The 57,316-nt window shown below is 45.8% G+C and carries 66 protein-coding genes, 1 tRNA gene, 2 rRNA genes, 1 pseudogene and 1 other annotated feature; all 70 genes and pseudogenes read left to right on the forward strand.

Annotated elements, in window-relative coordinates; genetic code table 11:
- The first annotated feature begins 54 nt into the window (after positions 1-54).
- The 70 genes and pseudogenes from BN1546_RS14305 (at position 55) to rpsI (ending at position 57,275) form a co-directional block, all read left to right on the forward strand.
- Positions 55-130 (forward strand) — tRNA-Ala (locus BN1546_RS14305).
- Between the two features lie 186 nt (positions 131-316).
- Positions 317-3,241: ribosomal RNA gene (locus BN1546_RS14310) — 23S ribosomal RNA — on the forward strand.
- A gap of 145 nt (positions 3,242-3,386) precedes the next feature.
- Positions 3,387-3,503 (forward strand): 5S ribosomal RNA (gene rrf, locus BN1546_RS14315).
- Between the two features lie 162 nt (positions 3,504-3,665).
- Entirely contained in the window at positions 3,666-4,853 is a 1,188-nt protein-coding gene (gene eis, locus BN1546_RS14320; protein ID WP_090738072.1) for a GNAT family N-acetyltransferase, read from the forward strand.
- 538 nt (positions 4,854-5,391) lie between these two features.
- Complete coding sequence (locus tag BN1546_RS14325) at positions 5,392-5,856, forward strand: CtsR family transcriptional regulator (protein WP_013373295.1); 465 nt, start codon at positions 5,392-5,394, stop codon at positions 5,854-5,856.
- Positions 5,857-5,940: 84 nt separating this feature from the next.
- Positions 5,941-6,465, forward strand: coding sequence for a UvrB/UvrC motif-containing protein (locus tag BN1546_RS14330; protein ID WP_013373294.1), 525 nt, complete (start codon positions 5,941-5,943; stop codon positions 6,463-6,465).
- 29 nt (positions 6,466-6,494) lie between these two features.
- Entirely contained in the window at positions 6,495-7,559 is a 1,065-nt protein-coding gene (locus BN1546_RS14335; protein ID WP_090738074.1) for a protein arginine kinase, read from the forward strand.
- Between the two features lie 44 nt (positions 7,560-7,603).
- The gene (gene clpC, locus BN1546_RS14340) at positions 7,604-10,048 is read left to right on the forward strand and encodes an ATP-dependent protease ATP-binding subunit ClpC (RefSeq protein ID WP_016818634.1); all 2,445 of its coding nucleotides are present in this window, start codon (positions 7,604-7,606) and stop codon (positions 10,046-10,048) included.
- Positions 10,049-10,291: 243 nt separating this feature from the next.
- Positions 10,292-11,665 (forward strand): DNA repair protein RadA, encoded by a 1,374-nt coding sequence (gene radA, locus BN1546_RS14345; RefSeq protein ID WP_013373291.1) that lies wholly within the window; start codon positions 10,292-10,294, stop codon positions 11,663-11,665.
- Between the two features lie 12 nt (positions 11,666-11,677).
- Positions 11,678-12,754, forward strand: coding sequence for a DNA integrity scanning diadenylate cyclase DisA (disA, locus tag BN1546_RS14350; RefSeq protein ID WP_013373290.1), 1,077 nt, complete (start codon positions 11,678-11,680; stop codon positions 12,752-12,754).
- Positions 12,755-12,808: 54 nt separating this feature from the next.
- Positions 12,809-13,555: pseudogene (gene pssA, locus BN1546_RS14355) on the forward strand (CDP-diacylglycerol--serine O-phosphatidyltransferase); the annotation flags it as partial.
- A 190-nt stretch (positions 13,556-13,745) separates the two neighbouring features.
- The gene (locus tag BN1546_RS14360) at positions 13,746-14,831 is read left to right on the forward strand and encodes a PIN/TRAM domain-containing protein (RefSeq protein ID WP_058712142.1); all 1,086 of its coding nucleotides are present in this window, start codon (positions 13,746-13,748) and stop codon (positions 14,829-14,831) included.
- Positions 14,832-14,901: 70 nt separating this feature from the next.
- On the forward strand, positions 14,902-15,600 hold the full coding sequence (gene ispD / locus BN1546_RS14365; protein WP_090738076.1) for a 2-C-methyl-D-erythritol 4-phosphate cytidylyltransferase: 699 nt from the start codon (positions 14,902-14,904) through the stop codon (positions 15,598-15,600).
- Positions 15,597-16,073, forward strand: coding sequence for a 2-C-methyl-D-erythritol 2,4-cyclodiphosphate synthase (gene ispF / locus BN1546_RS14370; RefSeq protein ID WP_013373286.1), 477 nt, complete (start codon positions 15,597-15,599; stop codon positions 16,071-16,073). Before ispD ends, ispF begins: the two co-directional genes overlap by 4 nt.
- Before the next feature lie 39 nt (positions 16,074-16,112).
- On the forward strand, positions 16,113-17,573 hold the full coding sequence (gene gltX / locus BN1546_RS14375) for a glutamate--tRNA ligase (RefSeq protein WP_013373285.1): 1,461 nt from the start codon (positions 16,113-16,115) through the stop codon (positions 17,571-17,573).
- A gap of 481 nt (positions 17,574-18,054) precedes the next feature.
- On the forward strand, positions 18,055-18,735 hold the full coding sequence (gene cysE, locus BN1546_RS14380) for a serine O-acetyltransferase (protein WP_013373284.1): 681 nt from the start codon (positions 18,055-18,057) through the stop codon (positions 18,733-18,735).
- Positions 18,736-18,759: 24 nt separating this feature from the next.
- Positions 18,760-20,163: a cysteine--tRNA ligase gene (gene cysS / locus BN1546_RS14385; RefSeq protein WP_040102787.1), complete on the forward strand. Its 1,404-nt coding sequence runs from the start codon at positions 18,760-18,762 to the stop codon at positions 20,161-20,163.
- Complete coding sequence (locus tag BN1546_RS14390) at positions 20,160-20,618, forward strand: Mini-ribonuclease 3 (protein ID WP_058712138.1); 459 nt, start codon at positions 20,160-20,162, stop codon at positions 20,616-20,618. The genes cysS and BN1546_RS14390 overlap by 4 nt, the downstream gene beginning before the upstream one ends.
- A 56-nt stretch (positions 20,619-20,674) precedes the next feature.
- On the forward strand, positions 20,675-21,421 hold the full coding sequence (rlmB, locus tag BN1546_RS14395; RefSeq protein WP_013373281.1) for a 23S rRNA (guanosine(2251)-2'-O)-methyltransferase RlmB: 747 nt from the start codon (positions 20,675-20,677) through the stop codon (positions 21,419-21,421).
- Between the two features lie 4 nt (positions 21,422-21,425).
- Positions 21,426-21,947 (forward strand): NYN domain-containing protein, encoded by a 522-nt coding sequence (locus BN1546_RS14400; RefSeq protein WP_090738078.1) that lies wholly within the window; start codon positions 21,426-21,428, stop codon positions 21,945-21,947.
- Between the two features lie 162 nt (positions 21,948-22,109).
- Positions 22,110-22,754, forward strand: coding sequence for an RNA polymerase sporulation sigma factor SigH (gene sigH / locus BN1546_RS14405; protein WP_016324748.1), 645 nt, complete (start codon positions 22,110-22,112; stop codon positions 22,752-22,754).
- A 333-nt stretch (positions 22,755-23,087) separates the two neighbouring features.
- On the forward strand, positions 23,088-23,237 hold the full coding sequence (rpmG, locus tag BN1546_RS14410) for a 50S ribosomal protein L33 (RefSeq protein WP_013373278.1): 150 nt from the start codon (positions 23,088-23,090) through the stop codon (positions 23,235-23,237).
- Between the two features lie 20 nt (positions 23,238-23,257).
- Complete coding sequence (gene secE, locus BN1546_RS14415) at positions 23,258-23,449, forward strand: preprotein translocase subunit SecE (protein ID WP_013312170.1); 192 nt, start codon at positions 23,258-23,260, stop codon at positions 23,447-23,449.
- Positions 23,450-23,471: 22 nt separating this feature from the next.
- The gene (gene nusG, locus BN1546_RS14420) at positions 23,472-24,005 is read left to right on the forward strand and encodes a transcription termination/antitermination protein NusG (RefSeq protein WP_007432596.1); all 534 of its coding nucleotides are present in this window, start codon (positions 23,472-23,474) and stop codon (positions 24,003-24,005) included.
- A gap of 73 nt (positions 24,006-24,078) precedes the next feature.
- A complete protein-coding gene (gene rplK / locus BN1546_RS14425; protein WP_007432595.1) occupies positions 24,079-24,504 on the forward strand; it encodes a 50S ribosomal protein L11 in 426 nt (141 codons plus the stop codon).
- Between the two features lie 87 nt (positions 24,505-24,591).
- Entirely contained in the window at positions 24,592-25,284 is a 693-nt protein-coding gene (gene rplA, locus BN1546_RS14430; RefSeq protein WP_007432594.1) for a 50S ribosomal protein L1, read from the forward strand.
- 68 nt (positions 25,285-25,352) lie between these two features.
- Positions 25,353-25,504 (forward strand) — a sequence feature (ribosomal protein L10 leader region).
- Positions 25,505-25,577: 73 nt separating this feature from the next.
- Complete coding sequence (gene rplJ, locus BN1546_RS14435) at positions 25,578-26,081, forward strand: 50S ribosomal protein L10 (protein WP_090738080.1); 504 nt, start codon at positions 25,578-25,580, stop codon at positions 26,079-26,081.
- Between the two features lie 67 nt (positions 26,082-26,148).
- Positions 26,149-26,514, forward strand: coding sequence for a 50S ribosomal protein L7/L12 (gene rplL, locus BN1546_RS14440; RefSeq protein ID WP_013373275.1), 366 nt, complete (start codon positions 26,149-26,151; stop codon positions 26,512-26,514).
- Between the two features lie 156 nt (positions 26,515-26,670).
- Positions 26,671-27,285 carry a class I SAM-dependent methyltransferase gene (locus tag BN1546_RS14445; RefSeq protein WP_040102791.1) on the forward strand — a complete coding sequence of 205 codons (615 nt, stop codon included), beginning with the start codon at positions 26,671-26,673 and terminating at the stop codon, positions 27,283-27,285.
- A gap of 343 nt (positions 27,286-27,628) precedes the next feature.
- Positions 27,629-31,174: a DNA-directed RNA polymerase subunit beta gene (rpoB, locus tag BN1546_RS14450; protein ID WP_013373273.1), complete on the forward strand. Its 3,546-nt coding sequence runs from the start codon at positions 27,629-27,631 to the stop codon at positions 31,172-31,174.
- A 140-nt stretch (positions 31,175-31,314) separates the two neighbouring features.
- Positions 31,315-34,929: a DNA-directed RNA polymerase subunit beta' gene (rpoC, locus tag BN1546_RS14455; protein ID WP_013373272.1), complete on the forward strand. Its 3,615-nt coding sequence runs from the start codon at positions 31,315-31,317 to the stop codon at positions 34,927-34,929.
- A 222-nt stretch (positions 34,930-35,151) separates the two neighbouring features.
- A complete protein-coding gene (locus BN1546_RS14460) occupies positions 35,152-35,403 on the forward strand; it encodes a ribosomal L7Ae/L30e/S12e/Gadd45 family protein (RefSeq protein ID WP_013373271.1) in 252 nt (83 codons plus the stop codon).
- Positions 35,404-35,547: 144 nt separating this feature from the next.
- Positions 35,548-35,970, forward strand: a complete 423-nt coding sequence (gene rpsL, locus BN1546_RS14465) for a 30S ribosomal protein S12 (RefSeq protein ID WP_007432587.1) — start codon at positions 35,548-35,550, stop codon at positions 35,968-35,970.
- Positions 35,971-36,020: 50 nt separating this feature from the next.
- The gene (gene rpsG, locus BN1546_RS14470) at positions 36,021-36,491 is read left to right on the forward strand and encodes a 30S ribosomal protein S7 (protein WP_007432586.1); all 471 of its coding nucleotides are present in this window, start codon (positions 36,021-36,023) and stop codon (positions 36,489-36,491) included.
- A 47-nt stretch (positions 36,492-36,538) separates the two neighbouring features.
- Positions 36,539-38,617 (forward strand): elongation factor G, encoded by a 2,079-nt coding sequence (fusA, locus tag BN1546_RS14475; RefSeq protein ID WP_016324746.1) that lies wholly within the window; start codon positions 36,539-36,541, stop codon positions 38,615-38,617.
- Positions 38,618-38,710: 93 nt separating this feature from the next.
- Positions 38,711-39,901 carry an elongation factor Tu gene (tuf, locus tag BN1546_RS14480; protein WP_013373267.1) on the forward strand — a complete coding sequence of 397 codons (1,191 nt, stop codon included), beginning with the start codon at positions 38,711-38,713 and terminating at the stop codon, positions 39,899-39,901.
- A 341-nt stretch (positions 39,902-40,242) separates the two neighbouring features.
- Positions 40,243-40,551: a 30S ribosomal protein S10 gene (rpsJ, locus tag BN1546_RS14485; protein ID WP_005544556.1), complete on the forward strand. Its 309-nt coding sequence runs from the start codon at positions 40,243-40,245 to the stop codon at positions 40,549-40,551.
- 32 nt (positions 40,552-40,583) lie between these two features.
- On the forward strand, positions 40,584-41,207 hold the full coding sequence (gene rplC, locus BN1546_RS14490) for a 50S ribosomal protein L3 (protein WP_013312161.1): 624 nt from the start codon (positions 40,584-40,586) through the stop codon (positions 41,205-41,207).
- 26 nt (positions 41,208-41,233) lie between these two features.
- On the forward strand, positions 41,234-41,857 hold the full coding sequence (rplD, locus tag BN1546_RS14495) for a 50S ribosomal protein L4 (RefSeq protein ID WP_013312160.1): 624 nt from the start codon (positions 41,234-41,236) through the stop codon (positions 41,855-41,857).
- Entirely contained in the window at positions 41,857-42,147 is a 291-nt protein-coding gene (gene rplW / locus BN1546_RS14500; RefSeq protein WP_013373266.1) for a 50S ribosomal protein L23, read from the forward strand. The genes rplD and rplW overlap by 1 nt, the downstream gene beginning before the upstream one ends.
- A 30-nt stretch (positions 42,148-42,177) precedes the next feature.
- Positions 42,178-43,008, forward strand: coding sequence for a 50S ribosomal protein L2 (rplB, locus tag BN1546_RS14505; RefSeq protein ID WP_016818651.1), 831 nt, complete (start codon positions 42,178-42,180; stop codon positions 43,006-43,008).
- A 72-nt stretch (positions 43,009-43,080) separates the two neighbouring features.
- The gene (rpsS, locus tag BN1546_RS14510; protein WP_007432579.1) at positions 43,081-43,359 is read left to right on the forward strand and encodes a 30S ribosomal protein S19; all 279 of its coding nucleotides are present in this window, start codon (positions 43,081-43,083) and stop codon (positions 43,357-43,359) included.
- 35 nt (positions 43,360-43,394) lie between these two features.
- Entirely contained in the window at positions 43,395-43,727 is a 333-nt protein-coding gene (gene rplV / locus BN1546_RS14515) for a 50S ribosomal protein L22 (protein WP_007432578.1), read from the forward strand.
- A 13-nt stretch (positions 43,728-43,740) separates the two neighbouring features.
- Positions 43,741-44,406 carry a 30S ribosomal protein S3 gene (gene rpsC / locus BN1546_RS14520; RefSeq protein ID WP_007432577.1) on the forward strand — a complete coding sequence of 222 codons (666 nt, stop codon included), beginning with the start codon at positions 43,741-43,743 and terminating at the stop codon, positions 44,404-44,406.
- Between the two features lie 2 nt (positions 44,407-44,408).
- A complete protein-coding gene (gene rplP / locus BN1546_RS14525; RefSeq protein ID WP_007432576.1) occupies positions 44,409-44,843 on the forward strand; it encodes a 50S ribosomal protein L16 in 435 nt (144 codons plus the stop codon).
- Positions 44,833-45,030, forward strand: coding sequence for a 50S ribosomal protein L29 (rpmC, locus tag BN1546_RS14530; RefSeq protein WP_007432575.1), 198 nt, complete (start codon positions 44,833-44,835; stop codon positions 45,028-45,030). The genes rplP and rpmC overlap by 11 nt, the downstream gene beginning before the upstream one ends.
- Positions 45,031-45,080: 50 nt before the next feature.
- Positions 45,081-45,344, forward strand: coding sequence for a 30S ribosomal protein S17 (gene rpsQ / locus BN1546_RS14535; RefSeq protein ID WP_007432574.1), 264 nt, complete (start codon positions 45,081-45,083; stop codon positions 45,342-45,344).
- Positions 45,345-45,378: 34 nt separating this feature from the next.
- On the forward strand, positions 45,379-45,747 hold the full coding sequence (rplN, locus tag BN1546_RS14540) for a 50S ribosomal protein L14 (protein WP_007432573.1): 369 nt from the start codon (positions 45,379-45,381) through the stop codon (positions 45,745-45,747).
- Positions 45,748-45,783: 36 nt separating this feature from the next.
- Complete coding sequence (rplX, locus tag BN1546_RS14545; protein WP_013312155.1) at positions 45,784-46,137, forward strand: 50S ribosomal protein L24; 354 nt, start codon at positions 45,784-45,786, stop codon at positions 46,135-46,137.
- 31 nt (positions 46,138-46,168) lie between these two features.
- Entirely contained in the window at positions 46,169-46,714 is a 546-nt protein-coding gene (rplE, locus tag BN1546_RS14550; RefSeq protein WP_007432571.1) for a 50S ribosomal protein L5, read from the forward strand.
- A gap of 75 nt (positions 46,715-46,789) precedes the next feature.
- Positions 46,790-46,975, forward strand: coding sequence for a type Z 30S ribosomal protein S14 (locus BN1546_RS14555; RefSeq protein WP_010348808.1), 186 nt, complete (start codon positions 46,790-46,792; stop codon positions 46,973-46,975).
- 32 nt (positions 46,976-47,007) lie between these two features.
- The gene (gene rpsH, locus BN1546_RS14560) at positions 47,008-47,406 is read left to right on the forward strand and encodes a 30S ribosomal protein S8 (protein WP_007432570.1); all 399 of its coding nucleotides are present in this window, start codon (positions 47,008-47,010) and stop codon (positions 47,404-47,406) included.
- A gap of 33 nt (positions 47,407-47,439) precedes the next feature.
- Positions 47,440-47,982: a 50S ribosomal protein L6 gene (rplF, locus tag BN1546_RS14565; RefSeq protein ID WP_013373263.1), complete on the forward strand. Its 543-nt coding sequence runs from the start codon at positions 47,440-47,442 to the stop codon at positions 47,980-47,982.
- Between the two features lie 115 nt (positions 47,983-48,097).
- A complete protein-coding gene (gene rplR / locus BN1546_RS14570; protein WP_007432568.1) occupies positions 48,098-48,466 on the forward strand; it encodes a 50S ribosomal protein L18 in 369 nt (122 codons plus the stop codon).
- 27 nt (positions 48,467-48,493) lie between these two features.
- Positions 48,494-48,991, forward strand: coding sequence for a 30S ribosomal protein S5 (rpsE, locus tag BN1546_RS14575; RefSeq protein WP_013373261.1), 498 nt, complete (start codon positions 48,494-48,496; stop codon positions 48,989-48,991).
- Between the two features lie 12 nt (positions 48,992-49,003).
- Entirely contained in the window at positions 49,004-49,189 is a 186-nt protein-coding gene (rpmD, locus tag BN1546_RS14580; RefSeq protein ID WP_013373260.1) for a 50S ribosomal protein L30, read from the forward strand.
- 43 nt (positions 49,190-49,232) lie between these two features.
- Positions 49,233-49,673 (forward strand): 50S ribosomal protein L15, encoded by a 441-nt coding sequence (rplO, locus tag BN1546_RS14585; protein ID WP_013312149.1) that lies wholly within the window; start codon positions 49,233-49,235, stop codon positions 49,671-49,673.
- Positions 49,673-50,971, forward strand: a complete 1,299-nt coding sequence (secY, locus tag BN1546_RS14590; protein ID WP_013373259.1) for a preprotein translocase subunit SecY — start codon at positions 49,673-49,675, stop codon at positions 50,969-50,971. The genes rplO and secY overlap by 1 nt, the downstream gene beginning before the upstream one ends.
- Before the next feature lie 90 nt (positions 50,972-51,061).
- The gene (locus tag BN1546_RS14595; RefSeq protein ID WP_013373258.1) at positions 51,062-51,706 is read left to right on the forward strand and encodes an adenylate kinase; all 645 of its coding nucleotides are present in this window, start codon (positions 51,062-51,064) and stop codon (positions 51,704-51,706) included.
- Positions 51,707-51,711: 5 nt separating this feature from the next.
- Positions 51,712-52,251, forward strand: a complete 540-nt coding sequence (locus BN1546_RS14600; RefSeq protein WP_090738082.1) for a M24 family metallopeptidase — start codon at positions 51,712-51,714, stop codon at positions 52,249-52,251.
- A 9-nt stretch (positions 52,252-52,260) separates the two neighbouring features.
- Positions 52,261-52,569 (forward strand): KOW domain-containing RNA-binding protein, encoded by a 309-nt coding sequence (locus BN1546_RS14605; RefSeq protein WP_013373256.1) that lies wholly within the window; start codon positions 52,261-52,263, stop codon positions 52,567-52,569.
- A gap of 2 nt (positions 52,570-52,571) precedes the next feature.
- Positions 52,572-52,787, forward strand: coding sequence for a translation initiation factor IF-1 (gene infA, locus BN1546_RS14610; RefSeq protein WP_006212898.1), 216 nt, complete (start codon positions 52,572-52,574; stop codon positions 52,785-52,787).
- A gap of 118 nt (positions 52,788-52,905) precedes the next feature.
- The gene (rpmJ, locus tag BN1546_RS14615; RefSeq protein ID WP_003333770.1) at positions 52,906-53,019 is read left to right on the forward strand and encodes a 50S ribosomal protein L36; all 114 of its coding nucleotides are present in this window, start codon (positions 52,906-52,908) and stop codon (positions 53,017-53,019) included.
- A gap of 21 nt (positions 53,020-53,040) precedes the next feature.
- A complete protein-coding gene (gene rpsM / locus BN1546_RS14620) occupies positions 53,041-53,409 on the forward strand; it encodes a 30S ribosomal protein S13 (protein ID WP_007432560.1) in 369 nt (122 codons plus the stop codon).
- A 19-nt stretch (positions 53,410-53,428) separates the two neighbouring features.
- Positions 53,429-53,824, forward strand: a complete 396-nt coding sequence (rpsK, locus tag BN1546_RS14625; RefSeq protein WP_007432559.1) for a 30S ribosomal protein S11 — start codon at positions 53,429-53,431, stop codon at positions 53,822-53,824.
- Positions 53,825-53,959: 135 nt separating this feature from the next.
- Positions 53,960-54,904, forward strand: coding sequence for a DNA-directed RNA polymerase subunit alpha (locus BN1546_RS14630; protein WP_013373254.1), 945 nt, complete (start codon positions 53,960-53,962; stop codon positions 54,902-54,904).
- Between the two features lie 34 nt (positions 54,905-54,938).
- Positions 54,939-55,304, forward strand: a complete 366-nt coding sequence (gene rplQ / locus BN1546_RS14635; protein WP_013373253.1) for a 50S ribosomal protein L17 — start codon at positions 54,939-54,941, stop codon at positions 55,302-55,304.
- 151 nt (positions 55,305-55,455) lie between these two features.
- Entirely contained in the window at positions 55,456-56,241 is a 786-nt protein-coding gene (truA, locus tag BN1546_RS14640; protein WP_025365929.1) for a tRNA pseudouridine(38-40) synthase TruA, read from the forward strand.
- A gap of 183 nt (positions 56,242-56,424) precedes the next feature.
- Entirely contained in the window at positions 56,425-56,862 is a 438-nt protein-coding gene (rplM, locus tag BN1546_RS14645; protein ID WP_013373251.1) for a 50S ribosomal protein L13, read from the forward strand.
- A 20-nt stretch (positions 56,863-56,882) separates the two neighbouring features.
- On the forward strand, positions 56,883-57,275 hold the full coding sequence (gene rpsI / locus BN1546_RS14650) for a 30S ribosomal protein S9 (RefSeq protein ID WP_013373250.1): 393 nt from the start codon (positions 56,883-56,885) through the stop codon (positions 57,273-57,275).
- Positions 57,276-57,316: the final 41 nt, after the last annotated feature.

The following is a 57,316-nucleotide window of genomic DNA, read 5'->3' on the forward strand; positions in this document are numbered from 1 at the left end:
CGTAAGCTTCAACAGTTCATCATTCCATTTGTTCAGTTTTGATGGAACTTGTGAGGGGCCATAGCTCAGCTGGGAGAGCGCCTGCCTTGCACGCAGGAGGTCAGCGGTTCGATCCCGCTTGGCTCCACCAATTACAATTTCATCTATAATTGTTTGAAGATCATTAACTCTTCAGGAGTTAATTGATAATCACACAGCTTTGCACCTTGAAAACTGGATACCGAAACGAAATTGCGTTTTAGAATATTCCTTTAAGCTGATCTTGTGTAAACAAGTGAAATAAAGGTAGCATATCGTATTTACATTGTAGATACTAGGTTAAGCTACAAAGAGCACACGGAGGATGCCTAGGCGCCAGGAGCCGACGAAGGACGTGGCGAACAACGATAAAGCCTCGGGGAGCTGTAAGCAAGCTTTGATCCGGGGATGTCCGAATGGGGAAACCCGGCTGTCTTCATCGACAGTCACTACTCACTGAATTCATAGGTGAGTGAGAGGCAGACCAGGGGAACTGAAACATCTAAGTACCCTGAGGAAGAGAAAACAATAGTGATTCCGTCAGTAGCGGCGAGCGAACGCGGATTAGCCCAAACCAAGGAGCTTGCTCCTTGGGGTTGTGGGACGTCTCACATGGAGTTACAAAGGAACCGGTTAGATGAAGAGGTCTGGAAAGGCCCGCCAGAGAAGGTAAAAGCCCTGTAGTTCAAAACTTGTTCCCTCCGAGACGGATCCCGAGTAGTGCGGGGCACGTGAAACCCCGTATGAATCCGGCAGGACCATCTGCCAAGGCTAAATACTCCCTGGCGACCGATAGTGAAGCAGTACCGTGAGGGAAAGGTGAAAAGCACCCCGGAAGGGGAGTGAAATAGATCCTGAAACCGTGTGCTTACAAGAAGTCAGAGCCTGATCGATGGGTGATGGCGTGCCTTTTGTAGAATGAACCGGCGAGTTACGTTCCCGTGCAAGGTTAAGGTGAAGAGCTGAAGCCGCAGCGAAAGCGAGTCTGAATAGGGCGAATGAGTACGTGGACGTAGACCCGAAACCGGGTGATCTACCCCTGTCCAGGGTGAAGGTGCGGTAACACGCACTGGAGGCCCGAACCCACGCATGTTGAAAAATGCGGGGATGAGGTGGGGGTAGCGGAGAAATTCCAATCGAACCCGGAGATAGCTGGTTCTCCCCGAAATAGCTTTAGGGCTAGCCTCGGAAAGAAGAATCATGGAGGTAGAGCACTGATTGGGTGCGGGGCCCGCAAGGGTTACCAAGCTCAGTCAAACTCCGAATGCCATAGATTTAGTTCCGGGAGTCAGACAGTGAGTGCTAAGATCCATTGTCGAAAGGGAAACAGCCCAGACCATCAGCTAAGGTCCCCAAGTGTGTGTTAAGTGGGAAAGGATGTGGAGTTGCACAGACAACCAGGATGTTGGCTTAGAAGCAGCCACCATTGAAAGAGTGCGTAATAGCTCACTGGTCGAGTGACTCTGCGCCGAAAATGTAACGGGGCTAAACACACCACCGAAGCTATGGCTTGATGCTTGCATCAGGGGTAGGGGAGCGTTGAATGCGGGTTGAAGGTGTACCGGAAGGAGCGCTGGACTGCATTCAAGTGAGAATGCCGGTATGAGTAACGAAAAGATCTGTGAGAATCAGATCCGCCGAAAGCCTAAGGGTTCCTGAGGAAGGTTCGTCCACTCAGGGTAAGTCGGGACCTAAGGCGAGGCCGATAGGCGTAGTCGAAGGACAACAGGTAGAAATTCCTGTACCACCGTAATCCGCTATGAGCGATGGGGTGACGCAGTAGGGTAGTGACGCGGACTGATGGATGTCCGTCTAAGCAGTGAGGCTGATGTGTAGGAAAATCCGCACATCGTAAGGCTGGGCTGTGATGGGGAGCGAAAATTGTAGTAGCGAAGGTCATGATCTCAGACTGCCAAGAAAAGCCTCTAGCCAGGAGAAGGTGCCCGTACCGCAAACCGACACAGGTAGGCGAGAAGAGAATTCTAAGGCGCGCGGAAGAACTCTCGTTAAGGAACTCGGCAAAATGACCCCGTAACTTCGGGAGAAGGGGTGCCTCGGTAGGGTGAATAGCCCGAGGGGGCCGCAGTGAAAAGGCCCAAGCGACTGTTTAGCAAAAACACAGGTCTGTGCGAAGCCGCAAGGCGAAGTATACGGGCTGACGCCTGCCCGGTGCTGGAAGGTTAAGGGGAGTGGTAAGCCTTCGGGCGAAGCTATGAACCGAAGCCCCAGTAAACGGCGGCCGTAACTATAACGGTCCTAAGGTAGCGAAATTCCTTGTCAGGTAAATTCTGACCCGCACGAATGGCGTAACGACTTGGGCGCTGTCTCAACGAGAGATCCGGTGAAATTTTAATACCTGTGAAGATGCAGGTTACCCGCGACAAGACGGAAAGACCCCATGGAGCTTTACTGCAGCTTGATATTGAATTTGGGTACGATCTGTACAGGATAGGTGGGAGCCGTAGAACTTTGAGCGCCAGCTTGAAGGGAGGCATCCTTGGGATACCACCCTGATCGTATCTAGGTTCTAACTTGGTACCGTGATCCGGTACGAGGACAGTGTCAGGTGGGCAGTTTGACTGGGGCGGTCGCCTCCTAAAGAGTAACGGAGGCGCCCCAAGGTTCCCTCAGAATGGTTGGAAATCATTCGAAGAGTGCAAAGGCAGAAGGGAGCTTGACTGCGAGACCTACAAGTCGAGCAGGGACGAAAGTCGGGCTTAGTGATCCGGTGGTACCGCATGGAAGGGCCATCGCTCAACGGATAAAAGCTACCCTGGGGATAACAGGCTTATCTCCCCCAAGAGTCCACATCGACGGGGAGGTTTGGCACCTCGATGTCGGCTCATCGCATCCTGGGGCTGAAGTAGGTCCCAAGGGTTGGGCTGTTCGCCCATTAAAGCGGTACGCGAGCTGGGTTCAGAACGTCGTGAGACAGTTCGGTCCCTATCTGTCGTGGGCGTAGGAAATTTGAGAGGAGCTGTCCTTAGTACGAGAGGACCGGGATGGACGTACCGCTGGTGTACCAGTTGTTCCGCCAGGAGCACCGCTGGGTAGCTATGTACGGAAGGGATAAGCGCTGAAAGCATCTAAGCGTGAAGCCCCCCTCAAGATGAGATTTCCCAGTAAGTAAGACCCCTTGAAGACGACGAGGTAGATAGGTTGGGGGTGGAAGTGCAGTAATGCATGGAGCTGACCAATACTAATCGGTCGAGGGCTTATCCTAAGATAAGACGCAAGGAAGTTTCGGATCCAGTTTTCAGGGTGTAAGTTCAGTATATCATCAGCTCAAGTAGCTGAAGTTACACGAACAAACACACAGCATTTGGCGATGCTGATTCCTGAAAAAGAATTTACGGTGTAAATTCATGTTTGGTGGCGATAGCGGAGGGGTTCCACACGTACCCATCCCGAACACGACCGTTAAGCCCTCCAGCGCCGATGGTACTTGGACCGCAGGGTCCTGGGAGAGTAGGACGTTGCCAAGCAAAAGTGAAAAAGGATGATAACCTTAGCAGGTTATCATCCTTTTTTTATGTATTTTGTGGATGGACACCTGCTTCTAAGGTTGACAGAGAGAAGATGCTTTGCGACACTCTAAGTGCGTATTTTTTTAAAAGGTCCAAGTATACGAGCGAGGTGACGAAGTTATGAAGATCAGGCAATTACAACGTGAGGAATTTGAAGCAGCTATTGAATTATCCCAGTATGCTTTTCAGTTTACAATGCCCCCGGAGGATCTGGAGAAAGCTAAGAAGAAATTCAAACCAGAACAAACATGGGGAATCTTCGACGGGCACGAATTGAATGCTAAACTGACCTTGCTGCCGCTACAAGTATACATACATGGTCAGGTTTTTGATATGGGGGGCATTGCTGGTGTGGCAACGTGGCCGGAAAAGCGTCGCGGGGGTATGGTTTCACGTTTGTTGACGCATGCGCTTGAAGAGATGAAGACTGCAGGACAAAGCCTTTCTTTTCTGCATCCATTCTCATTTGCCTTTTATCGTAAATTTGGATGGGAAACATATACGGAGTACAAAAAGTACGTCATTCCAATTGATAAATTCCCTGCTAAACTTAAAACAGAAGGTATAGTCAAACGGGATATCAAAAATATTTCAGAATTGGACCAAGTGTATCAATCGTATGCTCCACGTTACAATGGTACGCTGGTACGAGATAAGGAATGGTGGCAGGAACGGATTTTAAATGAAAATTATCGAACTGTAGTATATTACACGGATGCAGGCAATCCTCAGGGATATGCACTATACAAAATAGAAGATAAACAGTTAAATTGTGATGAGTTGGTATATGAAAATGAGACGGCACGTCGGGCTTTGTGGACTTATTTTGCAAATCATGACTCAATGATAACCCAAGGTAAATTTATTTACGTTCCAGCAGATGACAACCTGCCCTTTTTACTCGATGATCCGCGAATTCAACAGGAAACGGTGCCTTATTTTATGGGGCGTATTGTGGATGCAGTTGCTTTTGTAGAGAGATACCCTTTTGAGCAGATTGGAGAAGAAACAAGTTTGACCTTACATCTGACAGATCGGTATGCCCCTTGGAATGAAGGAGTATGGAGATTAACAATTACTACGGAGGGGCAAGGACATCTGGCAAGAGTGGATACAAGCAATTTATCTGACAACGCCTTAGCAGCTGACTTGAAACTGGGGATTCAGTCATTAACAAGTTTAATGCTCGGCTACCAGCAAGCTGATAACCTGTCTAATTGGGGGCGTATTGAAGGAAGCAGTAAGTCTGTGGCTGCACTTAAACGTGTAATACCAATAAAACAAACGTTCTTATTGGATTTTTTCTGATAAAGGTCCAATTGGTTCTTCTTAATGTCCAACTTTTTTAACCAAATAGGATGTGGTTTATCATAATTACTCAAAGCTCTTTCCATAATGGGAAGAGTTTTTTGTAATATGGTATAAAACATAATTAGATTGCGAAAAATGGTATTGACCCCTTGGCAAAAATGAAATTTGTGCTATAATACGAATATAGTCAAAGAAAGTCAAAGTCAATTGGAATCAGTGTGATTCCACAGAAGTATTATGTTGTTGGATTGGCCATATATATCAATTTGACAGCAAAAAAGTAAAAAATAACGACATGATTTGCGTATAGTTAGGAGCTGCTTCTTATGTACAGAAGTGAAGTGTATGATTTATCGCAAATAAAGGTCACACTAGAAACGAAACGGTACAATTCCAATGGATGTACAACAGGCAATAGCCTGAATGCAGCTTAGATTCGTGACTATATCGTTTGGTTAAGTTCAATATACGGCGGACTCTGTGGAGCGTGAAATGTACTTGAATACTTGCGTTTCCGTTAGTGGAGGATGATGAAATGCGCAATGTTTCCGACATTATTGAACAATATTTGAAGAGCATGCTGCTGGAAAGTCCCCAAGGCTTAGTGGAGATTCAGCGCAATGATCTGGCTGACCGCTTTTCCTGCGTACCGTCGCAAATTAATTATGTAATTAGTACCCGGTTTACGCTGGAAAAAGGTTATGTGGTGGAAAGTAAACGCGGTGGTGGAGGCTACATTCGAATTCAGCGAATTCAATTACCTGCACAACATGCGATCCATACACACCTTCATCAGAGCATCGGGGAGGAAATTAGCCAATCGGCAGCAGAAGGATTGATTTATCAGTTAGAGGAAGCTCATTTTTTAAGCAAAAGGGAAGCTGGTCTAATGAAGGCTGCTTTATCAAGAGATACATTATTGCTAAAGCTTCCCTATCGTGACCAACTGCGAGCAAGATTGCTTAAGGCTATGCTGATCTCGTTGCTGGCGGCCAAATAGCTAGTATCCATTAACCAGTGAATAGAGATTTGCAATTCAGATGTAGGGATTTGTAAAAATCCTGACGTTGAAGGAGGTGCTTTTATGCTGTGCCAAGAATGTAATATGCGGCCGGCAACTTTGCATTTCACCAAAATTGTGAATGGCGAAAAGACAGAATTTCATATTTGTGAGACATGTGCGAAGGAAAAAGGGGAGATGATCCCTGGAACACCTAATGGCTTTTCGATTCATAGCTTGTTGTCGGGGATGTTGGATTTTGACTCCAGCACAAAGAGCCAGTCTTCAGGTCACACTGTTCCCCAAAATCTGCAATGCAAGGATTGCGGTATGACTTATACACAGTTTAGTAAGCTAGGACGTTTTGGATGTCCATCATGCTATCAATATTTTGATAGTCGTCTGGACCCTCTGTTCAAGCGTGTGCATGGTAGTACGAGTCATGTTGGGAAAGTTCCGGTCCGTACTGGAGGCCGATTAAAGGTTAAACGGCAAATTGATGATTTGAAAAAAGAGATGCAACAACACATTGTACAGGAAGAATTCGAATCAGCTGCTGAGCTTAGGGATCAAATCAGAAAGCTTGAAAAAGAAATGACTGAAGAGTAAAGTTTGTGAAGAGTAGGAGGGAATGCGTGATGCCCAATATCCGATTTACGGAAAAGCCGCTAAGTGATTGGATGCGTGGTGATGCTGCGGATTCGGAGATTGTCATTAGCAGCCGGGTAAGAATTGCGCGTAACTTGCAGCATCTGCCTTTTCCCATGCTTGCTACCAATCAGCAGTCGGAAGAAGTGCTTCAACGCTTAACGGATATCCTTCAGTATGATGATTTGCGTCGTTTTGGTACTTTTCATACCTTGAAAATATCCGAGTTGGATGAGATCGACAAGCAGGTACTGGTTGAGAAGCACTTAATTAGTCCTAATTTGGCGAACGAATCTCGCAACGGTGCTGTGTTGATTAGTGATGATGAATCAGTTAGTGTTATGATAAATGAAGAGGATCATCTGCGTATTCAGTGCTTATATCCGGGATGTCAGGTGAGAGAAGCCTGGGAACGTGCTATGGTCATTGATGATGCATTTGAAGCGCATGTTGATTATGCATTTGATGATCAGAGGGGGTTTCTGACCAGTTGTCCGACGAATGTCGGCACAGGTATGAGAGCTTCGGTGATGATGCATTTACCTGCATTGGTCATGACTCACCAAATCAATCGTATATTGTCCGCTGTTTCACAGGTCGGTCTTACAGTTCGCGGCATTTATGGTGAAGGCAGCGAAGCAGTTGGAAATTTGTTTCAGGTATCTAATCAGATTACCCTGGGACAAACCGAAGCGGAAATTATCGAGAATCTGCATGGCGTGGTGCTGCAAATTATAGAGCACGAACGTTCTGCCAGAGAACGATTGATGAATGAATCCATGCTGCGGATTACAGATCGGGTGATGCGTTCATTCGGTATTTTGTCATATGCAGCAGTTTTGGATTCCAAGGAGGCTGCACAGCGGCTGTCCGATGTACGTCTCGGTGTAGATTTAGGGATTTTGGAGCGTCCTTCCATTGCAGCGATGAATGAGCTTAATGTGATGACGCAACCTGGCTTTCTGCAAAAAAGCTTTGGGGATAAAATGAATACCGGTGAGCGCGATATGTACCGGGCGAAGCTGATCCGGCAAAAATTAGGCACAACCCTTTAATATATAGAATGATCTGAAATACACATTGTGGAGGTGCAGGATATATGATGTTTGGAAGATTTACGGAACGTGCACAGAAAGTGCTTGCCTTGGCCCAGGAAGAAGCTGTTCGATTGGGACACAACAACATTGGCACAGAGCACATTTTGCTAGGACTCATTCGTGAAGGCGAAGGAATAGCAGCGAAAGCCTTAATCGGTTTAGGGCTGGGACTGGAAAAAATCCAGGATGAAGTGGAAACACTGATTGGACGCGGTCAAGAGCAACCGACGAACATTGCCTATACTCCACGTGCCAAAAAAGTCATTGAGCTGTCTATGGATGAAGCACGTAAATTGGGTCATACCTATGTAGGTACCGAGCATATTTTGCTAGGTCTTATTCGTGAAGGTGAAGGCGTGGCAGCACGTGTTCTGAACAACCTGGGTATCAGTTTGAACAAAGCGCGTCAGCAAGTGCTTCAATTGCTCGGCAGCAGCGAGGCAGTTTCCAGCCATCACGGTGCTCCAGCTAATGTCAGCACGCCAACCCTGGATAGTCTGGCACGCGATCTGACGGCTTCTGCGAAGGAAAACAACTTGGACCCCGTTATTGGACGCAGCAAGGAAATTGAGCGTGTTATTCAAGTGCTCAGCCGCCGTACAAAGAACAATCCTGTTTTGATTGGTGAACCTGGGGTAGGTAAAACAGCGATTGCCGAAGGATTGGCACAAAAAATCATAGCGAATGAGATTCCTGAAACCTTGCGCGACAAACGCGTAATGACACTCGATATGGGCTCTGTAGTAGCAGGTACTAAGTATCGTGGTGAATTTGAGGATCGCTTGAAGAAGATTATGGACGAGATTCGTCAAGCCGGAAATATCGTACTGTTCATTGATGAGCTGCATACGCTGATTGGTGCTGGTGGAGCGGAAGGCGCAATTGATGCGTCCAACATCCTGAAACCTGCTCTGGCACGTGGCGAGCTGCAATGTATCGGTGCTACTACGCTGGATGAATATCGCAAATATATTGAGAAAGATGCTGCTTTGGAGCGTCGTTTCCAACCTATTACAGTGGATCAACCTTCTCCAGAAGAAGCAATCCAAATCTTGTATGGTCTGCGCGACCGTTACGAAGCGCATCACCGTGTAAAAATCACGGATGAGGCTATTGAAGCTGCAGTAAGATTGTCAGATCGTTATATTACTGATCGCTTCCTACCGGATAAGGCTATTGACCTTATTGATGAAGCAGGTTCCAAGGTAAGGCTGAATTCCTATACAGTACCGCCAAACCTGAAACAGCTGGAAAACCGTCTGGAAGATATCCGCAAGGAAAAAGATTCAGCGGTACAAAGTCAGGAGTTTGAAAAGGCAGCTGCGCTACGCGATACAGAGCAAAAGATTCGTGAAGAGCTGGATGTCACTAAAAACCAATGGAAAGAACAACAGGGGCGTACAGATTCCGAAGTTACACCAGAGGATATCGCTCAGGTTGTTGCCATCTGGACTGGTGTCCCAGTCAGCAAGCTAAAAGAAGAAGAAACACATCGTTTGCTGAATATGGAGCAACTGTTGCATGAACGGGTGATTGGGCAGGACGAAGCTGTTAAGGCAGTAAGCCGGGCGATTCGCCGGGCACGCGCCGGTCTGAAAGATCCGAAGCGTCCAATTGGCTCCTTTATTTTCCTCGGTCCAACTGGGGTTGGTAAAACAGAGCTGGCACGCGCCTTGGCTGAATCTATGTTTGGTGATGAAAATGCGGTTATCCGTATTGATATGTCCGAATATATGGAGAAGCACTCCACATCCCGTCTGGTAGGAGCGCCTCCAGGGTACGTTGGATATGAAGAAGGCGGTCAACTGACTGAGAAGGTACGTCGTAAGCCTTACTCTGTTGTGTTGCTGGATGAAATTGAAAAGGCACACCCAGAAGTATTCAATATTCTGCTGCAAGTGTTGGAGGATGGACGTCTGACGGATTCCAAAGGTCGTGTTGTTGACTTCCGTAACACACTCATCATCCTAACTTCCAACGTTGGTGCGCAGGCAATCAAACGTAACTCCACGCTTGGCTTTACAGCTGTTGTGGACGCTGGGGCGGATTACGATAACATGAAGGGCAAAGTGATGGATGAACTGAAGAAAAGTTTCCGTCCTGAGTTCTTGAACCGGATAGATGAAATTATCGTTTTCCATTCTCTCGAAGAAAAACATATTGCCGAAATTGTTTCACTCATGTCTGAGGAGCTGCGTAAGCGTCTGAATGAGTATGAGGTGGACTTTGAGTTGACAGACAAGGCTAAGAATTTCCTTGCTAAGGAAGGCTTCGATCCAGCGTATGGTGCGCGTCCATTGCGTCGTGCAATCCAGAAGCATATTGAAGATCGCCTGTCCGAGGAACTGTTGACTGGAAACATTTCTAAAGGCGACTCTCTCTACATTGATGAAGAGAACGGTGCATTGACAGTAACGAAAAAGGATAATGTATCCGCGAAGTCCTAAAGCAGTTTAGTAAATAAAACATTAGAAAAGGGTGTCTCGCAGGCTGGAAAGCTATTGCGAAGGCACCCTTTTTGTGTATTGAATACCTTGAAAGGGTAGGCTAAAAGCTTTGGGAAAGTTTGTGATACTGCTTTACGTCCGCCAAGCTTCAATGGTAAACTTTTATTGTTACAGCTCTTTCAGGTGCTGTGTGAAGAATAAATTTGACATCATCGTCGTCAAGAAGGAGCCAGGGAATAAAGTATGGCTAAAGTGAAAACTAAATTTTCCTGTACGGAATGTGGCTATGAATCGCCTAAATGGTACGGAAAATGCCCTGGATGCCAGGCATGGAATTCCATGGTCGAAGAAACGGAAAGCGTTGTAAAAACTCAAGGAATGGGATCTTCCCTTCTTACTCATAGCACAAAAGACAAACCGCTTCCTATTATTGAAGTGGAAAGTGGCAAAGAAACACGAATTTTGACGGGAATTGGTGAATTAAATCGTGTACTTGGTGGAGGTGTGGTGCCAGGTTCACTTGTTCTGGTGGGTGGTGATCCGGGGATCGGCAAGTCTACGCTTATGCTGCAAACCTCTAATGAGCTGGCTTTAACTGGTTTAAAGGTTCTGTACGTGTCTGGTGAGGAATCCGTCCGCCAAACAAAGCTACGTGCAGATCGCCTCGGTGCCTTGTCTCCCAGTCTGTACGTATTATGTGAGACGAATTTGGAGACGATTGAAGAAGCAGTGGACAGCTTGAAGCCAGAGTTTTTGGTCATCGACTCGATACAGACTGTATATTTACCTGAGGTGACAAGTGCGCCTGGTAGTGTAGCACAGGTGCGCGAGTGTACTTCACGATTTATGCGGATTGCCAAAGGATTAGGTATTGCTACAGTACTGGTAGGGCATGTGACCAAGGAAGGCGCTATTGCAGGTCCGCGTTTGTTGGAGCATATGGTCGATTGTGTACTTTATTTTGAAGGAGAGCGTCATCATACGTATCGGCTGTTGCGTGCGGTTAAGAATCGCTTTGGTTCTACAAATGAAATTGGTATTTTTGAAATGGCCGAAAGTGGTTTGCGTGAGGTGGCGAATCCTTCTGAACTTTTCTTGTCCGAACGGCCACTGGGGGTGGCAGGTTCCACCGTCGTTGCCAGTATGGAGGGAACCCGACCTGTATTGGTTGAACTGCAAGCACTAATTGCAGCTACACATTTTCCATCTCCACGCCGAATGGGTACGGGGATCGACCATCATCGGATGGGATTAATCATTGCCGTCCTAGAAAAGCGGATGGGCATGTTTTTGCAAAACCAGGACGCTTATCTCAACGTTGCTGGAGGCGTGAAGCTGGATGAACCAGCGGTGGATTTAGCTATAGCGGTGAGCATTGCTTCCAGCTTTAGGGATGCTCCTACCAAGCCGTACGATGTGATTTTTGGTGAAGTAGGACTGACAGGCGAGGTGCGGGCTGTATCCCGAGCAGAACAGCGTGTGCGAGAAGCGGAGAAGTTAGGTTTCAAACGGGTGATCATGCCCGAGAAAAGCTTAAAGGGCTGGACACATCCGAAAGGGATACAAATTATAGGAGTTGGAACGGTGGCAGATGCATTGGCAGCTGCATTAGATTAGGGGGCATTGAGAATGAAGGAAGCGAGCCAACTGGATAAAATGAACGATTTGCTGCGGCTTGTGGCACCGGGAACTCCCTTTCGCGACGGATTGGAAAACGTTTTGCGTGCCAAAACGGGTGCTCTTCTGGTCGTTGGCTATAGCCCGGAAGTAATGGAAGTCGTGGATGGCGGTTTCTCTATTAATTGTGATTTTTCACCGAACTATTTGTATGAGCTGGCTAAAATGGACGGCGCAATCATATTGAGCGAGGATTTAAAACGAATTTTATATGCCAATACGCAATTGATTCCTGACTCCTCCATTTCGTCCATAGAAACGGGGATTCGGCACCGGACGGCAGAACGAGTTGCGAAGCAGACTGGCAAACTGGTTGTGTCTATTTCCCAGCGTCGTAATATTATTACGTTGTATCAGGGGACTTTACGGTATGCGCTCAAGGAAATTGGGGTTATCTTAACGAAAGCTAATCAGGCCATTCAGACGCTGGAAAAATATAGATCCGTATTGGGGCAAGCCTCAACCAATTTAACTGCGTCTGAATTCGAAGAGTTGGTTACCATGCCAGAGGTCGTTAATGTCATTCAACGAATCGAAATGGTGCTCCGCATCAAAATGGAGATCAAACGATTTATTAACGAGCTCGGAAATGAGGGCAGGTTGATTAGCATGCAGATGGAGGAGCTTGTCAGCAATATCGAGGAAGAAGCTTGGTTGCTGTATAAGGATTATGCCAAAGACGACAGCGACGAGAAGATTCGTGAAATTATATTGGGACTCAAACGTTCTACGGACGACGAATTACTGGATGTGAATCATATTGTACGTTTATTAGGCTACCCTTCTTCAGCAGCGACATCAGAAGAATATATTGCTGCACGCGGATATCGGGTGCTGAATAAAATACCTCGTTTGCCAAATGTAATTATTCATAATCTGGTGGAACGATTTGGACGTTTTCCACATGTCATGACAGCAACGATTGAAGAACTGGATGAAGTGGATGGTATAGGAGAGGTTCGTGCGCGTACGATTAAAGAAGGGCTTAAACGTTTGCAGGAACAAGTTTTCATTGACAGACAAATGTAAATGTAATACAGTGAAAGGATTATAATGGAACAATTCATACATTGAGGTGAAGAGATGATTACCAAATCAATTCCGAACATGTGTACCTTGGGTAACTTGTTTCTCGGAATGATCGCCATTTTATTGGCCGTAGACGGAAAATACAGCCTTGCCGCTATTATGGTTATTGTCGCCATGTTGTTGGACGGACTGGATGGAAGGATGGCCCGGGCTCTGAATGCCCAGAGCGAATTCGGTAAAGAACTGGACTCCTTATCAGATATGATATCTTTTGGTGTTGCTCCCGCAGTTATTATGTACATGGTTGCTTTTCATGATGCGAATTCGGCTCTCGCTTGGACGGTTACAGCCATTTTTCCGATGTGCGGAGCATTGCGTTTGGCTCGTTTTAACGTACGTCCCGGTGTACCAGGTTATTTCACAGGTCTGCCCATTCCGGCAGCAGGTGGCGTATTAGCCACTTTGTCCTTATTCCATAACGAGATTTCTTTGTTATACATGTCGATTGCCATGTTGCTGGTCTCTTATTTGATGGTTAGCTCCATGAGATATCCGAATTTCAAAAAGGTCGGTCTTCCGAAAAAGGCGATCTGGATTGCTCCATGGGTCGTAATTGCAGCGGTGTTTCTGGCCGTTAAATTTCCTGATCAGCTGTCGAAGCTGATTTTTGTACCATTGGTGCTATATGCATTGTACGGTATGAAGCTGAACATTCGGAAGCTATCACGCAGACGTGGACGGGAACGAGATCGTTCTAATCAAGAAGAACAGGACGACCAATATCGTCATTCGCAACGTTAGTGTCAGACAAGAACTAGAAGAAGCATTTATTTCCTTGATTCATTCAGGGAGATAAATGCTTTTTTTATGCATAAAAAGTGAAAACACAGGGTTAGTTATGTGAGAAATGGATCATACTGGTAAGGGAAGTGCTATGTATCGAATAAATAGCAGACTATTGAAAAGAAAATAAAGGAGGTATAGAGACTCAATGTGGAGAAAGGCTATTTTAACTTTTACAGGATTGTGCGGCGCGTGGTTTGGCTATACGTTATACCAGCGGATAGGAGGCATCGTATCGTGGATGCCACAATGGTTGAGTGATGGTTCTTTACCAGGAATGGCTGTTTGGATGTTAGCGGGAGCAGTGCTATTTATGGCTGGCTGCTCATTCGCAGGGGCGTCCGTGGCGAATCGATTGCAGCAGGGTATTGAAGGCTTGGTACGAATTCCGATGAATGAGATGATGGCAGGTGTGATGGGGTTAGCAGTGGGGCTGATCCTTTCCTTGGCAGTTTACCCACTCTTTTCAGGATTGGGGGCACCTGGTCTACTTATCCAGACCGCGGTTACCTTGGTATGCGGATATGTGGGATTGATGGTAGGGCTAGAAAAACGGGACGAGCTGTCATCCTTTTGGAGTTCAGGTTTTTTTGGTCGGGGAGCGGATGTAGAAGAACGCAAGCTGGAGGAACATAAAATTTTGGACACCAGCGTCATTATAGATGGGCGTATTGCGGATATTTGCAAGACAGGTTTTATTGAAGGAACCATTGTGATTCCTGAATTTGTGTTGGAGGAGCTTCAGCATATCGCAGATTCTTCAGATTTACTTAAGCGTAATCGTGGACGGCGGGGTCTGGATATTTTGAATAAAATCCAAAAAGAGCTAGATGTGAATGTGCTCATTTATGAGGGGGATTTTGAGGAAATTTCAGAGGTCGACAGTAAGCTGGTTAAGCTTGCAAAGGTGTTGCAGGGTAAAGTTGTAACTAATGATTTTAACCTGAATAAAGTATGCGAACTTCAAGGTGTGTCTGTGCTGAACATTAATGATTTGGCGAATGCAGTGAAGCCTGTCGTACTGCCCGGTGAGGAGATTATGGTGCAGATTATCAAAGACGGCAAGGAGCATGGGCAGGGGGTAGCTTATCTGGATGATGGTACGATGATTGTTGTGGAGGGTGGACGTGACTATATTGGCTCTCTCATGGAAGTGCTGGTCACAAGTGTACTTCAGACCTCTGCGGGTCGCATGATCTTTGCTAAACCGAAATTATTGGAAAAAGCTCAATAAACGAGGTATGATGAAGTAGATGTGTTATCATACGGATCGTCCAAGTGCGATCAGGGCAGGAGTTATTTGAATGAACAATCAGGTAGGAGTCGTGATTGTGGCGGCCGGGCGCGGCTCCCGTATGGGAACGCAGGAGAGCAAGCAATTTCTGCTTTTGCGAGACAAGCCCATCTTCATACATACACTTGAAATATTCGCAGCAATGCCTGAAGTGGATGAAATGGTGATGGTTACTGGAGCTGGAGACGTGGAACGTTGCAGAGACTGGGTTCATCAATACAAGATTGGTAAAAATGTACGAGTGGTGGCTGGTGGCAGTGAACGCCAGCATTCGGTTTATCGCGGTTTGCGCCACTTGCAAACAGATTGGGTGATGGTGCATGATGGTGTGCGTCCACTGATTCAACCTGAGCTTGTACGTTCATGCCTGGAGGCTGCCCAGCGTACTGGTGCTTCTGTAGCGGCAGTACCTGTAAAGGATACAATCAAGCAAGTGAACGGGGATGGTATCATTACAGCAACGCCGGATCGCCGAAGTCTGTGGAGTATTCAAACGCCACAGACTTTTCGTCTTTCCGATCTGCTGCGGGCCTATGAGGAAGCGGAGCAGTCAGGATTTTTGGGGACAGATGATTCTATGCTGGTGGAGCTGCTAGGCATTCCAGTTACTGTCGTCCAAGGCAGCTATAAAAACATCAAAATTACTACGCCTGAGGATTTGGAGATGGCGGAGTTATGGGTAAAGACAGAGGGAGAGGATATCAAATGATCAGAATAGGGCAAGGATTTGACGTCCACCAGCTGGTGGAAGGAAGGCCATGCATCATCGGAGGCGTACATATTCCGTATGAAAAAGGTTTGCTAGGTCATTCCGATGCAGACGTGCTGCTGCATGCCATTAGCGATGCTATCCTGGGTGCGCTTGGCTTGGGAGACATCGGAAAGCATTTTCCGGATAACGACCCTGAATTTAAGGACGCAGATAGTCTTAAGCTACTGGAGCATGTGTGGGGGCTGGCTAAAGAGCGGGGATATCGATTGGGGAACATTGATTCTACGATTATTGCGCAGAAGCCCAAGATGGCATCGTACATCCCGCAGATGAATGAAATCATCGCCCGGGTGCTGGAAGCAGAGGAGTCGTCCCAGGTAAATGTTAAGGCGACAACGACGGAGCAACTCGGGTTTACCGGGCGAGGCGAGGGAATTGCGGCTCAATCGGTTGTCTGTCTAATCAAGTAAATGCTATCATCTTGAGTAATTCTATTTGGAGGAGATTATATGAGCACGGAAGTTCGTGTACGCTATGCACCAAGTCCTACAGGGCATCTGCATATTGGCAATGCCAGAACAGCATTATTTAATTATTTGTTTGCCCGCAATCAAGGCGGGAAATTTATTATTCGCATCGAAGACACAGATGTGAAACGCAATATTGAAGGTGGAGAAGAAAGCCAGCTTAAATATTTGAAATGGTTAGGCATGGACTGGGATGAAAGTATAGACGTGGGCGGCGAGTTTGGACCTTATCGCCAGACCGAACGCTTGGACATCTACAAAACATACTGGCAGGATTTGCTGGATCGTGGTCTGGCATACCGCTGTTATTGTACGGAAGAGGAGCTTGAACGCGAGCGTGAAGAACAGATGGAACGTGGGGAGACACCACGTTACTCAGGAAAACACCGTGATTTAACAGAAGAACAGTGCCAAGCATTTGAAGCCGAGGGCCGTGTACCAAGTATTCGTTTTCGCGTACCTGAAGATCGTGAATATACGTTTGATGATATTGTTAAAGGTCAAATTACGTTCAATTCCAAGGAAAGCGGCGATTTTGTTATCGTCAAAAAAGACGGTATTCCGACATATAACTTCGCCGTAGCGGTTGACGACTATTTGATGAAAATATCGCATGTACTACGGGGCGAAGATCATGTATCTAATACACCGCGGCAGTTGATGATTTTTGAAGCTCTCGGCTGGGAGCCTCCACGCTTTGGTCATATGACGCTGATCGTAGGCGAGGATCACAAAAAGCTCAGCAAACGAAATGAATCCATTATTCAGTTCATGGAGCAGTACGATAAGCTGGGCTATCTGCCGGAAGCTATATTCAACTTTATCGCACTGTTGGGCTGGTCTCCGGAAGGCGAGGAAGAGATCTATGATCGGGAACAACTGATTTCGATTTTCGATCCTAATCGTTTGTCCAAAAGCCCAGCTGTATTTGATACAAACAAGCTTGCTTATTTGAATAATCATTATATTAAAAAAGCTGATCCTGAGCGGATTGCGAGCATGGCCATTCCACATTTGCAGGCAGCAGGGCTGTTGCCGAATGAATTATCGACGGAACAACAGGATTGGGCTAAAGCTCTTGTCCGCTTATACCAAGAACAAATGACTTCAGCGTCTGATATTGTGGCGTTGTCTGAGTTGTTTTTCCGTTCGCATCTGGAGTTGGATGCTGATGCGGCGGCTGTTCTGGCCGAAGAGCAGGTTCCTGATGTACTTAGAGCCTTTGCAGGCAAGGTTGAAACGAGCGAGGAATTTACAGCTCCACAAATGGCCAAGCTGATCAAGGAAGTCCAAAAGGAAACTGGTTTTAAGGGGAAACAGCTGTTCATGCCGATTCGTGTGGCCCTTACAGGTCAAACTCATGGACGGGATCTGAACGAGACCATCTATTTACTTGGACGTGACAAGGTGTTGGATCGTCTTAAGGCACAAATTAAAGGCTGATATTTCTTGTCAATTTGTTGTCTTTTCGCTATAATGACTCCATTGATATGGATTGATACTTACGTGTAAAGGCTGCGAACAGGAGAAGTACACTGCATAAGGGCATCTACCAGAGAGGACGGTCGAGGGGAAACCCCAGGCTGAGAACCGTCTAGATGACCTGCGGAGGAAATGCGCCTGGGAGCCGTGCGCCCGAACCCTCGTTAGCCTACAATGCTAATGCGGCAAGGGCTTGCCGATTCGTTCCCGTTACAGGACGCCAAAGACGGACTTTTCTGCTTTTTTTGTAGCAGATATGTTCGAAGCAGAGTGGGACCACGTATATGCGTCTCTGCAGCCTAGGCTGCGGAGGCGCTTTTTCATTTTTATCAGATTTAGACTCGCTGTAGATTGAAAATTGTCGAAGCGTGCTAGTGACTACGAAAATTGGCGAAATCTGAAGTGTGATGCGGCGAGGATATGGAGGGAAGAGGAGGGCGACATGTTCAGGCATTTCAAATCCGATATTCAAACTGTTTTGGATAATGATCCGGCCGCCCGGAGTAAGCTGGAAGTCATTTTTACGTATTCTGGCGTTCATGCCCTTTGGGCACACCGAATCGCACATTGGTTTTATTTGCGAAAGTGGTGTACTCTAGCCCGTGTTATATCCCAGGTATCGAGGTTTATGACAGGAATTGAAATTCATCCTGGCGCTCGTATCGGAGATCGGCTGTTCATTGATCACGGCATGGGTGTTGTCATTGGCGAAACCTGTGAAATTGGCGACGATGTCGTGTTATATCAGGGGGTTACTCTTGGAGGGACTGGAAAAGAGAAAGGGAAGCGCCACCCCACCATTGGGAATAATGTCGTTATAGGCTCGGGTGCGAAAATATTGGGTTCATTTACGATTGGGGCGCAATCCAACATTGGCTCCAACTCGGTTGTGCTAAAAGAAGTTCCGCCAAACAGTACGGTAGTGGGCATCCCAGGGCGAGTGGTCAGACAGGATGGCAGACGTCCAGATCGACTTAGTCACCAGTTGCCTGATCCGGTCGTCGATTCTATACGGTCTCTTCAAATGGAAATAGAACGATTGCGAGCAGAATTGTCTGATTTGAAGGAGGAGCAATCTGCTCAGAAACATCAGGTGACCCAAGAGAATAAATTACAAGGATAATTTTCATGAGGGAGGAACATAACGATGTCGCTTCAAATTTATAATACAATGACGAGGAGCCGGGAGCCTTTTGTGCCACTGGAGCCTGGAAAGGTTAAAATGTATGTATGTGGTCCTACAGTGTATGATTACATTCATATTGGTAATGCACGGCCTGTAATTGTGTTTGATGTGGTACGCAGCTACTTGGAGTATGTGGGCTATGATGTAAACTATGTGGTGAATTTTACGGATGTCGATGACAAGTTGATCCGCAAAGCTCGGGAACTTAATATGGAGGTTCCGGCAGTTGCTGAGAAGTTTATTGCTGCCTATCATGAGGATTTGGCAGGATTGAATGTTCCTGCTGCCAGCATAAATCCTCGTGTAACTGAGAGCATGGATCTGATTATTGATTTTATCAAGGATCTGGTAGACAAAGGCTATGCCTATGAGAATGATGGTGATGTCTTCTACCGAACCAAAAAGTTTAAAGACTACGGACAGCTGTCAGGTCAAAATTTGGAGGAGCTCCAGTTTGGGATTCGCATCAATGTGGATGAACGCAAGGAGAATGCCGAGGATTTTGTACTCTGGAAAGCAGCGAAACCGGGAGAAATTTACTGGTCAAGTCCTTGGGGAGATGGACGCCCAGGCTGGCATATCGAATGCTCTGCTATGGCTCGTCACTATTTGGGGGATACGCTGGATATTCATGGAGGCGGACAGGATCTGCAATTTCCGCATCATGAATGTGAATGTGCACAATCTGAAGTGATTACGGGTAAACCATTATCTCGCTACTGGATGCATAACGGATATATTCGCATAGATAATGAAAAAATGTCGAAATCACTCGGTAACGGTATTTTGGTTAAAGATCTGCGTGCTCGTCACAAGCCCGAGGCTTTACGTTATTTTATGCTGTCGACACATTACCGCAATCCTTTGAACTACAACCAAGAGACGATGAGTCAGGCGGAGAATAGTGTCGAACGGATTGCCAATGCAGTCGCCAATGTAAAGCATCGTTTAGCCATTGCATTGAAAGGTAATGAAGAAGTATCGGCTGAGCTGCAAATGAAGCTTGACGGGATATTGCAGCAATTTGGTGAAAAAATGGATGATGATTTCAATACGCCTGATGCGATTACTGCGGTGTTCGAATGGGTCAGCGAAGCCAATCTTTTGTTGCAGCGTGATGTTGTCAATCAGGCGGAATTGCAAGCGGTGCTGCATACCTTCCATTCGATGAATACGGTGCTTCGCATTTATTCAGAACCGAGTGAAGAACTGCTGGATGGCGAAGTTGAGCAGTTAATTGCAGAACGTGTCGAAGCTCGTAAAACTAAAAACTGGGGTAGAGCTGACGAAATTCGCGATTTGTTAGCTACTAAAGGCATTGTGCTTGAAGATACGGCACAGGGGATGCGGTGGCGGCGGAAATGAGTGATAAGCCACTGAATTCAGGAGCTGTGGAAGGCGCAGGAAACTGGTTTCCGTATCCTGCGTCCAAGCCGGCTCGCTTGATGCCCCCTATTGCGTTAGCTTACATTGGTGATGCAGTGTATGAGGTGGCTGTCCGGCAATATCTGTTGGCACACCCCAACCTGCGTCCCAATCATTTACATCGACGAGCTACAAAGCTAGTCTCTGCCAAGGCACAGTGTCGTATGTTGGGGTTGCTAGAAACAGTGCTGACGGATGAAGAGCGTGACATTGTCCGACAAGGGAGAAATGCCAAGTCAGGGAGCCTGCCCAAAAATGCTGATGTGCTTGAGTATCGACACGCCACAGCACTGGAAGGATTGATTGGTTATCTGTATTGTGATGGACATTTGGACAGATTGACAGAGTTGATTACGTACGGAATTGCACAAATGGAAAATACCGAAAAATCATAAATTGGAGACGGATTGGATGAATTGAATATCAACCGTTTTCCGGGAGGAAGCTAGAGATGGAAGAAGAATGGATTGCCGGTAAGCATTCGGTAACAGAGGCGCTGCGTTCAGGCAGGACGATAAATAAAATTTGGATTGCGGATAATGCACAAAAGCATTTGACATTGCCGATTACAGCTGAGGCGAAAAAAGCAGGAATCATTGTTTTGCAGGTAGACAAGCGTAAGCTCGATCAAATGGTTCCAGGCATTCAGCATCAGGGAGTGGTTGCGCAAGCAGCACCTTTTGCCTACGCTGAAGTGGAAGACTTGCTTGCTAGTGCTCGTGCTAAAGGCGAAGAGCCGTTTTTGATTTTGCTGGATGAAATTGAAGATCCTCATAACTTGGGCTCCATCCTTCGTACGGCGGATTGCACTGGAGCACACGGTATTATAGTGCCAAAAAGGCGTTCAGCAGCTGTAACTGTAACGGTGTCTAAAACATCGGCGGGTGCTGTGGAGTACGTTCCAGTGGCACGGGTGAGCAATCTGGGGCAAACCATTGACCGTCTTAAAGAAGAAGGTGTATGGGTAGTTGGCACGGATGTTACAGCAACCGATCCCGTCTTTGGGAATGGGGTATTCACCGGTCCTGTAGCGATTGTCATTGGTAACGAAAATAAAGGAATGGGCCGTTTGATCCGTGAGAAATGTGATGTACTTGTCAAGCTGCCGATGGCGGGACAAATCAATTCTCTCAATGCTTCTGTAGCTGCAGGTGTCGTCATGTACGAAGTCTTGCGCGGACGACAGGCACGGAGCTAACGATATGGCTGACACGCGGGATGTTCTGCTTGTGGACGGTTACAACATGATTGGAGCCTGGCCCGAACTTTCCGCACTGGTACAATCTGGTATGCAGGAAGCGAGGGACAGACTTCTTGAACGACTGGCGGATCATCAGGCGTATTCGGGCAGAAGAGTCATCGTCGTGTTTGATGCTTACAGGGTGCCAGGATTAGGTAAAACCTTTGCCCAGAGCAAAGTCCAGATTTATTTTACGAGAGAAAAAGAGACAGCCGACGAATGCATCGAACGATTGGTTCGGGAGCTGAGCAGCAAGAGAAGAAGCATTTACGTAGCGACAAGTGATCAGGTAGAGCAGCATGTTGCTTTTGGCCAAGGAGCACTCAGAATATCGGCACGAGAATTGCTGATCGAGATTGAGGAATCTGAAAGGGAAGTCCAGAAGCGAATTCAGCAGGATAACGCCAAATTGTCCCGCAACTCGTTGGATGCCAAGCTGAGTCCGGAGCTTCGAAAGCTGTTCGAACGATGGAGAAGAGAATGATCCAATAATTGGTGCACTCTCCATTTTGAAACCATTGACAATTTTGTTAGCGCTCTTCTTTTTTAGGTTGTTGTGGTTGACGGTATCAGGTTACATCGCGTATACTTGTCGTATATTTGAGAGAGTAACGGGTACCTTGCGTTGCAGCCGGAGGGATTGTTAGTGAGTGTGGACCTCAAAGATATCATGTTGTCAAAGTTTGATTACAAAAATGATGAAGACATTGTCGGAGCAGTCCATGAAGGTGATGGGGAAGCGCTGGAGTTTCTGATTAACAAGTACCGGAACTTTGTGCGGGCCAAGGCTAGATCCTACTTCCTGATTGGTGCTGATCGCGAGGATATTATTCAGGAGGGCATGATTGGTCTCTACAAATCCATTCGTGATTTTAAGGGAGACAAGCTAGCTTCGTTTAAGGCTTTCGCCGAGTTGTGCATTACACGACAGATTATTACGGCAATTAAGACGGCTACACGACAAAAGCACATTCCTCTGAACTCTTACGTATCTCTGGACAAGCCCATCTATGATGAAGAGTCAGACCGGACGTTGCTCGATGTGATTTGTGGAACACAAGTAAGTGACCCTGAAGAGCTGATTATCAATCAGGAAGAGTTTGTGGGTCTTGAGGACAAAATGTCCGAGATTCTGAGCGAGCTAGAACGCAAGGTACTTATGTTGTATCTGGACGGACGTTCGTATCAGGAGATTGCAGAGGATCTTGACCGCCATGTTAAATCCATTGATAACGCGCTGCAACGGGTCAAGCGTAAACTTGAAAAGTATCTGGAAGTAAGGGATAGTTGAAAGTAGAGGCTGACATGGAAAAGGCTCGAGTTTGAGTCTTTTTTTATTCGTTTTGGGTAAGCTGTGCAGGTTTATAAGTGTTGTAAATGATTTATACTAAAAAAGATGAATAATAGATATCGCTTTGATTTTGAAGCAGTATTTCAGAGAACAGCTCCAAAGGATGGACAGATGTAAAAATGCACCACAACCGGGACTGCGAAATGTATGCAAACATTCGTTGACATGGAAAACCCCGTGTGATAAAGTGTTTTAGGTAGGCCTAAATTCGCGGTTTTTTTTAGGATCAATTATGAGACTTCCGGTGTTGGATGTCTTCGGGAGGTGCACATCATGCGGGTAATTATTACTTTGGCTTGTACAAATTGCAAACAAAGAAATTACACAACGACGAAAAACAAGCGTAATCACCCCGACCGCATGGAGATGAAGAAATTCTGTAAGTCCTGTAACGAACAGACTTCTCATCGGGAAACCAGATAGTTTTTGGAGGTGTAGTCGGCGTGAAACGCAGTTTCAAGTCTCTGTTTTCCTTTTTCTCTGAAAGCTGGGCTGAACTCAAGAAAGTTCGCTGGCCCAATCGTAAAGAACTGACCAACTATACGCTGATTGTCATAGGGACGATTGCGTTCGTCACGATTTATTTTTGGGTTCTCGATATCGGCATTTCCGCTGTGATCGAAGCGATTATCTAGGAAGGGTTCCAGGTGGCTTGATATGGAAAAAAGATGGTACGTCGTTCATACCTATTCAGGGTATGAGAACAAAGTCAAAGCCAATTTGGAAAAACGCGTTGAGTCCATGGGCATGGAAGACAAGATATTCCGTGTTCTTGTTCCTATGGAAGAAGAACTGGTAACCAAGGACGGTAAGAAAAAAACCGTTATGCGTAAAGTCTACCCTGGTTATGTCTTGGTCGAAATGGTCCAAACCGATGATTCTTGGTATGTTGTACGCAACACACCAGGTGTTACGGGATTTGTAGGGTCGACAGGCTCGGGTTCCAAACCGACGCCATTGCTTCCGGAAGAAGTTGAACAGATTCTGAAGCATATGGGCATGGTAGAGCCGAAACCGAAGATTGAATTCGATGTTAAGGAATCCGTGCGAATTAAAGTTGGTCCTTTTGCGAATTTTGTGGGCTCCGTGGAAGAAATTTTGGTTGAGAAGAGCAAGCTTAAGGTTCACGTCAACATGTTTGGACGGGAAACCCCGCTTGAGTTGGATTATACTCAAGTGGAGAAAATATAGATTTTTCTTACAGGTTTCTTGTGGGAGGATCAATAGGTCCGTCTACCACTATTGAGTCAAGGAGGTGTCATCCATGGCAAAAAAGGTAATTAAAATGGTAAAACTGCAGATTCCTGCAGGGAAAGCTAATCCAGCGCCTCCAGTAGGTCCAGCTTTGGGTCAAGCAGGTGTCAACATTATGGCATTCTGTAAAGAGTTCAATGCTCGTACTGCTGATCAAGCAGGCCTGATTATTCCGGTTGAAATTTCGGTATTTGAGGATCGTTCTTTTACGTTCATCACCAAAACTCCACCGGCTGCTGTTCTGTTGAAAGTTGCTGCTAAAATCGAAAAAGGTTCCGGTGAACCGAATAAAACGAAAGTTGCAACTGTAAATCGCGCTGCTGTTCGTCAAATTGCAGAGCAAAAAATGCCTGACCTTAACGCAGCTTCCGTAGAATCGGCAATGCGTATGGTTGAAGGTACTGCTCGCAGCATGGGTATCACCATCGTAGATTAATTTTATTAATCTACGTGTGCCGGCAGTTTGACTGTCCGGTAAGTGTGGGAGGAATATCCGCTAATACCACATAAGGAGGAAAAGATAATGGCTAAACATGGTAAGAAGTACCTGGAAGCTGCTAAGCTGATTGACAGCGAAGCAACTTATGAGCCTTTGGAAGCCGTTGAATTGGTGAAAAAGGCTGCAACTGCTAAATTCGACGAAACCGTTGAAGCTGCAGTTCGTCTGGGCGTAGATTCCCGTAAACAAGACCAGGCTGTTCGTGGTGTTGTTGTCCTGCCACATGGTACGGGTAAAACACAACGTGTTCTGGTATTTGCAAAAGGTGACAAAGTGAAAGAAGCGGAAGCGGCTGGCGCTGATTTTGTTGGCGATCAAGATATGATCAACAAAATCCAACAAGGCTGGTTCGAATTCGACGTCTGCGTTGCGACACCTGATATGATGAGTGAGGTTGGTAAACTGGGTCGTTTGCTCGGTGGTAAAGGTTTGATGCCTAACCCTAAAGCAGGCACAGTTACTTTCGATGTTGCCAAGGCTGTTCAAGAAATTAAAGCCGGTAAAATCGAATACCGTCTCGACAAAGCAGGTCAAATTCACGCACCAATCGGCAAAGCTTCTTTCAGTGCTGAACAACTGAACGAAAACCTTAAAGCCTTGATTGAAGCCTTGAACCGTGCGAAGCCAGCGGCTGCTAAAGGTGTATACCTGAAAAACATCGCTATTTCTTCGACTATGGGACCAAGTGCACGTGTGAACGCATCTGTTTACAGATAATATTTTTATTGACAGGTTCAATTGAATTTGTTATTCTGTAAAAGTTGTGAGTCATTGTGACTGACCGTTAAAGTTGAATATGCTTACCGTAGACAGTAGGTGCCTTCGGGCTTAATTTCCTACCGAGGTGTTATGATAGAACGTTTCATGTGACGGGCTTGTCCCGTCCATGTAGATTTATCAAGCCTTCGTACTCTACGGAGGCTTTTTTCATGCTCATGAAAACGACTTTGGTAGATCACCAGAATGGGTGTTTCGAACAAAGTAGATAAATTGATCAGGAGGTGTACAGTTTGGCAAATGCAAAGGTGATTCAAGCAAAACAAGAAGCTGTTGAAGTTGTAGCTGCAAAATTGCGCGAGAGCGTAACAACTGTAGTTGCAGACTATCGCGGTCTGAATGTTGCCCAAGTAACTGAGCTGCGTAAGCAGCTTCGCGAAGCCGGAATCGAATTTCAAGTGCTGAAAAACACACTGCTCCGCCGTGCAACTGCGGCAGCAGGATTGACTGAACTGGACGCAGTATTGACAGGTCCTACTGCAATCGCGTTCGGTAAAGATGATGCAGTGTCTGCAGCTAAAATCTTGAACGATTTCGCTAAGAAAAACAATGCATTGGAACTGAAAGGTGCAGTTGTAGAAGGTCGTGTGATCGGTGTTGAGGAAATCAAAGCGCTGGCAGAACTGCCATCCCGCGAAGGTCTCCTTTCCATGCTCCTCAGCGTGCTTCAAGCTCCTATGCGCAACTTCGCGCTTGCAGTTAAAGCTGTTGCAGATAAAGAAGAGCAAAGTGCATAAGTTGGGATTTAAACCTGCTGTATAGCAGTTAAGAACAAAAAATACGAATTTAAATGGAGGTTCAACCATGAGTAAAGAGCAAATCTTGGAAGCAATTAAAGGTATGTCCGTATTGGAACTGAACGATCTCGTGAAAGCAATCGAAGAAGAATTCGGCGTAACTGCAGCAGCTCCAGTAGCTGTAGCAGGTGGCGCAGCAGGTGGCGCAGCAGAAGCTGAGCAATCCGAGTTCGACGTAATCTTGACAAGCGCTGGCGCTTCCAAAATCAACGTTATCAAAGCAGTTCGCGAAATCACAGGTCTTGGCCTGAAAGAAGCAAAAGAACTGGTTGACAACGCTCCAAAACCACTGAAAGAAAAAGTTGCAAAAGAAGAAGCTGAATCCGTTAAAGCAAAATTGGAAGAAGCAGGCGCTTCTGTAGAAGTAAAATAATTGACTGCTCTCTAGCAGACAATGAATTAAAACAAACCCCTTGAGGTGATCTTCAAGGGGTTTGTTGCTGTAAAACGGTATTATGAACAGGTCTGAGATATTATTCTAAAGGCTATGATGTTAGTACGACCGTATAACCGAAAGAGGTGGGCGTGAATGGCTGATCATTATTACTCCAAACGGCCAGAGACGGCGCATGAACGACGAAGTTTAGAAACAGTGCTACGTGGACGTTCCTATCGATTTGCCAGCGATTCAGGCGTTTTTTCAAAGCAGGGAATTGATTATGGGAGTCGAGTGCTGATCGAAGCTATGCAACTTCCTACAAATGCCTCGGTATTGGATGTAGGATGTGGTTACGGACCGATTGGTTTGACGGCGGCAACGCTTGTCCCAGACGGACACGTTACAATGGTTGATATTAACGAGCGAGCCGTTCAATTAGCGGTAGAGAATGCGGAGCGTAATGGGATTAAAAATGTCACCATTAAGCAAAGTGATTTGTTTGCAGAAGTGCAACACGAACGTTTTGACGTGATCTTGACGAATCCTCCTATACGTGCAGGGAAGGAAACGGTGCACACCATTTTTGAACTTGCATATGAGCATTTAAACGAGGGTGGAGCTTTGTGGGTCGTCATCCAGAAAAAACAGGGTGCTCCTTCGGCGAGCGCTAAAATAGAGAGCCTTTTCGGTTATGTGGAGGAAGTTACGAAGGATAAAGGTTATCGGATTCTGAAGGCAGAAAAAACTTTTAGAAAAATGCAATAGGACCATTGACTTGAATCCTGGTCTGTGATATCATTATAAAATGTCAGTATTAGGATGCCCTCCATGGCTTTAGTTTGTTGAAATGTCAATAGATTTATGCGTAGCAGGGTATAGTATTTATACCTATTACGTATAATATAACCATTTTGGGCAAATCTACAAGTGATGAAGATCTTCCGGCAAGAGGATTCCGCAGATACGTCGCTCTTTTTTCGAATGCATTCGAGTAAGGGCTTTTCTGTATTTGTAAGATCGAATCTTCTGTATGTGTCTTATTATAAGGTCACAAACAGAGGTTCGCAATGTATTTTTAAAGTGAGTAGACATGAGGGGTGAGTTTAAGTTGGCAGGACATCTTGTTCAATATGGTCGACGCACTCGGCGCAGTTATGCACGTATTAATGAGGTACTCGAGGTTCCCAACCTGATTGAGATCCAACAAAAATCCTATGATTGGTTTTTGGAGGAAGGATTACGGGAAATGTTTCGGGATATTTCTCCAATTCAAGATTTCACAGGAAATCTGATTCTGGAGTTTATCGATTACTCTCTCGGAGAACCCAAATATACCGTTGACGACGCAAAGGAACGCGACGTTACGTATGCAGCACCGCTTCGGGTAAAAGTCCGGCTTATTAATAAAGAAACCGGGGAAGTGAAAGAGCAGGAAGTATTCATGGGAGACTTCCCGCTGATGACTGAAACGGGTACGTTTATTATTAACGGTGCGGAACGGGTTATTGTCAGCCAGTTGGTTCGCTCTCCCAGCGTCTATTTCAGCACAAAAGTCGACAAGAATGCGAAAACAACATACACCGCAACGGTAATTCCTAACCGGGGGGCTTGGCTCGAACTGGAGATGGATGCGAAGGATATTATCTATGTCCGGATTGACCGTACCCGTAAAATTCCGGTTACGGTGTTGCTGCGTGCGCTTGGCTTTGGCACTGATGCTGAGATTCTGGATTTGCTCGGCAATGACGAATATATCCGCAACACACTTGATAAAGACAACACGGATTCCACGGAGAAAGCGCTGATCGAAATTTATGAGCGTCTTCGTCCGGGTGAGCCGCCTACATTGGATAACGCAAAGAGCTTGCTTGTTGCACGTTTCTTTGATCCAAAACGTTATGATCTGGCCAACGTAGGCCGTTACAAAATCAATAAAAAGCTTCACATCAAAAACCGTCTGTTCAACCAACGGCTTGCTGAGACCCTGATTGATACGACAACTGGTGAAATCATTGCTGAAGCAGGGCAAATGGTAGACCGCCGCCTGTTGGACGAGATTTTGGCTCAACTGGAAGAGTCGGTTGGACACCGTACGTATCATGTTGCTAGTGGTGTTTTAGAAAGCAACGATATTCCGCTTCAAACGATTGATGTATTCTCGCCAATTGAAGACGGTAAAGTGGTAAAACTGATTGCCAATGGGAATATCGATAAATCGGTTAAGAACATTACGCCTGCCGATATTATTTCCTCCATCAGTTATTTTATTAACTTGCTTCACGGAATCGGAAGTACGGACGACATTGACCATTTGGGTAACCGTCGTTTGCGTTCTGTAGGTGAGTTGCTTCAAAATCAGTTCCGGATCGGTTTGTCCCGTATGGAACGCGTGGTGCGCGAAAGAATGTCGATTCAGGATGCTAATGTAATCACGCCACAGGCGCTGATTAACATACGTCCGGTCATTGCGTCGATTAAAGAGTTCTTTGGTAGCTCCCAGCTGTCTCAGTTTATGGATCAGACAAACCCGCTTGCTGAATTAACGCACAAACGTCGTCTGTCTGCACTCGGACCCGGCGGTTTGACGCGCGAACGCGCGGGCATGGAAGTACGTGACGTCCATCCAAGTCACTACGGCCGTATGTGTCCTATTGAGACACCAGAGGGACCGAACATTGGTTTGATCAACTCTTTGTCCACTTTCGCACGTATTAATGAGTATGGATTTATCGAAGCTCCTTATCGTTGGGTAGATCCGAAAACCGGAAAAGTTACAGACCAGATTGATTACCTGACTGCTGATGAGGAAGATAACTACATCGTTGCTCAGGCAAATGCGGAACTAACAGAAGAAAACACCTTTAAGGATGAAATCGTTATTGTCCGCTATAACAAGCAGTCTGATAACATTATTCCAATGGCAAGTAGCCGTGTTGATTACATGGACGTATCGCCTAAACAGGTCGTATCGGTCGCAACTGCACTGATTCCGTTCCTGGAGAATGATGACTCGAACCGCGCACTGATGGGTTCCAACATGCAGCGGCAGGCTGTGCCACTGCTGATTCCGAAAGCGCCTTTGGTAGGAACAGGGATGGAACATAAGTCTGCAAAAGATTCTGGTGTTTGCGTTGTCTCCAAGTACAACGGGGTAATTGAACGTTCTTCGGCTAACGAAATTTGGCTGCGTCGTATTGAAACGGTAGACGGTACTGAAGTAAAAGGCGATATTGTTAAGTATAAATTACACAAATTTATGCGTTCTAACCAAGGAACATGCATTAATCAGCGTCCGATTGTGAACAGAGGCGATATTGTCAAGGTTGGCGATATTCTTGCCGATGGTCCTTCCACCGAGATGGGTGAGTTGGCACTGGGACGTAACGTTGTCGTAGCGTTCATGACTTGGGAAGGTTATAACTACGAGGATGCGATCTTGCTGAGCGAGAAGCTGGTTAAAGAGGATGTATATACCTCGATCCATATCGAGGAATACGAATCTGAAGCTCGTGATACGAAGCTTGGACCAGAAGAAATCACTCGTGATATTCCGAATGTTGGTGAAGAAGCGCTTCGCAATTTAGATGAACGCGGCATCATTCGCATCGGTGCGGAAATCGCCGCAGGTGACATTCTTGTTGGTAAAGTAACACCTAAGGGTGTGACTGAGTTGACAGCTGAAGAACGTCTATTGCATGCGATCTTCGGTGAGAAGGCGCGCGAGGTTCGTGATACTTCCTTGAGAGTTCCTCACGGAACTGACGGGATCGTTGTAGATGTTAAAGTATTTACACGTGAAAATGGCGATGAGCTGCCACCGGGTGTAAACCAGCTGGTGCGCGTATACATTGCTCAAAAACGTAAAATTTCCGAAGGCGATAAAATGGCTGGACGTCACGGTAACAAGGGTGTCGTTGCCCGTATTCTGCCTGAAGAAGATATGCCATTCTTGCCGGATGGCACCCCAGTACAAGTCGTACTGAACCCGCTGGGCGTACCTTCCCGGATGAACATCGGACAGGTGCTTGAAGTGCATCTGGGTATGGCTGCAATGCGTCTTGGTATCCATGTGGCAACTCCAGTATTCGATGGTGCCAAGGAATATGACGTATTTGATACGATGGAAGAAGCGGGTATGCAACGCAATGGTAAAACGGTGTTGTATGATGGACGTACAGGTGATCGTTTTGAACGTGAAGTTACTGTCGGTGTCATGCACATGATCAAACTGGCGCACATGGTAGACGATAAGATCCATGCCCGTTCTACAGGTCCTTACTCTCTCGTTACGCAACAGCCATTGGGTGGTAAAGCCCAATTCGGTGGTCAGCGCTTCGGGGAGATGGAAGTATGGGCACTGGAAGCTTACGGTGCAGCGTACACGCTTCAGGAAATTTTGACTGTGAAATCCGATGATGTGGTTGGACGTGTTAAAACTTACGAATCCATCGTCAAAGGTGAAAATGTCCCTGAACCAGGTGTTCCTGAATCATTCAAGGTCTTGATCAAAGAGCTGCAAAGCTTGGGTATGGACGTGAAGATTCTGTCTGAAGACGAACAAGAGATCGAAATGAGAGAGCTTGATGATGAAGATGACACAACTGGCGATAAGCTGAGTTTGAATCTGGAAGGCTCTGAGGTTGGCGTAGAGTAGATTGACTGCTGACTGACTCATATCAGCTTTGTTATATGCTTTGATCCATTTTTGGATGGATCAGGCTTCTTGATACCGCCCGGTGCTGCCGGGCGGTATCAAACCTAAAAACTCAGGATTTGGTTAAGGAGGGTTGCTCCTTGTTGGACGTTAACAATTTCGAATATATGAAAATCGGGCTTGCTTCCCCCGAAAAGATTCGTTCTTGGTCCCGCGGAGAAGTCAAAAAACCGGAGACGATTAACTATCGTACGCTTAAACCGGAAAAAGAAGGACTATTTTGCGAGAAAATTTTCGGACCTACGAAAGATTGGGAATGTCACTGTGGTAAGTACAAACGTGTACGCTATAAAGGTGTTGTCTGTGACCGCTGTGGAGTAGAAGTTACTCGCGCTAAGGTTCGCCGTGAGCGTATGGGCCACATTGAGTTGGCTGCTCCTGTATCGCACATTTGGTACTTCAAAGGCATTCCGAGTCGTATGGGTCTTGCTCTTGATATGTCTCCAAGATCTTTGGAAGAGATCATTTACTTCGCATCTTATGTTGTAACCGATCCAGGAGATACGCCTTTGGAGAAAAAGCAACTCCTGTCCGAGAAAGAATACCGCAGCTATCGTGAGAAATATGGCTACGGATTCCAGGCGGGAATGGGTGCTGAAGCGGTTAAAAAGCTTCTTCAAGATTTAGATATAGACAAAGAATTAGAATTCTTGAAAGAAGAGCTACGTACAGCTCAAGGGCAACGTCGAAACCGTGCGATCAAACGCCTTGAAGTTATTGAGGCATTCCGTAACTCTGGTAACCAACCGGATTGGATGATCATGGACGTACTGCCTGTTATTCCTCCTGAGCTTCGTCCAATGGTACAGCTGGACGGTGGACGTTTTGCTACTTCTGACCTTAATGATCTGTATCGTCGTGTTATTAACCGTAATAACCGTCTGAAACGCTTGTTAGATTTGGGTGCGCCAGATATTATCGTGCAAAATGAAAAACGGATGCTGCAGGAAGCTGTTGATGCTCTGATTGATAATGGTCGTCGTGGTCGTCCTGTTACAGGTCCGGGTAATCGTCCTTTGAAATCCCTCAGCCATATGCTGAAAGGTAAACAAGGACGTTTCCGTCAAAACTTGCTCGGGAAACGTGTTGACTATTCCGGTCGTTCCGTTATCGTAGTAGGCCCGTACTTGAAGATGTACCAATGTGGTCTGCCGAAAGAAATGGCGCTGGAGCTGTTCAAGCCTTTTGTTATGAAAGAGCTTGTTAACAAAGGTTTGGCACACAACATTAAGAGCGCGAAGCGTAAAGTAGAGCGTGTGAGTGCTGAAGTGTGGGATGTACTCGAAGAAGTAATCAAGGAGCATCCGGTTCTTCTAAACCGTGCCCCTACGCTGCATAGACTAGGTATTCAAGCGTTTGAACCGATCTTGGTTGAAGGTCGTGCGATTCGTTTGCATCCGCTCGTATGTACGGCATACAATGCTGACTTTGACGGTGACCAAATGGCGGTTCACGTTCCGCTGTCTGCAGAGGCTCAAGCGGAAGCTCGTTTGCTCATGCTGGCATCCGGCAACATTTTGAATCCGAAAGACGGCAAGCCTGTTGTTACTCCTTCCCAGGATATGGTCCTTGGCTCATTCTATTTGACAATGGACAACAAGGAAGAAGAAGGAAGTAACATGATCCTTCGCAACCCGAATGAGGCTATCTCAGCTTACCAACGCGGAACAGCGGGTCTTCATGCTCGTGTAGCTATTCCGGTTAAAGCTTTGAATAAAACGAGCTTTACAGAGAAGCAGCAGGATGCGATGTTGATTACAACCGTGGGTAAAATTATCTTTAATGAGATTTTCCCAGCAAGCTTCCCGTATATCAATGACGCTACTCGTGCCAACCTGCTCTATGGTACTGCTGAAGAGTTCTTTGTTTACGAGAAAGGTGTAAATCTTACTGAAGCCATCCAGAACGCTCCGCAAGCTGGTGGAGTGGGCAAGGATTACCTTGGTAATATCATCGCCCGTTGCTTTGAAATTTACCATACGACAGAAACCGCCGTGATTTTGGATAAGATCAAACAGCTTGGCTTTACGTATTCTACTCGTGCAGGTGTGACGGTTGCTGTGGCAGACGTAGTTGTACCTCAAGAGAAACAGGATATTCTTAAGGCATCTGATGATAAAGCACAAGTCGTGACCAATCAGTACCGTCGTGGTCTGATTACGAACGAGGAACGCTATGACCGGATTATTGATATTTGGTCTAAGGCTAAAGACGATATCACAGACATTTTGATGAAATCCATGGATCGCTACAACTCTATCATGATGATGGTTGATTCTAAAGCGCGTGGTAACAAATCACAGATTACCCAGCTTGGCGGTATGCGTGGACTGATGGCGAATCCATCTGGTCGTATTATCGAGCTCCCAATCAAATCGAACTTCCGTGAAGGTCTGACAGTACTCGAGTACTTTATCTCCACTCACGGAGCGCGTAAAGGTTTGGCGGATACAGCCTTACGTACGGCTGACTCTGGTTACCTAACTCGTCGTCTCGTTGATGTGGCGCAGGATGTTATCGTGCGCGAAGATGACTGCGGAACGGATAAAGGCTTTACAGTAAGTCGCATCCAGGATGGTAAAGAAGTCATTGAGGACCTGTACGATCGTCTGGAAGGTCGCTATTGCTTCGAAACCGTACGTCATCCTGAAACGGGTGAAATCTTGGCTAGACGCAACGAACTGATTGACTCCAACAAAGCTGAAGCGATCGTTAAAGCTGGTGTGGATAAAGTTCAAATTCGTTCCGTACTAAGCTGCCGTGCTAAACATGGCGTCTGCAAAAAATGTTACGGCCGTAATCTGGCTACTGGCAAGCACGTTGAGATTGGTGAAGCGGTTGGTATTATCGCGGCTCAATCCATCGGTGAACCAGGGACACAGCTCACCATGCGTACGTTCCACACAGGTGGTGTAGCGGGCGACGATATCACCCAAGGTTTGCCTCGTATCCAGGAGCTTTTTGAAGCGCGTAATCCTAAAGGTCAGGCAACCATCAGTGAAATTGACGGTGTAGTTAAAGAGGTTCGTGAAGGGAAAGACCGTCGCGAAATCGACATTCAGGGTGAAGCTGAAACAAAAACCTATTCGGTCACTTATGGTTCACGTCTGCGCGTAAGCGAAGGCATGACTGTGGAAGCCGGGGACGAACTGACGGATGGTTCGATTGACCCTAAAGAAATGCTGCGTATTAAAGGTATTCGCGGGGTGCAGAACTATATCCTTCAGGAAGTTCAACGTGTATACCGGAACCAGGGTGTAGAAATCAACGACAAGCACGTAGAAGTTATGATTCGTCAAATGTTGCGTAAAATTCGTATCATTGATGCGGGCGACACGACACTGCTTCCAGGTTCATTTGTTGATGTGCATGAGTATGAAAATGCAAACAAGATAGCAATTCTCAGCGGCCAAGAACCAGCGGTAGCCAAACCAGTTCTTCTTGGTATCACCAAGGCGTCTTTGGAAACTGACTCCTTCTTGTCAGCAGCTTCCTTCCAGGAAACTACTCGTGTCCTGACAGATGCAGCTATCAAAGGAAAAGTCGATCAGTTGCTTGGATTGAAAGAGAATGTAATTATCGGTAAATTGATCCCTGCGGGAACAGGTATGAACCGTTACCGTAGCGTGAAATTTGCCCAGCCTGAAGAGGGGCAATCCTCATCTGAGGAGCTCGAACCCATTTCAGCTGAGTAGTAATATAAAAAAAAGTATGATAAGCCCGGAACACCGTAGATATAAGCTTTGGTAAAGGTTGTAGCAACGGTGCTCCGGTGCTTCTTATAAAAATGTAACGTATTACTTTGTTTAAATAGATTATAGTTGATAATTGTCTTGACATTGTTCATAGTCAATGCTAATATAGCAAAGGTGCGTGAGCAGCCTATATGCTATTGGGTCTTTTCGGAGGAATGAGATATGTCTAAAGAACAGGGACTGCAAGATGCTCATGTCAAAATCGGTACCAAACAAACCATTCGTATGGTAGAATTGGGCTTCGCCTCGGAAGTATATGTGGCAGAAGATGCAGATCAGCGTTTCACTTCCAACATCATTGATTTGTGCAATAAGCACGGGGTCAAAGTGACTCTCGTAGATACAATGAAAAATCTCGGAGCTGCATGCGGGATTGAAGTGGGAGCCGCGATGGCTGCTATCGTAAAACAATAGGGTAAGGAACGTTTTTGTCTAGGGAATCGTTATTCTTGGCGGCAAAGACTTTTCATTTGTTCTTTTATGAACCGCCTGGGTCTGTGGGCTTAGATAAGGTTTATAAAGTAACAGCAAAAATTGAGGAAGGGGGTGGCAACCAACATGCCAACTATTAACCAACTGGTTCGTAAAGGACGTCAAGCCAAAATCGAGAAATCGAAATCACCGGCTTTGCAAAAAGGTTTTAATGCCTTGAAACGTGAAGCTACCGACATCAGTGCCCCGCAAAAACGCGGAGTGTGCACTCGTGTAGGTACTATGACTCCGAAAAAACCGAACTCCGCACTTCGTAAATATGCCCGTGTTCGCTTGACGAACCGTGTAGAGGTGACTGCTTACATTCCAGGTATTGGACATAACCTTCAAGAACACAGCGTAGTGCTGATTCGCGGTGGTCGTGTAAAAGACCTTCCGGGTGTACGTTACCACATCGTTCGCGGTGCTTTGGATACTGCAGGCGTAAACAACCGCATGCAAGCTCGTTCCAAATACGGCGCAAAACGCCCTAAAGCTAAAAAATCCTAATGAATATAAACCGCATATGCAGGTTTAACATGTAAGAAAGGGGGATATCCATGCCACGCAAAGGTCCAGTTACCAAAAGAGACGTGTTGCCAGATCCGGTATACAACAGCAAGTTGGTTACTCGCTTGATCAACCGCATCATGCTCGACGGAAAACGAGGCGTTGCTCAAAGCATTCTGTATAATGCGTTCAAGCTTATCCAAGAACGTACGGGTAATGACCCGATGGAAGTATTTGAAGCAGCTATCAAGAATATCATGCCAGTCCTGGAAGTTAAAGCACGCCGTGTCGGCGGTGCCAACTACCAAGTACCAATCGAGGTAAAACCAGAAAGACGTACGTCCCTGGGATTACGTTGGCTCGTAAACTACTCCCGCAACCGCGGCGAGAAAACTATGGAAGAGCGTTTGGCGGCTGAGATTATCGATGCTTCCAACAACACAGGCGCTTCCGTGAAGAAACGTGAAGACACGCACAAAATGGCTGAAGCAAACAAAGCGTTTGCTCACTATCGTTGGTAGGATTCAGCTCAAAAAAATAACTTCAATTTTGAAGGGAGACCCATTTCATGGCAAGAGAGTTCTCCTTGAAAAATACACGTAATATCGGGATCATGGCTCATATTGACGCGGGTAAAACCACAACAACAGAGCGGATCTTGTTCTACACAGGCCGTACGCACAAAATCGGTGAAGTTCACGAAGGTGCTGCGACAATGGACTGGATGGAACAAGAACAAGAGCGCGGAATCACGATTACTTCCGCTGCGACGACCGCTGCCTGGAAAGGTCACCGCGTCAATATCATCGACACCCCGGGGCACGTTGACTTCACTGTTGAAGTTGAACGTTCCCTTCGTGTATTGGACGGAGCAGTTGGTGTTTTCAGTGCGAAAGAAGGCGTTGAGCCTCAGTCTGAAACTGTATGGAGACAGGCTGATCGCTATGGCGTTCCACGGATCGCATATGTAAACAAAATGGACATTATCGGTGCCGACTTCTTGAACGTTGTAGCAGATATGCGTGATCGCCTTCAAGCGAACGCAGTTGCGATTCAACTTCCAATCGGTGCAGAAAATGACTTTTTAGGTATTATCGATATCGTTGGGCAAAAGGCTTATATGTACAAAGATGACCTTGGTCAAAATATCGAAGAAACCGAAATTCCTGCGGAATATAAAGACAAAGTCGAAGAACTCCGCAACGAATTGATTGAGAAGGTTGCCGAACTGGATGAAGATTTGACTATGAAATACCTTGAAGGCGAAGAGATCACGGTTGAAGAAATTAAAGCCGCTCTCCGCAAAGGTGTTGTAGAAGTTAAGATCTTCCCAGTTATCTGTGGATCTTCCTACCGTAACAAAGGTGTTCAGTTGATGCTGGACGCTGTTGTTGATTACCTGCCAGCTCCTATTGATGTACCAAGTATTCAAGGTCATCTGGAAGATGGAACGGAAGTTGAACGTCATTCTTCTGATGAAGAGCCTTTCTCTGCATTGGCCTTCAAAATCATGACGGACCCTTACGTTGGTAAATTGACATTCTTCCGCGTATATTCCGGTGTTCTTCAATCCGGTTCTTACGTATTGAATGCAACAAAAGGCAAACGTGAACGTATCGGACGTATTCTTCAAATGCACGCGAATAGCCGTCAAGAAATCACTGAAGTTTACTCCGGTGACATTGCGGCAGCCGTAGGTTTGAAAGATACAGGTACAGGTGATACACTGTGTGATGAGAAGAATCCTGTTATTCTCGAATCCATGAACTTCCCTGATCCGGTTATCGAAATCGCGGTTGAGCCTAAAACCAAAGCTGACCAAGACAAGATGGCAGTTGCACTCGGTAAGTTGACCGAAGAAGATCCAACTCTTCGCGCTTCTACTAACGAAGAAACTGGCCAAACTATCTTGGCAGGTATGGGTGAGCTTCACTTGGACATTATCATTGACCGTATGCGTCGTGAGTTCAAAGTGGAAACCAATGTTGGTAAACCGCAGGTAGCATACCGTGAAACATTCCGTGCTCCAGCACGTGTTGAAGGTAAGTTTGTTCGTCAATCCGGTGGTCGTGGTCAATATGGTCACGTATGGGTTGAGTTCGAACCACTCGAAGCAGGTACTGGTAGCCAGTTTGAAAGCAAGGTTGTCGGTGGCTCTGTTCCAAGAGAATACATCGGACCTGCACTTGCTGGTATTGAAGAGCAAATGAAAAACGGTGTCCTTGCAGGCTTCCCGCTTGTGGACGTTAAAGCTACAATTGTGGATGGATCATACCATGATGTCGATTCCAATGAAATGGCATTTAAAATTGCCGGTTCAATGGCGCTGAAAGCAGCGAAAGACAAATGTAAACCTGTATTGCTTGAGCCGATTATGAAAGTTGAAGTAACGGTTCCAGAGGAATACATGGGTGACGTAATGGGGATGCTGAACTCCCGTCGTGGTCGGATTGAAGGTATGGATTCCCGTGGTGGTGCCCAAATTATTCGTGCAATGGTTCCATTGTCCGAAATGTTTGGATATTCCACTACACTTCGTTCCGGTACACAAGGACGCGGTGTGTTCTCCATGGAGCTTCATCACTATGAAGAAGTTCCGAAGAGCATTGCTGAAGAGATCGTTGCCAAAACCAAAGGCGGCGAGTAATACAGTGTATTAGCTGATCGGATACTCTAGGTTTTTTCAAGGGGTTTCCGACAGCATAAAAATAAAACATGTTATTGAGGAGGAATTGTTCAAATGGCAAAGGCTAAGTTTGAACGTAACAAACCGCACGTTAATATCGGTACAATTGGTCACGTCGATCATGGTAAAACAACTTTGACTGCTGCAATCACAACTGTACTTTCCAAAACTTACGGTGGTGCTGCTGTAGCATTCGATCAAATCGATAAAGCTCCAGAAGAGCGCGAACGCGGTATCACAATCTCCACTGCACACGTGGAATACGAAACACCTAACCGTCACTATGCACACGTTGACTGCCCAGGTCACGCCGACTATGTTAAAAACATGATCACTGGCGCTGCACAAATGGACGGAGCGATTCTGGTTGTATCCGCAGCTGACGGTCCTATGCCGCAAACTCGCGAACACATCCTCTTGTCCCGTCAAGTAGGTGTTCCATACATCGTTGTATTCCTGAACAAATGCGACATGGTTGAAGACGAAGAGTTGCTGGAATTGGTTGAAATGGAAGTTCGCGACTTGCTGAGCGAGTATGACTTCCCAGGCGACGACACTCCAATCACTCGTGGTTCCGCTCGTGAAGCACTGCAAAACCCAGATGGCGACTGGGCTAAGAAAATCGTTGAAATGTTCGAAACAATCGACACTTACATCCCAACTCCAGAACGCGACACTGACAAGCCTTTCCTTATGCCTGTCGAGGACGTATTCTCCATCACTGGTCGTGGTACAGTTGCTACAGGCCGTGTAGAGCGTGGTACTGTTAAAGTGGGCGACGAAATCGAAATCATCGGTATTCAAGAAGAATCCCGTAAATCCGTAGTAACAGGCGTAGAAATGTTCCGTAAATTGCTTGACTCCGCTCAAGCTGGTGACAACATCGGCGCACTGCTTCGCGGTGTAGATCGTGCACAAATCGAGCGTGGCCAAGTATTGGCTAAACCAGGTTCTGTTAACCCACATACAGAATTCTCTGCTCAAATCTACGTTTTGACTAAAGAAGAAGGCGGACGTCACAAACCTTTCTTCACTGGTTACCGTCCACAGTTCTACTTCCGTACAACTGACGTAACTGGTATCATTACTCTGCCAGAAGGTTCCGAAATGGTAATGCCTGGTGATAACATTACGGTTACTGTTCAACTGATCAGCCCAATCGCGATTGAAGAAGGAACTAAGTTCTCCATTCGTGAAGGTGGACGTACAGTTGGTGCAGGCGCTGTAGCAACAATCTCCAAATAATAAGGCTACGAGTCTTGAATATAGCAACATTGTACTGGAACGAGTAACATCGTATTGGAACGAAGTAAAACGAGCCCCTGCCATGGTGCGGGGGCTTTTCTCTTGAGGAAAATTGCAAGCTACGAGCACAATTGTTATCTTTGAAAATAAGATGCATTGTTTTTTTACGTTTTTGCTTGCAATAGGCAGAAGTATTCGATATAATAACTAATGTTGTTTGTGACTGTGCGATGATGTGAGAGGTTACTGACACACCCGGCCCCTTTGCCATGGGAGGGCTGTCGGAAAATTTTCACGGAGTATGTCCGATACCAAATTGGGCGATAGAAGGAGGGACTAAAATGGCAAAGCAAAAAATTCGTATTCGTTTGAAAGCTTACGATCACAGAATTCTTGATCAATCCGCTGAGAAAATTGTTGAAACAGCTAAACGTTCGGGTGCAGGTGTTTCCGGACCAATTCCGCTGCCAACTGAAAAACAAATCATTACTATTCTCCGTGCGGTACACAAGTACAAGGATTCTCGGGAACAATTCGAAATGCGCACACACAAGCGTTTGATCGACATTGTTAATCCGACTCCACAAACTGTGGATGCCTTGATGCGCTTGGACCTGCCGTCCGGTGTAGATATCGAAATTAAATTGTAATATGTAATCAGGAAAAGAAAAGAGGTGTCAACATGAAAGGTATCTTAGGAAAAAAACTCGGAATGACTCAAGTGTTTACCCCTGAAGGTAACGTACTTGCTGTTACGGTTATCGAAGCTGGTCCTTGTGTTGTTCTGCAAAAGAAAGATCTGGAAAACGATGGATACGAAGCTATCCAACTCGGATTCTCTGATAAAAAAGAAAAAAGATCCAACAAACCTGAAGCAGGGCATGCTAAAAAAGCAAATACTGCACCTAAGCGCTACGTTCGTGAACTTCGTGGCATCGACCTTGCTGCGTACGAGGTTGGCCAAGAACTGAAGGCTGATGTCTTCACAGAAGGCGAATTCGTTGACGTAACAGGTATTTCTAAAGGTAAAGGTTTTGCCGGCGTTATCAAACGTTGGGGACAAAGCCGCGGACCAATGGCACACGGCTCGCGTTACCACAGAGGTCCAGGTTCTATGGGTTCCATTCAAGCTAACCGCGTTCCTAAAGGTAAACACTTGCCAGGACACATGGGGCATGAAACGGTAACGATTCAACGCCTTGAAGTTGTTAAGATCGATACAGAACGTAATGTATTGCTCGTGAAAGGTTCCATTCCAGGACCTAAAAACAGCTTCGTTAAAGTATTAGAAACGGTGAAAAAATAATCAACTGAGGAAAGGAGGAGCACAAAATGCCAAAAGTAGCACTATTTAATATTAGCGGCAGCCAAGTTGGCGAAATTGAATTGAACGATGCAGTGTTCGGTATCGAACCGAATAAACACGTTCTTCATGACGCTGTTGTTATGCAATTGGCTTCCCTGCGTCAAGGTACTCACAAAGTAAAAGGACGTTCTGAAGTACGTGGCGGCGGACGTAAACCTTGGAAACAAAAAGGTACTGGTCGCGCTCGTCAAGGTTCAATTCGTGCACCACAATGGGTTGGTGGCGGTACTGTATTCGGTCCGACTCCACGCAGCTATGCTTACAAATTGCCTAAAAAAGTTCGTCGTCTGGCGATCAAATCGGCACTGTCATCCAAAGTGATTGAGAATGAAATCATCGTATTGGACGCTCTTACACTGAACGGACCTAAAACGAAAGAATTCGCAGCCATTTTGAATAACCTTAAAGCTGATCGTAAAGCATTGATTGTAGCTCCTAGCTATGATGACAATGTAGCACTGTCCGCTCGTAATATTCCTGGTGTGAAGTTTGTAGCCGCAGACGGCATTAATGTTCTTGATGTGCTCGGACACGACAAACTGATCATTACGAAGGAAGCAGTTCAGAAGGTAGAGGAGGTGCTCGCGTAATGAAGGATCCTCGTGATATTATCAAACGTCCGATTATCACCGAACGTACGGCTGGTATGATGAATGACTTGAAATATGTTTTCGAAGTTGACATTCGTTCCAATAAAGTCGAAGTTAAAAAAGCAATCGAAGCGATTTTTAACGTGAAAGTAAGTAACGTTAATACACTTCGTGTGCCTGCGAAACCAAAACGCTACGGTCGTCATTCCGGCTATACGAGCGAGTGGAAAAAAGCGTTCGTAACGCTGAGCAAAGACAGTAAGCCGCTTGAGTTTTTTGAAACAGTATAATTGAATCTGTAAAGTAAGGAGGGAAACTCAGTGCCAATTAAAAAGTATAAACCGACGTCCCCGGCCAGACGTGCAATGTCTGTATCTACTTTCGAGGAGATCACAACAAATCAGCCCGAGAAATCGTTGCTGGCACCTCTGAGCAAGCAAGCTGGACGTAATAACCAAGGTAAAATTACAGTTCGTCATCATGGCGGCGGACACAAACGTAAATACCGTATTATTGACTTCAAACGTAACAAAGATGGAATACCGGGCCGCGTTGCTACGATCGAATATGATCCAAACCGTACGTCCAACATCGCACTTATCCACTATGTGGATGGTGAAAAACGTTACATCATCGCTCCTAAAGGTCTGAAAGTAGGAGATGTAGTGGTATCCGGTCCGGACTCCGATATTAAAATCGGTAACTCCTTGCCATTGGAAAACATTCCAGTAGGTACGGTTATCCACAATATCGAATTGAAACCGGGTAAAGGTGGCCAACTTGTTCGTGCTGCTGGTACGGAAGCCCAACTTCTTGGTAAAGAAGAGAAGTATGTTACAATTCGTTTGACCTCTGGTGAAGTGCGGCGCATTCTGAAAGTTTGCCGTGCTACAATTGGATCTGTTGGTAACGAAGACCACGAACTTGTTAAGATCGGTAAAGCTGGTCGTAGTCGTTGGTTGGGACAACGTCCTGAAGTTCGCGGTGTTGTTATGAACCCTAACGATCACCCACACGGTGGTGGTGAAGGTCGCGCTCCAATCGGACGTAAATCTCCAATGTCTCCATGGGGTAAACCAACCCTTGGTTACAAGACACGTAAAAAAGGCAAAGCATCTGATAAGTACATCGTTCGTCGTCGTACTAAGTAATAAAACGTGCGCTTAAGTCGCACGTTAACATAATAAAGAACGACTACGTTTTAACGAAGGGAGGATTCACAAATGGGTCGCAGTCTCAAAAAAGGACCATTTATTGATGGTTACCTGTTGAAAAAAGTAGAGGTTTTGAACGAGTCTGACAAAAAAGTCGTGATCAAAACTTGGTCCCGTCGCTCTACGATTTTCCCGCAATTTATCGGACACACGTTTGGTGTATATGATGGTCGTAAACACGTGCCTGTATACGTAACGGAAGATATGGTTGGACACAAATTGGGCGAATTCGCTCCAACGCGTACGTACAAAGGCCATACGGATGACGATAAGAAAACAAGAAGATAATCAACACAGCGTAGTGTTTGAGAGGAGGTAACTCAATGGAAGCAAAAGCACATGCTAAATCCGTGCGGATTTCCGCTCGCAAAGTGAAACTTGTTATCGATTTGATTCGTGGCAAGCAGGTAGGTGAGGCGATTGCAATTCTTCGTCACACTCCGAAATCCGCTTCTCCAGTCGTTGAGAAATTGTTGAATTCTGCTATCGCGAACGCAGATCACAACTACTCTATGGACGTAAATAAATTGGTAGTGTCTGAGGTTTTTGTAAACCAAGGTCCTACAATGAAACGGTTCCGCCCGCGTGCAATGGGTCGTGCAAGCCGCATCAATAAACGCACCAGTCATATTACTCTGGTGGTATCTGAAAAATAAGGAGGGAAAACGTGTGGGCCAAAAGGTAAATCCCGTCGGACTCCGAATCGGTATTATCCGTGATTGGGAATCCAAATGGTATGCAGGCAAAGATTTCGGTGATCTTTTGCTGGAAGACGTTAAGATTCGTGAGCATCTGAAGAAAAGATTGAAAGACTCCGCTGTATCCCGTGTTGAAATCGAGAGAGCAGCTAACCGTGTCAACGTAACGATTCACACTGCGAAACCAGGTATGGTTATCGGTAAGGGTGGTTCCGAAGTTGAAAATCTGCGTAATGAAATCACTAAAATCGCAGGCGGTAAAAAGGTACACATCAATATCTCTGAAATTAAAAATCCTGAACTGGATGCAATTCTTGTTGCTGAAAGCATTGCACAACAATTGGAACGTCGTGTTTCTTTCCGTCGTGCGTTGAAACAAGCAATTCAAAGAACTATGCGTTCCGGTGCAAAAGGAATTAAAACTCAAGTAGGCGGACGTCTTGGCGGTGCCGAAATCGCTCGTTCCGAAGGATACAGCGAAGGAACTGTTCCACTGCATACACTTCGTGCTGACATCGACTACGGTACAGCAGAAGCTCATACTACTTATGGCCGTCTTGGCGTAAAAGTATGGATCTATCGTGGAGAGGTTCTTCCTCCAGCTAAGAAACAAGCTCCTCAGGAAGGAGGCAACTAATCATGTTGGTACCTAAACGCGTAAAACATCGTAAACAACAACGTGGTCACATGAAGGGTCGTGCAAAAGGCGGTACTACACTGAATTTTGGTGAGTACGGTTTGCAAGCTACTGAACCAGCATGGATCACTAACCGTCAAATCGAAGCTGCTCGTATTGCGATGACTCGTTACATCAAACGTGGTGGTAAGGTTTGGATTAAAATTTTCCCTGACAAACCAATTACTCAAAAGCCTCTTGAGGTTCGTATGGGTAGTGGTAAAGGTAACGTAGAAAAATGGGTTGCAGTAGTGAAACCAGGTAAGATCATGTTTGAACTTGCTGGTGTACCGGAAGAGATTGCTCGTGAAGCAATGCGTCTTGCCGCTCACAAACTGCCAATCAAAACTAAGTTTGTGAAACGTGAAGAATTGGGTGGTGAAGCAAATGAAGGCTAGTGAATTCCGCAACCTTACCACTGCTGAAATCGAACAAAAGATCTCTGGTTTTAAAGAAGAACTTTTCAACCTTCGTTTTCAACTCGCTACCGGTCAGCTTGATAACCCGACTCGGATCGGTGCTGTGCGTAAGGAAATTGCTCGTGCTAAAACTGTGATCCGTGAAAGAGAACTTGGGATTAGCTAAGATATTAGACCGGGTGGGAATTCCGCCTGTAATTAGGAAGGAGGCCAACAATGAGCGAACGTAATGCCCGTAAAGTATTAGTCGGTAAAGTAGTCAGCGACAAAATGGATAAAACGATTGTGATTGCTGTAGAAACTTACAAAAAACATGATCTCTACCATAAACGCATTAAAGTGACTAAAAAATTCAAAGCTCATGATGAAAACAACACTGCACAAATCGGTGATACTGTTAAAATCATGGAAACTCGTCCTTTGTCCAAAGACAAAAACTGGAGACTGGTCGAAATCGTTGAAAAAGCTGTTATAATCTAATGTAGTGTAGTTTTTCCGAAAGGAGGATAAATAAATGATTCAACCATTTACACGTTTGACTGTGGCTGACAATTCCGGCGCGAAGGAACTGATGTGTATCCGTGTGCTCGGTGGTACGGGACGTCGTACAGCTCAAATTGGTGACCTGATCGTTTGTTCCGTAAAACAAGCAACACCAGGCGGCGTTGTCAAAAAGGGTGATGTAGTAAGAGCGGTTGTCGTTCGTACTAAACGTTCTATCCGCCGTAAAGACGGTTCCTACATCGGATTTGATGAGAACGCAGCAGTGGTCGTTAAAGAAGACAAGAGCCCACGCGGTACTCGTATTTTCGGACCAGTTGCTCGCGAACTTCGTGATAAAGACTTCATGAAAATCGTTTCCTTGGCTCCGGAAGTGATCTAAATTCACCTTAAAATGTGCCCGTAGGAGGTGTACGAAATGCCAAAAGTGAAAAAAGTTCTGGAATCCCATAACAACAAGCTGCACGTCAAAAAAGACGATACTGTTCTGGTGATTACAGGTAAAGATAAAGGTAAAAAAGGTCGCGTTATCGCTGCTTACCCTCGTCAAAACCGTGTGCTTGTGGAAGGTGTTAACATGATTAAAAAACACCAAAAGCCTAATCAGCTGAATCCACAAGGCGGCATCATCGAGAAAGAAGCTCCGATTCACGTTTCCAACGTTATGCACATTGATCCGAAGAGCGGAAAAGTAACTCGTGTGGGTTACAAGGTTTTGGACAACGGAAAAAAAGTGCGTATTGCAAAACGTTCAGGCGAAGTGATCGACTAATTATTTTTTGAAGAAAGGAGGACTATGATTCATGGCAACAACAAGAATGAAAGAACGTTTCTTGAAAGAAATCACTCCTGCTTTGATGCAGAAGTTCAACTATACAACAGTGATGCAAGTGCCTAAAATCGAGAAAGTTGTAATCAACATGGGTGTTGGCGACGCAGTCCAAAACTCCAAAGTACTTGATTCGGCTCTCAACGACATGCAGCTGATCGCTGGTCAAAAACCAGTTATCACTCGCGCAAAAAAATCTATTGCAGGTTTTAAATTGCGTGAAAACATGCCGATCGGTGTAAAGGTAACACTTCGTGGCGAGCGTATGTATTATTTCTTGGACAAATTGTTCAACATCACACTCCCTCGCGTACGTGACTTCCATGGCGTATCAACAAAAGCTTTCGACGGACGTGGTAACTACACGCTTGGTTTGAAAGAACAGTTGATCTTCCCGGAAATCGAGTACGATCAAGTTGATAAAGTTCGTGGTATGGATATCGTTATCGTAACGACTGCCAAGACTGACGAAGAGTCCCGTGAGCTTCTGACTCAGCTGGGCATGCCTTTCGCGAAATAATGTTGGCATAACGTTTCGGGCGTCTGATTTAAAGACACCCTGTTCTCCGAAACTATTTAGGAGGTGTCAGGCTAAGTGGCAAAAACTTCAATGAAAGTCAAACAACAACGCGCACCAAAGTTTAAAGTTCGTGCTTATACTCGTTGCGAACGTTGTGGTCGTCCACATTCGGTGCTGCAAAAGTTTAAGATTTGCAGAATTTGCTTCCGTGAATTAGCTTATAAAGGCCAGATTCCTGGCGTGAAAAAAGCAAGCTGGTAAAAAGTCCTGTTTGGGAAGGAGGTTTATACACAATGACTATGTCTGATCCAATTGCAGATATGCTTACTCGTATTCGTAACGCGAACACTGTTCGCCACGAAACAGTAGAAATGCCTGCATCTACAATGAAAAAACAAATCGCCGACATCCTGAAACGTGAAGGATTCATTCGTGATGCGGAATTTGTTGAAGATAGCAAACAAGGGATCATCCGTATTTTCTTGAAATACGGTGCGAACAACGAGCGTGTTATCACAGGTTTGAAAAGAATCAGTAAACCAGGTCTTCGCGTTTACACGAAGAGCAATGAGATTCCACGCGTACTGGGTGGACTCGGGATCGCAATCATTTCAACATCCAAAGGTATCATGACCGACAAAGAAGCACGTCAGTCCAAAGCCGGCGGAGAAGTGGTTTGCTACGTTTGGTAATTTAACGTTTAAAAGATAGGAGGTGCAACAGATATGTCCCGTATTGGTCGTAAACCAATCACAGTACCAAGTGGTGTTGACGTGACTTTGAACAACACAGTGATCACAGTTAAAGGTCCTAAAGGAACATTGACTCGTGAGCTTCATAAAGACATGTCCGTTACTGTGGAAAATAATGAAATTAATGTAGTTCGTCCTTCGGACAACAAACTTCACCGCTCTTTGCATGGAACAACCCGCAGCGTTGTCAATAACATGGTAAGTGGTGTAACTGAAGGCTTTTCAAAATCTCTGGAGCTGGTTGGGGTCGGATATCGTGCAAGCAAATCCGGAGATAAAATCGTTCTGAACGTTGGATACTCTCATCCGGTTGAAATTTCACCGGAAGCGGGCATCGAATTCGAAGTTCCTTCGAACACTAAAATCATCGTTCGCGGAATTGATAAAGAGCGCGTAGGTGCCTATGCTGCTAAAATCCGTTCCGTTCGTGAACCTGAACCGTACAAAGGTAAAGGGATTAAATACGAAGGCGAGCGCATCATCCGTAAAGAAGGTAAAGCCGGTAAGAAGAAATAAGTTTCTTACCGACTTTTGTGCGGTCTTTCTACTGGAAAGACTTGTACTTCTTTTTTACCCAGTGCGTCTTAGTATAAAGTTTTAAAAGGCAAACTGAAGGGAGTGAAAACTTGAGATGATTACAAAACAAGATAAAAATAAAGCGCGTGTCAGAAGACATCTGCGTGTACGTAAGAAAATCGAAGGTACGGCTGTACGTCCTCGTTTGAACGTATTCCGCTCTTCCAAGCATATCTACGCACAACTGATTGATGATGTTGCTGGTGTAACATTGGTTTCTGCATCCACTATGGATAAAGAGCTGAGCAGCGAAATCAAAAACGGTGGTAGTGTAGAAGCAGCTCGTAAGGTTGGCGAACTCGTTGCTAAACGTGCGAAAGAAAAAGGCCATGCTAACATCGTATTTGATCGTGGTGGATACTTGTATCATGGACGGATTCAAGCTTTGGCTGATGCAGCTCGCGAAGCAGGCCTTGAATTCTAAGACATTTCTCAAAAGGAGGTTAACGACTTGCGTGTAGATCCGAATACTTTGGAACTGACTGAAAGAGTAGTAAATATTAATCGTGTAGCTAAAGTTGTCAAAGGCGGACGCCGTTTTAGCTTCAGTGCTCTGGTAGTAGTGGGCGACGGCAACGGCTGGGTAGGCGCTGGAATCGGTAAAGCGGGCGAAGTACCTGATGCGATTCGCAAAGGTATTGAAGATGCTAAGAAAAACCTGGTTCACGTTCCACTCGTAGGCACAACAATTCCTCACCTTGTTACAGGTAAGTTCGGTGCTGGCCGGGTTCTGTTGAAACCGGCATCGGAAGGTACTGGGGTTATCGCTGGTGGTCCAGTTCGTGCTGTTCTGGAACTTGCTGGTGTAGGTGATATCTTGACAAAATCTTTGGGTTCTTCGAATTCCATGAATATGGTCAATGCGACTTTGGAAGGTTTGTCCCGCTTGAAACGCGCTGAAGATGTTGCTAAATTGCGCGGCAAATCCATCGAAGAGCTGCTGGGCTAAGGAGGGAATATCATGGCGAAATTAGAAATTACCCTCGTTCGTTCGTTGATCGGCCGTCCTGGTACTCAGAGAACGACTGTTAAAACGCTCGGCTTGCGTAAAATCAACCATAAAGTAGTTCAACCCGACAATGCAGCGATTCGCGGGATGATTAATCAAGTTAGCCATTTGGTTTCTGTTAAAGAAATCGAGGCTTAAGAAATAAAGTATTTTAACAATAATCAAGGAGGTGCAACGAACGATGAAGTTACATGAGCTTTCCCCAGCTCCAGGCTCCCGCAAAGAACGTAAGCGTTTGGGTCGTGGTCCTAGTAGCGGTACGGGTAAAACTTCTGGTCGTGGTCATAAGGGTCAAAACGCTCGTTCCGGCGGTGGTGTACGTCCGGGCTTCGAGGGTGGTCAAAACCCACTGTATCGTCGCTTGCCTAAACGCGGTTTCGTAAATCCTACTCGTAAAGAGTATGCGGTTTTGAATATCGAAGATTTGAACAGTTTTGCAGCGGGTACAGAAGTAAGCCCTGAGTTTTTGCTGAACAATGGTATTGTGAAGAACGCGAAATCCGGAATTAAAATTCTGGGTAACGGTGAAATCACTGTGAAATTGACAGTTAAAGCGAACAAGTTCTCTCAATCTGCGGTAGAGAAAATTGAAGCTGCCGGCGGTAAAACCGAGGTGATCTAATGTTCAAGACCCTGAAAAATATATGGCGGGTTGAGGATCTTAGAACCCGAATCCTGTTTACCCTGTTTATACTCTTTGTATATCGTATTGGCTCCTTCGTGCCGGTTCCCGGTGTGAATAAGCAAGTCTTTACTTCTCAGGATCAGGCAGGAAGCGAGTTGTTTGGACTCCTTAACACCTTCTCAGGGGGCGCATTGTATCAGTTTTCGATCTTCGCCCTCGGGATTATGCCATATATTACAGCGTCCATCATTGTACAGTTGCTGTCAATGGACGTGATTCCGAAACTTGCGGAATGGGCTAAACAAGGAGAGCATGGTAAAAAGAAATTGGCTCAAATTACACGGTATGGTACTGTAATACTAGGCTTAATCCAAGCATTCGGAACGTCGATTGGTTTCAATCGACTGTACGGTGCAGCGATGATTCCAGGTGCTACTTTTGCTGATTATCTGGTTATTGCCATTGTGCTTACAGCAGGGACTACGTTCCTTATGTGGCTTGGTGAGCAAATTACCGAAAAGGGAATTGGTAATGGTATCTCTATTGTAATCTTCGCAGGGATCGCGGCAGGTATTCCAAGACATATTCGGACGATTGTAGAATCTCAGTTTATTCAAGCAGATCAGCTGTTTATGAATATCCTGAAGGCAATTATCATTGCCTTGGTGGTTGTTCTGATTATTGTGGGTGTTATCTACATCCAACAAGGTATTCGGAAAATTCCAGTACAATACGCTAAACGTGTAGTTGGCAACAAGATGTACGGTGGCCAGAATACGCATATTCCGATGAAAATAAATGCGGCAGGCGTTATTCCGGTAATCTTTGCGGTATCATTGCTGCAATTCCCGACAATTATTGCGAGTTTCTGGGCAGATCATGCTTGGGCTAAGTGGATTACCACTTACTTGTATTATGACAAGCCGCTGGGCATGGTTTTGTATGTCGTAATGATTATCGGTTTCACATTCTTCTATACCTTTGTACAGATGAATCCGCAGCAAATGGCCGACAACATGAAGAAAAACGGCGGTTATATCCCGGGTATTCGCCCAGGTAAAGCTACGGAGAAATACTTGACACGAGTAATGTCACGTTTGACAATGACAGGAGCTTTGTTCCTAGCAGTCATATCCGTTTTGCCGGTATTCTTCGGTTCGCTTTCGGGCTTGCCTCGTTCCGTGCAAATTGGCGGTACTTCATTGCTCATCATTATTGGTGTAGCATTGGATACGATGAAGCAAATCGAAAGCCAACTGATCAAACGCCATTACAAAGGCTTCATCAACAAATAGGCAATAGGTACCGGCATAGGATGTTCGCATGCTTACCGGCACCTTTTGTGCTGTTTCTTGTGTAGGGGTCGTCTTGAGGAGTGACAGATTGTGAATATTTTGATCATGGGCCCTCCGGGGGCTGGTAAAGGTACACAAGCAGATGTCATTGTGAAGGAGTTCGGCATTCCTCATATCTCGACAGGTGATGCGTTTCGCCTAGCGATGAAACAGGGAACACCTATTGGCATTAAAGCCAAAGAGTATATTGACAAGGGTGAACTTGTTCCGGATGATGTAACAATCGGTATCGTTGAAGAACGACTACAGCAGCCGGATTGCAAGAAAGGTTTCTTGCTAGACGGTTTTCCAAGAACTTTAGCTCAAGCTGAAGCCTTGGATCAAATTTTGGGTCGTTTGAACACGAAGCTGGATGATGTCATCAACCTGAAAGTGGATCGTGACAACTTGTTGGCACGAATCACAGGACGGCGAGTTTGTAAAAGCTGCGGAGCTAGCTATCATATTGTCTTTAATCCTCCTAAGGTTGAAGGCATTTGCGATAAAGACGGTGGTGAACTCTATCAGCGTCCTGACGATAACGAAGATAGCGTAAGAACACGACTTGACGAATATAGTAATAAAACAGCACCACTCCTCACGTTTTATGAGAACCAGAATCTTCTGCGTCATATTGACGGAGAACAGGATATTGATGTGGTTTCCCAAAATATCGTGTCCTTGTTGCGGGGTTAGCTGTAATGATCATTTGCAAGTCGGGGACGGAATCAAGCTTTATGAGGAAAGCTAGGAAAATGAATTCGGCAACGAGTCATTTCTTAGCAGGACACATCGAGCCCGGTATTACGACCGGTGAACTTGATCATTTAGCTGATCGGTATATTCGCAGTCAGGGAGCTGTGCCGTCTTTTAAAGGTTATAACGGTTTTCCTGCTAGCATTTGCGCTTCAGTCAACGAACAACTGGTGCACGGATTTCCCGGCAAACGCAAGTTAAACAAAGGCGATGTCCTTACTAAAACTCGCCAGTTTACAATGTCGCATGCCATTCGGCAATATATTGAGAATCCAAACCGTGGTATTTCCGAGCAGGGACCGAGGCTGAAAACCGGCATTGTGCTGGCTATTGAATCAATGATTCCAATAGGTACTCACCTTGTAGGGACGCTAGAAGACAACTGGACGGTCGTTACGATGAACGTAATCTCTTGTACTCCTTATGAGCAATTGGTGACGGACGAAGTGGACGACATGGACATTTTCACGAAACTGAGTGCGTAGGTGATTGGAATGAATCAGCAAGGAAACCTGCAAATCGGTCAGCTGGTGAAGATTCTGAAAGGCAGAGGTGCCGGACAGATTGCGGTTGTCGTTTCAATAGCAGATAGCAGGTTTGTGTATATTGCGGATGGGGATAAACGAAAGTTTGATCAAGCGAAGAAGAAAAATGTTCTTCATTTGGTGCCTCAGCCAAAGATTAGTAGCGAGATTGTAAATAGTTTAAACGAAAGCGGTCGGGTGACGAACGGAAAACTGCGGCATGCAGTGAAAACTTTCCTGGACTCGTCCGAATACCAAGCTGAAGAGAAAGGAGACTGACTTTGGCCAAAGAAGATGTCATTGAGGTTGAAGGTACGGTAATCGAGCCACTGCCGAACGCTACGTTCAAGGTAGAGCTGGAGAACGGTCATCAAATTCTTGCTCATGTTTCCGGAAAGCTGCGGATGCACTTTATCCGTATTTTGACAGGCGACAAGGTGGTTGTACAGTTATCGCCTTACGATTTAACCAAAGGCCGTATAACGTACCGCAAGTAATTCATGCAGGTTTTTATTAAACGTATGTCATTTAAAAAAACTTGTTTTGCTCGGCAAAACGATGTGAATGTTCACGAAGCGAGTTTTACCAGGGTAAAGCTTGGAGGAGGTAATCAACATGAAGGTAAGACCTTCTGTAAAACCTATTTGCGAGAAATGCAAAGTCATTCGCCGCAAAGGGAATGTAATGGTTATTTGCGAAAATCCGAAACACAAACAAAAACAAGGTTAATAGAAGGGGGTGTAGCGTAAAATGGCTCGTATAGCTGGTGTGGATTTGCCACGTGACAAACGCGTTGAGATCGCCTTGACTTACATTTTCGGAATCGGTAAGACGACTTCTCAGAAAATTTTGAAGGAAACAGGCATCAGTGCAAACACGCGTGTTCGTGATTTGACTGAAGATGAAGTGAGCAAATTACGTGAAACGATCGACAAAGAAGTTAAAGTAGAAGGCGATCTGCGTCGTGAAATTTCCTTGAATATTAAACGTCTGACTGAGATTGGCTGCTACCGTGGTGTTCGTCACCGTCGTGGATTGCCTGTTCGCGGACAACGTACTAAAACTAATGCTCGTACCCGTAAAGGTCCTCGTCGGACTGTAGCGAACAAGAAGAAATAAGAAGGGAGGATAACATTCAATGGCTAAACCGAAAAAAGTTGTACGCACAAAACGCCGTGACCGTAAAAATATCGAGAGTGGCGTGGCACACATCCGTTCCACGTTCAACAACACGATCGTTACGATCACAGATCCACACGGTAACGCAATCTCTTGGGCCAGCTCAGGCGGCATGGGATTCCGTGGTTCCCGTAAATCTACTCCATTCGCAGCGCAAATGGCCGCAGAAACTGCTGCTAAAGCTGCTATGGAACACGGCATGAAGACAGTCGAAGTCATGGTTAAAGGACCTGGTGCAGGTCGCGAAGCAGCAATCCGCTCTTTGCAAGCTGCTGGTCTGGAAGTTAACCTGATCAAAGACGTAACTCCGGTACCTCATAACGGATGCCGTCCTCCAAAACGTCGTCGCGTCTAATGAGATTTCTCCTCTGCGTGTAGTATAGATCCGGCACAAACTGCCAAGAATGGATGTTTAGGTATACTGCATGATAGACTATGGATAAGGTGAATGTTTCATATAGGAGCGACGTTTTGAAGGAGGGATATTGCAGTGATAGAAATCGAAAAGCCGAAAATTGAGACGGTTGACGTCAATGATGATGGCACCTATGGAAAATTCGTAGTAGAACCGCTGGAACGCGGATACGGTACGACGCTTGGGAACTCGCTTCGCCGTATTCTGTTATCCTCGTTACCGGGGGCAGCAGTCACATCGGTTCAGATCGATGGGGTTCTGCACGAGTTTGCAACGGTTCCCGGTGTGAAGGAAGACGTAACGGAGATCATTCTGAACTTGAAAGCTTTATCGCTTAAAATCCACTCAGATGAAGAGAAAGTACTCGAAATCGATGCGGAAGGCGAAGGAGTTGTAACGGCAGGTGATATCCGTGCGGATAGTGATGTGGAAATTCTTAATCCGGATCTTCACATTGCAACGCTCGGACCGGGTTCGAGACTTCACATGCGTATTTTTGCCAATCGCGGTCGCGGTTACGTTAAGCAGGATCGGAATAAACGTGATGACCAGCCGATCGGCGTCATTCCCGTCGACTCCATCTACACTCCGATTGCACGCGTGAACTACGGCGTAGAAAATACGCGTGTCGGCCAGGTTACGAATTATGACAAGCTGACACTTGAGGTTTGGACTGACGGAACTATTCGTCCTGAAGAAGCTGTGAGCCTTGGAGCCAAAATTTTGACCGAGCATGTGATGCTATTCGTGGGTCTCACGGATGAAGCAAAAGATGCAGAAATTATGGTCGAAAAAGAAGAAGACAAAAAAGAAAAAGTTCTTGAAATGACGATCGAAGAGCTGGATCTCTCCGTCCGTTCCTATAACTGCCTTAAGCGCGCTGGTATCAATACGGTACAAGAACTCACGACTAAATCTGAAGAAGATATGATGAAGGTCCGTAACTTGGGTCGCAAATCTTTGGAAGAAGTACAAGAGAAGCTCGAGGAACTTGGTTTAGGACTTCGTACGGAAGAATAGCACAGCAACGTTTTTGTGAAGGAGGGGAAACTACATGGCATACCAAAAATTGGGCCGTAATTCTAGTGCCCGTAAAGCTTTGTTTCGTGATTTGGTAACCGATCTGTTCTTGTATGAGCGTATCCAAACTACTGAGGCTAAAGCGAAAGAAGTTCGTTCTATTGCTGAAAAACTGATCACCAAAGCGAAAAAAGGAGATCTGCACGCACGTCGTCAAGTGGCTGCGTTCGTTCGCCGTGAAACTTTGGATGGTGAGCAGGATGCAATCCAAAAGCTGTTTAGCGAATTGGCTACACGTTACAATGAGCGTCCAGGTGGATACACTCGTATCCTGAAACTGGGACCTCGTCGTGGCGACGCCGCTCCAATGGTATATCTGGAATTGGTTGACCGCGCGTAAACAGGCGAAGATGAGGGAAGGGTGGACAGAATCGGCTTGATTCTGAACAACCCTTTTTTTCTCTTGGAGGAGTCCTCGAGGGGCTTCTCCTTTGTTATGTTCGGTTATTTCCTGTAAGGCCAGAGAATACCCCTACAAAGGTGTGAGAAGCATGCGGAACTTGTGCATGAAGGTGAACTATGATGGAACCCACTATGATGGCTTTCAGACGCAGCCTAGTGGCAACACTATTCAGGACTGCCTTGAAAATGCTATATACTCATTGACGGGCGAACGTCTGAAAATTACGGGCTCAGGACGGACAGATGCAGGTGTGCATGCATACGGGCAGGTATTCAATTTTCATACTGAATCGCCGATTCCGATACATCGCTGGTGTCTGGCACTTAATGCCTGGCTGCCTCGTGATATCATCGTTACGGATGCGAGAGAGGTGCCACTGTCCTTTCATGCACGCCGAATGGCGAAGCGGAAGACGTATCGGTACAGTATTAATGCGAACCGTTTTCCAGACATCTTTCACCGTCGTACACAGGCCCATCATCCAACGAGTCTGGATGTAAGAGCGATGGAAAAGGGGTTGGCTCATTTAGTGGGCACCTTTGACTATACTTCGTTCGCATCTCGACGTTCCCAAAAGACGAACCATGTTCGCACTATTTACGAAGCCTATATAACGGTAGACCATTCCTTTTCGCGTCCTGGGTCGGATGATCAGGGAATTATTCATACGTATATTACAGGTAGCGGATTTTTGCAGCACATGGTTCGGATTATAATGGGGACTTTGCTGGAAGTGGGAGAAGGCAAAAAATCGCCGGATGATATTCCTTCCATTTTGGAAGCAAAAAACCGTTCAAAGGCCGGACCTACTGCCGTTGGACACGCTTTAACGCTCTGGAATGTAGAGTACGAAGAAAACATCAAAAAACATTGATTTTTCCCTTGCAGAATTGATGGTTATCCTGTAATATAAAAGTTGTGTTTTCTTAATGGCTTTCCCACAGCCCCAATTAAGATAATCACTTTATAGCAACATCTAATCCATCAATAATGCAGCAACTTAACGAACGAAGATAAATGATGATTTCTGTTAACGAACTTAAGGAGGATACTTTTCATGCGTACTACGTATATGGCGAAGCCAAATGAAGTTGAGCGCAACTGGCACATCATTGATGCCGAAGGCAAAACGCTCGGCCGTCTGGCAAGCGAAGCGGCTGCGTTGATTCGCGGCAAACACAAGCCACAGTTTACACCACATGTGGACACAGGTGATTTTGTTGTTGTAATCAATGCGGAGAAAATCGTATTGACCGGTAAAAAAATGGAGAACAAGAAATACTATCGTCACTCCCTGCACCCAGGTGGTCTGAAAGTAACAGTTGCACAAGATATGGTTAAGAACAAACCTGAACGTATGTTGGAATTGGCTGTTCACGGTATGCTTCCTAAAACTCGTCAAGGCGACAAAATGAAGCTGAGACTTAAAGCTTACAGAGGTACAGAGCATCCACATGCAGCACAAAAACCTGAAGTTTACGAACTTCGCGGATAATTAAAAGGGAGGACAGTTTCATGGCACAAGTACAATACTATGGGACAGGTCGTCGTAAACATTCGGTAGCTCGTGTTCGTCTCGTACCGGGTGAAGGACGCATTGTCATCAATAAGCGTGATATTAATGAATATTTCGGTTTGGAAACTCTCAAACTGATCGTAAAACAACCACTGAATCTGACAGAAACACTTGGCAGCTATGACGTACTCGTTATCGCTCATGGTGGTGGTATCTCTGGTCAAGCAGGCGCAATCCGTCACGGTATTTCCCGTGCTCTGTTGAAAGCAGACCCAGAATTCCGTCCAGCTTTGAAAAAAGCAGGATTCTTGACTCGTGACCCACGTATGAAAGAACGTAAAAAGTACGGTCTCAAAGCCGCTCGTCGTGCACCACAGTTCTCGAAACGTTAATATTTCGAATACAGAAGAACCTTTTCCTTATGGAAAGGGTT

It is taken from the genome of Paenibacillus sp. Mc5Re-14 (assembly GCF_001049835.1).
Lineage (GTDB): Bacteria > Bacillota > Bacilli > Paenibacillales > Paenibacillaceae > Paenibacillus > Paenibacillus polymyxa_C.

Bases quoted from the DNA above. Each gene is read 5' to 3' on its own strand.
- eis (WP_090738072.1), top strand. From the start codon at position 3,666: ATGAAGATCAGGCAATTACAACGTGAGGAATTTGAAGCAGCTATTGAA.
- BN1546_RS14325 (WP_013373295.1), top strand. From the start codon at position 5,392: ATGCGCAATGTTTCCGACATTATTGAACAATATTTGAAGAGCATGCTG.
- BN1546_RS14330 (WP_013373294.1), top strand. From the start codon at position 5,941: ATGCTGTGCCAAGAATGTAATATGCGGCCGGCAACTTTGCATTTCACC.
- BN1546_RS14335 (WP_090738074.1), top strand. From the start codon at position 6,495: ATGCCCAATATCCGATTTACGGAAAAGCCGCTAAGTGATTGGATGCGT.
- clpC (WP_016818634.1), top strand. From the start codon at position 7,604: ATGATGTTTGGAAGATTTACGGAACGTGCACAGAAAGTGCTTGCCTTG.
- radA (WP_013373291.1), top strand. From the start codon at position 10,292: ATGGCTAAAGTGAAAACTAAATTTTCCTGTACGGAATGTGGCTATGAA.
- disA (WP_013373290.1), top strand. From the start codon at position 11,678: ATGAAGGAAGCGAGCCAACTGGATAAAATGAACGATTTGCTGCGGCTT.
- BN1546_RS14360 (WP_058712142.1), top strand. From the start codon at position 13,746: ATGTGGAGAAAGGCTATTTTAACTTTTACAGGATTGTGCGGCGCGTGG.
- ispD (WP_090738076.1), top strand. From the start codon at position 14,902: ATGAACAATCAGGTAGGAGTCGTGATTGTGGCGGCCGGGCGCGGCTCC.
- ispF (WP_013373286.1), top strand. From the start codon at position 15,597: ATGATCAGAATAGGGCAAGGATTTGACGTCCACCAGCTGGTGGAAGGA.
- gltX (WP_013373285.1), top strand. From the start codon at position 16,113: ATGAGCACGGAAGTTCGTGTACGCTATGCACCAAGTCCTACAGGGCAT.
- cysE (WP_013373284.1), top strand. From the start codon at position 18,055: ATGTTCAGGCATTTCAAATCCGATATTCAAACTGTTTTGGATAATGAT.
- cysS (WP_040102787.1), top strand. From the start codon at position 18,760: ATGTCGCTTCAAATTTATAATACAATGACGAGGAGCCGGGAGCCTTTT.
- BN1546_RS14390 (WP_058712138.1), top strand. From the start codon at position 20,160: ATGAGTGATAAGCCACTGAATTCAGGAGCTGTGGAAGGCGCAGGAAAC.
- rlmB (WP_013373281.1), top strand. From the start codon at position 20,675: ATGGAAGAAGAATGGATTGCCGGTAAGCATTCGGTAACAGAGGCGCTG.
- BN1546_RS14400 (WP_090738078.1), top strand. From the start codon at position 21,426: ATGGCTGACACGCGGGATGTTCTGCTTGTGGACGGTTACAACATGATT.
- rpmG (WP_013373278.1), top strand. From the start codon at position 23,088: ATGCGGGTAATTATTACTTTGGCTTGTACAAATTGCAAACAAAGAAAT.
- nusG (WP_007432596.1), top strand. From the start codon at position 23,472: ATGGAAAAAAGATGGTACGTCGTTCATACCTATTCAGGGTATGAGAAC.
- rplK (WP_007432595.1), top strand. From the start codon at position 24,079: ATGGCAAAAAAGGTAATTAAAATGGTAAAACTGCAGATTCCTGCAGGG.
- rplA (WP_007432594.1), top strand. From the start codon at position 24,592: ATGGCTAAACATGGTAAGAAGTACCTGGAAGCTGCTAAGCTGATTGAC.
- rplL (WP_013373275.1), top strand. From the start codon at position 26,149: ATGAGTAAAGAGCAAATCTTGGAAGCAATTAAAGGTATGTCCGTATTG.
- BN1546_RS14445 (WP_040102791.1), top strand. From the start codon at position 26,671: ATGGCTGATCATTATTACTCCAAACGGCCAGAGACGGCGCATGAACGA.
- BN1546_RS14460 (WP_013373271.1), top strand. From the start codon at position 35,152: ATGTCTAAAGAACAGGGACTGCAAGATGCTCATGTCAAAATCGGTACC.
- rpsL (WP_007432587.1), top strand. From the start codon at position 35,548: ATGCCAACTATTAACCAACTGGTTCGTAAAGGACGTCAAGCCAAAATC.
- rpsG (WP_007432586.1), top strand. From the start codon at position 36,021: ATGCCACGCAAAGGTCCAGTTACCAAAAGAGACGTGTTGCCAGATCCG.
- fusA (WP_016324746.1), top strand. From the start codon at position 36,539: ATGGCAAGAGAGTTCTCCTTGAAAAATACACGTAATATCGGGATCATG.
- tuf (WP_013373267.1), top strand. From the start codon at position 38,711: ATGGCAAAGGCTAAGTTTGAACGTAACAAACCGCACGTTAATATCGGT.
- rpsJ (WP_005544556.1), top strand. From the start codon at position 40,243: ATGGCAAAGCAAAAAATTCGTATTCGTTTGAAAGCTTACGATCACAGA.
- rplC (WP_013312161.1), top strand. From the start codon at position 40,584: ATGAAAGGTATCTTAGGAAAAAAACTCGGAATGACTCAAGTGTTTACC.
- rplD (WP_013312160.1), top strand. From the start codon at position 41,234: ATGCCAAAAGTAGCACTATTTAATATTAGCGGCAGCCAAGTTGGCGAA.
- rplW (WP_013373266.1), top strand. From the start codon at position 41,857: ATGAAGGATCCTCGTGATATTATCAAACGTCCGATTATCACCGAACGT.
- rpsS (WP_007432579.1), top strand. From the start codon at position 43,081: ATGGGTCGCAGTCTCAAAAAAGGACCATTTATTGATGGTTACCTGTTG.
- rplV (WP_007432578.1), top strand. From the start codon at position 43,395: ATGGAAGCAAAAGCACATGCTAAATCCGTGCGGATTTCCGCTCGCAAA.
- rplP (WP_007432576.1), top strand. From the start codon at position 44,409: ATGTTGGTACCTAAACGCGTAAAACATCGTAAACAACAACGTGGTCAC.
- rpmC (WP_007432575.1), top strand. From the start codon at position 44,833: ATGAAGGCTAGTGAATTCCGCAACCTTACCACTGCTGAAATCGAACAA.
- rpsQ (WP_007432574.1), top strand. From the start codon at position 45,081: ATGAGCGAACGTAATGCCCGTAAAGTATTAGTCGGTAAAGTAGTCAGC.
- rplN (WP_007432573.1), top strand. From the start codon at position 45,379: ATGATTCAACCATTTACACGTTTGACTGTGGCTGACAATTCCGGCGCG.
- rplX (WP_013312155.1), top strand. From the start codon at position 45,784: ATGCCAAAAGTGAAAAAAGTTCTGGAATCCCATAACAACAAGCTGCAC.
- rplE (WP_007432571.1), top strand. From the start codon at position 46,169: ATGGCAACAACAAGAATGAAAGAACGTTTCTTGAAAGAAATCACTCCT.
- rpsH (WP_007432570.1), top strand. From the start codon at position 47,008: ATGACTATGTCTGATCCAATTGCAGATATGCTTACTCGTATTCGTAAC.
- rplF (WP_013373263.1), top strand. From the start codon at position 47,440: ATGTCCCGTATTGGTCGTAAACCAATCACAGTACCAAGTGGTGTTGAC.
- rplR (WP_007432568.1), top strand. From the start codon at position 48,098: ATGATTACAAAACAAGATAAAAATAAAGCGCGTGTCAGAAGACATCTG.
- rpmD (WP_013373260.1), top strand. From the start codon at position 49,004: ATGGCGAAATTAGAAATTACCCTCGTTCGTTCGTTGATCGGCCGTCCT.
- rplO (WP_013312149.1), top strand. From the start codon at position 49,233: ATGAAGTTACATGAGCTTTCCCCAGCTCCAGGCTCCCGCAAAGAACGT.
- secY (WP_013373259.1), top strand. From the start codon at position 49,673: ATGTTCAAGACCCTGAAAAATATATGGCGGGTTGAGGATCTTAGAACC.
- BN1546_RS14600 (WP_090738082.1), top strand. From the start codon at position 51,712: ATGATCATTTGCAAGTCGGGGACGGAATCAAGCTTTATGAGGAAAGCT.
- BN1546_RS14605 (WP_013373256.1), top strand. From the start codon at position 52,261: ATGAATCAGCAAGGAAACCTGCAAATCGGTCAGCTGGTGAAGATTCTG.
- rpmJ (WP_003333770.1), top strand. From the start codon at position 52,906: ATGAAGGTAAGACCTTCTGTAAAACCTATTTGCGAGAAATGCAAAGTC.
- rpsM (WP_007432560.1), top strand. From the start codon at position 53,041: ATGGCTCGTATAGCTGGTGTGGATTTGCCACGTGACAAACGCGTTGAG.
- rpsK (WP_007432559.1), top strand. From the start codon at position 53,429: ATGGCTAAACCGAAAAAAGTTGTACGCACAAAACGCCGTGACCGTAAA.
- rplQ (WP_013373253.1), top strand. From the start codon at position 54,939: ATGGCATACCAAAAATTGGGCCGTAATTCTAGTGCCCGTAAAGCTTTG.
- truA (WP_025365929.1), top strand. From the start codon at position 55,456: ATGCGGAACTTGTGCATGAAGGTGAACTATGATGGAACCCACTATGAT.
- rplM (WP_013373251.1), top strand. From the start codon at position 56,425: ATGCGTACTACGTATATGGCGAAGCCAAATGAAGTTGAGCGCAACTGG.
- rpsI (WP_013373250.1), top strand. From the start codon at position 56,883: ATGGCACAAGTACAATACTATGGGACAGGTCGTCGTAAACATTCGGTA.